This is a genomic window from Vreelandella sp. L-25, assembly GCF_056857535.1.
In genome coordinates this window covers 114,979-155,607 of record NZ_JBSXNH010000058.1, presented here as the reverse complement: position 1 = coordinate 155,607, position 40,629 = coordinate 114,979, and the positions used below count along the sequence as shown (strand labels likewise).

The 40,629-nt window shown below is 56.3% G+C and carries 56 protein-coding genes and 1 riboswitch (1 of these 57 only partly in view); of the genes, 14 read left to right on the top strand and 42 right to left on the bottom strand.

Translation table 11 applies throughout. The features are described 5' to 3' along the window. Nucleotides 1–289: 289 nt before the first annotated feature. Genes cas6f through csy1 form a run of 4 tightly spaced genes read right to left on the bottom strand, consistent with a single transcriptional unit; the run spans nucleotide 290 to nucleotide 4,238 of the window. Nucleotides 290–859, bottom strand: coding sequence for a type I-F CRISPR-associated endoribonuclease Cas6/Csy4 (cas6f, locus tag AC13CN_RS07405; protein WP_172515228.1), 570 nt, complete (start codon nucleotides 857–859; stop codon nucleotides 290–292). Between the two features lie 3 nt (nucleotides 860–862). Next, complete coding sequence (csy3, locus tag AC13CN_RS07400; protein ID WP_062361883.1) at nucleotides 863–1,888, bottom strand: type I-F CRISPR-associated protein Csy3; 1,026 nt, start codon at nucleotides 1,886–1,888, stop codon at nucleotides 863–865. A 15-nt stretch (nucleotides 1,889–1,903) separates the two neighbouring features. Then, a complete protein-coding gene (gene csy2 / locus AC13CN_RS07395) occupies nucleotides 1,904–2,872 on the bottom strand; it encodes a type I-F CRISPR-associated protein Csy2 (protein WP_253556832.1) in 969 nt (322 codons plus the stop codon). Then, nucleotides 2,865–4,238: a type I-F CRISPR-associated protein Csy1 gene (gene csy1, locus AC13CN_RS07390; RefSeq protein WP_062373693.1), complete on the bottom strand. Its 1,374-nt coding sequence runs from the start codon at nucleotides 4,236–4,238 to the stop codon at nucleotides 2,865–2,867. Before csy1 ends, csy2 begins: the two co-directional genes overlap by 8 nt. Nucleotides 4,239–4,486: 248 nt before the next feature. On the opposite strand from csy1, the gene AC13CN_RS07385 reads away from it, so the two are divergent. Beyond that, nucleotides 4,487–4,738: a toxin HicA gene (locus AC13CN_RS07385; protein WP_054640917.1), complete on the top strand. Its 252-nt coding sequence runs from the start codon at nucleotides 4,487–4,489 to the stop codon at nucleotides 4,736–4,738. A 16-nt stretch (nucleotides 4,739–4,754) separates the two neighbouring features. Next, complete coding sequence (locus tag AC13CN_RS07380; protein ID WP_054640916.1) at nucleotides 4,755–5,084, top strand: type II toxin-antitoxin system HicB family antitoxin; 330 nt, start codon at nucleotides 4,755–4,757, stop codon at nucleotides 5,082–5,084. Here the strand turns inward: AC13CN_RS07380 and cas3f are convergent, their stop codons facing one another. Genes cas3f through cas1f form a run of 3 tightly spaced genes read right to left on the bottom strand, consistent with a single transcriptional unit; the run spans nucleotide 5,085 to nucleotide 9,393 of the window. Further along, the gene (gene cas3f / locus AC13CN_RS07375) at nucleotides 5,085–7,790 is read right to left on the bottom strand and encodes a type I-F CRISPR-associated helicase Cas3f (protein WP_253556833.1); all 2,706 of its coding nucleotides are present in this window, start codon (nucleotides 7,788–7,790) and stop codon (nucleotides 5,085–5,087) included. Next, nucleotides 7,763–8,422, bottom strand: coding sequence for a hypothetical protein (locus AC13CN_RS07370; RefSeq protein ID WP_253556834.1), 660 nt, complete (start codon nucleotides 8,420–8,422; stop codon nucleotides 7,763–7,765). The genes cas3f and AC13CN_RS07370 overlap by 28 nt, the downstream gene beginning before the upstream one ends. After that, nucleotides 8,419–9,393: a type I-F CRISPR-associated endonuclease Cas1f gene (cas1f, locus tag AC13CN_RS07365; RefSeq protein WP_054644984.1), complete on the bottom strand. Its 975-nt coding sequence runs from the start codon at nucleotides 9,391–9,393 to the stop codon at nucleotides 8,419–8,421. The genes AC13CN_RS07370 and cas1f overlap by 4 nt, the downstream gene beginning before the upstream one ends. Before the next feature lie 204 nt (nucleotides 9,394–9,597). On the opposite strand from cas1f, the gene AC13CN_RS07360 reads away from it, so the two are divergent. The 5 genes from AC13CN_RS07360 to AC13CN_RS07340 all read left to right on the top strand — a co-directional run bounded on the left by AC13CN_RS07360 (nucleotide 9,598) and on the right by AC13CN_RS07340 (nucleotide 13,277). Further along, nucleotides 9,598–10,215 (top strand): hypothetical protein, encoded by a 618-nt coding sequence (locus AC13CN_RS07360; protein ID WP_253556835.1) that lies wholly within the window; start codon nucleotides 9,598–9,600, stop codon nucleotides 10,213–10,215. Between the two features lie 201 nt (nucleotides 10,216–10,416). Next, a complete protein-coding gene (locus AC13CN_RS07355) occupies nucleotides 10,417–10,566 on the top strand; it encodes a hypothetical protein (protein ID WP_162835825.1) in 150 nt (49 codons plus the stop codon). Next, nucleotides 10,563–11,297, top strand: coding sequence for a metal ABC transporter ATP-binding protein (locus AC13CN_RS07350; protein WP_054640913.1), 735 nt, complete (start codon nucleotides 10,563–10,565; stop codon nucleotides 11,295–11,297). The genes AC13CN_RS07355 and AC13CN_RS07350 overlap by 4 nt, the downstream gene beginning before the upstream one ends. After that, nucleotides 11,281–12,171: a metal ABC transporter permease gene (locus AC13CN_RS07345; protein ID WP_062361902.1), complete on the top strand. Its 891-nt coding sequence runs from the start codon at nucleotides 11,281–11,283 to the stop codon at nucleotides 12,169–12,171. The genes AC13CN_RS07350 and AC13CN_RS07345 overlap by 17 nt, the downstream gene beginning before the upstream one ends. 44 nt (nucleotides 12,172–12,215) lie before the next feature. Further along, entirely contained in the window at nucleotides 12,216–13,277 is a 1,062-nt protein-coding gene (locus AC13CN_RS07340) for a metal ABC transporter solute-binding protein, Zn/Mn family (RefSeq protein ID WP_074211181.1), read from the top strand. 23 nt (nucleotides 13,278–13,300) lie between these two features. On the opposite strand, the gene AC13CN_RS07335 is transcribed toward AC13CN_RS07340, so the two are convergent. After that, a complete protein-coding gene (locus AC13CN_RS07335) occupies nucleotides 13,301–14,188 on the bottom strand; it encodes a LysR family transcriptional regulator (RefSeq protein WP_269474892.1) in 888 nt (295 codons plus the stop codon). A gap of 149 nt (nucleotides 14,189–14,337) precedes the next feature. Between AC13CN_RS07335 and ampC the strand changes: the two genes are divergently transcribed. Together ampC and AC13CN_RS07325 are read left to right on the top strand one after the other, a co-directional pair. Next, nucleotides 14,338–15,522: a class C beta-lactamase gene (gene ampC, locus AC13CN_RS07330; protein ID WP_062361911.1), complete on the top strand. Its 1,185-nt coding sequence runs from the start codon at nucleotides 14,338–14,340 to the stop codon at nucleotides 15,520–15,522. 138 nt (nucleotides 15,523–15,660) lie between these two features. Further along, a complete protein-coding gene (locus AC13CN_RS07325) occupies nucleotides 15,661–16,350 on the top strand; it encodes a cupin domain-containing protein (RefSeq protein ID WP_062361915.1) in 690 nt (229 codons plus the stop codon). On the opposite strand, the gene AC13CN_RS07320 is transcribed toward AC13CN_RS07325, so the two are convergent. Both AC13CN_RS07320 and gloA read right to left on the bottom strand, forming a co-directional pair. Next, nucleotides 16,347–16,712, bottom strand: coding sequence for a DUF6164 family protein (locus tag AC13CN_RS07320; protein ID WP_062361918.1), 366 nt, complete (start codon nucleotides 16,710–16,712; stop codon nucleotides 16,347–16,349). The genes AC13CN_RS07325 and AC13CN_RS07320 overlap by 4 nt on opposite strands. A gap of 1 nt (nucleotide 16,713) precedes the next feature. Beyond that, entirely contained in the window at nucleotides 16,714–17,247 is a 534-nt protein-coding gene (gene gloA, locus AC13CN_RS07315) for a lactoylglutathione lyase (protein WP_044628811.1), read from the bottom strand. Between the two features lie 329 nt (nucleotides 17,248–17,576). After that, a riboswitch (TPP riboswitch) is annotated at nucleotides 17,577–17,668 on the top strand. Between the two features lie 24 nt (nucleotides 17,669–17,692). Between gloA and thiM the strand changes: the two genes are divergently transcribed. The 5 genes from thiM (at nucleotide 17,693) to AC13CN_RS07290 (ending at nucleotide 21,318) form a co-directional block, all read left to right on the top strand. Beyond that, on the top strand, nucleotides 17,693–18,502 hold the full coding sequence (thiM, locus tag AC13CN_RS07310) for a hydroxyethylthiazole kinase (protein WP_062361921.1): 810 nt from the start codon (nucleotides 17,693–17,695) through the stop codon (nucleotides 18,500–18,502). Further along, the gene (gene thiE / locus AC13CN_RS07305) at nucleotides 18,492–19,106 is read left to right on the top strand and encodes a thiamine phosphate synthase (protein ID WP_062361925.1); all 615 of its coding nucleotides are present in this window, start codon (nucleotides 18,492–18,494) and stop codon (nucleotides 19,104–19,106) included. The genes thiM and thiE overlap by 11 nt, the downstream gene beginning before the upstream one ends. Beyond that, nucleotides 19,103–20,023, top strand: a complete 921-nt coding sequence (locus AC13CN_RS07300) for a LysR family transcriptional regulator (protein ID WP_054640911.1) — start codon at nucleotides 19,103–19,105, stop codon at nucleotides 20,021–20,023. The genes thiE and AC13CN_RS07300 overlap by 4 nt, the downstream gene beginning before the upstream one ends. A gap of 90 nt (nucleotides 20,024–20,113) precedes the next feature. Beyond that, a complete protein-coding gene (locus AC13CN_RS07295) occupies nucleotides 20,114–20,521 on the top strand; it encodes a DoxX family protein (protein WP_044628815.1) in 408 nt (135 codons plus the stop codon). A 56-nt stretch (nucleotides 20,522–20,577) separates the two neighbouring features. Continuing rightward, on the top strand, nucleotides 20,578–21,318 hold the full coding sequence (locus tag AC13CN_RS07290; protein WP_054640910.1) for a dioxygenase family protein: 741 nt from the start codon (nucleotides 20,578–20,580) through the stop codon (nucleotides 21,316–21,318). A 5-nt stretch (nucleotides 21,319–21,323) separates the two neighbouring features. Here AC13CN_RS07290 and AC13CN_RS07285 read toward each other — a convergent pair whose 3' ends face one another. From AC13CN_RS07285 to fusA, 32 genes are all read right to left on the bottom strand, one after another. Further along, complete coding sequence (locus AC13CN_RS07285) at nucleotides 21,324–22,199, bottom strand: DMT family transporter (protein WP_062363027.1); 876 nt, start codon at nucleotides 22,197–22,199, stop codon at nucleotides 21,324–21,326. A gap of 108 nt (nucleotides 22,200–22,307) precedes the next feature. Continuing rightward, complete coding sequence (locus AC13CN_RS07280; protein ID WP_084354723.1) at nucleotides 22,308–23,630, bottom strand: D-alanyl-D-alanine carboxypeptidase; 1,323 nt, start codon at nucleotides 23,628–23,630, stop codon at nucleotides 22,308–22,310. Nucleotides 23,631–23,884: 254 nt separating this feature from the next. Next, a complete protein-coding gene (gene rplQ / locus AC13CN_RS07275) occupies nucleotides 23,885–24,271 on the bottom strand; it encodes a 50S ribosomal protein L17 (protein WP_062363025.1) in 387 nt (128 codons plus the stop codon). A gap of 39 nt (nucleotides 24,272–24,310) precedes the next feature. Beyond that, nucleotides 24,311–25,306 carry a DNA-directed RNA polymerase subunit alpha gene (locus tag AC13CN_RS07270; RefSeq protein ID WP_016915790.1) on the bottom strand — a complete coding sequence of 332 codons (996 nt, stop codon included), beginning with the start codon at nucleotides 25,304–25,306 and terminating at the stop codon, nucleotides 24,311–24,313. A gap of 125 nt (nucleotides 25,307–25,431) precedes the next feature. Beyond that, nucleotides 25,432–26,052, bottom strand: coding sequence for a 30S ribosomal protein S4 (gene rpsD / locus AC13CN_RS07265; RefSeq protein WP_058579838.1), 621 nt, complete (start codon nucleotides 26,050–26,052; stop codon nucleotides 25,432–25,434). A gap of 12 nt (nucleotides 26,053–26,064) precedes the next feature. After that, nucleotides 26,065–26,451: a 30S ribosomal protein S11 gene (gene rpsK / locus AC13CN_RS07260; RefSeq protein ID WP_009099028.1), complete on the bottom strand. Its 387-nt coding sequence runs from the start codon at nucleotides 26,449–26,451 to the stop codon at nucleotides 26,065–26,067. Nucleotides 26,452–26,503: 52 nt separating this feature from the next. Continuing rightward, nucleotides 26,504–26,860 carry a 30S ribosomal protein S13 gene (gene rpsM / locus AC13CN_RS07255; RefSeq protein WP_062363022.1) on the bottom strand — a complete coding sequence of 119 codons (357 nt, stop codon included), beginning with the start codon at nucleotides 26,858–26,860 and terminating at the stop codon, nucleotides 26,504–26,506. 121 nt (nucleotides 26,861–26,981) lie between these two features. Then, nucleotides 26,982–27,095, bottom strand: coding sequence for a 50S ribosomal protein L36 (gene rpmJ / locus AC13CN_RS07250; RefSeq protein ID WP_009099023.1), 114 nt, complete (start codon nucleotides 27,093–27,095; stop codon nucleotides 26,982–26,984). 28 nt (nucleotides 27,096–27,123) lie between these two features. After that, nucleotides 27,124–28,455 (bottom strand): preprotein translocase subunit SecY, encoded by a 1,332-nt coding sequence (gene secY / locus AC13CN_RS07245; RefSeq protein WP_054640906.1) that lies wholly within the window; start codon nucleotides 28,453–28,455, stop codon nucleotides 27,124–27,126. After that, a complete protein-coding gene (gene rplO / locus AC13CN_RS07240; protein ID WP_044628823.1) occupies nucleotides 28,456–28,890 on the bottom strand; it encodes a 50S ribosomal protein L15 in 435 nt (144 codons plus the stop codon). 3 nt (nucleotides 28,891–28,893) lie between these two features. Next, entirely contained in the window at nucleotides 28,894–29,076 is a 183-nt protein-coding gene (rpmD, locus tag AC13CN_RS07235; RefSeq protein ID WP_009723888.1) for a 50S ribosomal protein L30, read from the bottom strand. Between the two features lie 6 nt (nucleotides 29,077–29,082). After that, entirely contained in the window at nucleotides 29,083–29,583 is a 501-nt protein-coding gene (gene rpsE / locus AC13CN_RS07230) for a 30S ribosomal protein S5 (RefSeq protein WP_007111990.1), read from the bottom strand. An 11-nt stretch (nucleotides 29,584–29,594) separates the two neighbouring features. After that, complete coding sequence (gene rplR, locus AC13CN_RS07225) at nucleotides 29,595–29,945, bottom strand: 50S ribosomal protein L18 (protein WP_044628825.1); 351 nt, start codon at nucleotides 29,943–29,945, stop codon at nucleotides 29,595–29,597. 9 nt (nucleotides 29,946–29,954) lie between these two features. After that, entirely contained in the window at nucleotides 29,955–30,485 is a 531-nt protein-coding gene (gene rplF / locus AC13CN_RS07220) for a 50S ribosomal protein L6 (protein ID WP_058579839.1), read from the bottom strand. Between the two features lie 9 nt (nucleotides 30,486–30,494). Continuing rightward, complete coding sequence (gene rpsH, locus AC13CN_RS07215) at nucleotides 30,495–30,887, bottom strand: 30S ribosomal protein S8 (protein WP_009723892.1); 393 nt, start codon at nucleotides 30,885–30,887, stop codon at nucleotides 30,495–30,497. A gap of 32 nt (nucleotides 30,888–30,919) precedes the next feature. Continuing rightward, nucleotides 30,920–31,225 carry a 30S ribosomal protein S14 gene (rpsN, locus tag AC13CN_RS07210; RefSeq protein WP_044628827.1) on the bottom strand — a complete coding sequence of 102 codons (306 nt, stop codon included), beginning with the start codon at nucleotides 31,223–31,225 and terminating at the stop codon, nucleotides 30,920–30,922. Between the two features lie 10 nt (nucleotides 31,226–31,235). Further along, nucleotides 31,236–31,775, bottom strand: coding sequence for a 50S ribosomal protein L5 (rplE, locus tag AC13CN_RS07205; RefSeq protein ID WP_054640904.1), 540 nt, complete (start codon nucleotides 31,773–31,775; stop codon nucleotides 31,236–31,238). An 18-nt stretch (nucleotides 31,776–31,793) separates the two neighbouring features. After that, nucleotides 31,794–32,108 (bottom strand): 50S ribosomal protein L24, encoded by a 315-nt coding sequence (gene rplX, locus AC13CN_RS07200; RefSeq protein WP_054640903.1) that lies wholly within the window; start codon nucleotides 32,106–32,108, stop codon nucleotides 31,794–31,796. 14 nt (nucleotides 32,109–32,122) lie between these two features. Then, entirely contained in the window at nucleotides 32,123–32,494 is a 372-nt protein-coding gene (gene rplN / locus AC13CN_RS07195) for a 50S ribosomal protein L14 (protein WP_009723896.1), read from the bottom strand. Nucleotides 32,495–32,544: 50 nt separating this feature from the next. Continuing rightward, nucleotides 32,545–32,805: a 30S ribosomal protein S17 gene (gene rpsQ / locus AC13CN_RS07190; RefSeq protein ID WP_009723897.1), complete on the bottom strand. Its 261-nt coding sequence runs from the start codon at nucleotides 32,803–32,805 to the stop codon at nucleotides 32,545–32,547. Between the two features lies 1 nt (nucleotide 32,806). Continuing rightward, on the bottom strand, nucleotides 32,807–32,998 hold the full coding sequence (gene rpmC / locus AC13CN_RS07185; RefSeq protein ID WP_027337514.1) for a 50S ribosomal protein L29: 192 nt from the start codon (nucleotides 32,996–32,998) through the stop codon (nucleotides 32,807–32,809). After that, nucleotides 32,998–33,411: a 50S ribosomal protein L16 gene (gene rplP, locus AC13CN_RS07180; RefSeq protein ID WP_007112000.1), complete on the bottom strand. Its 414-nt coding sequence runs from the start codon at nucleotides 33,409–33,411 to the stop codon at nucleotides 32,998–33,000. The genes rpmC and rplP overlap by 1 nt, the downstream gene beginning before the upstream one ends. A 15-nt stretch (nucleotides 33,412–33,426) precedes the next feature. Continuing rightward, nucleotides 33,427–34,131, bottom strand: coding sequence for a 30S ribosomal protein S3 (gene rpsC, locus AC13CN_RS07175; RefSeq protein ID WP_018917731.1), 705 nt, complete (start codon nucleotides 34,129–34,131; stop codon nucleotides 33,427–33,429). A gap of 11 nt (nucleotides 34,132–34,142) precedes the next feature. Next, entirely contained in the window at nucleotides 34,143–34,475 is a 333-nt protein-coding gene (gene rplV, locus AC13CN_RS07170) for a 50S ribosomal protein L22 (protein WP_044628831.1), read from the bottom strand. Nucleotides 34,476–34,493: 18 nt separating this feature from the next. Then, a complete protein-coding gene (gene rpsS, locus AC13CN_RS07165; RefSeq protein WP_009098993.1) occupies nucleotides 34,494–34,769 on the bottom strand; it encodes a 30S ribosomal protein S19 in 276 nt (91 codons plus the stop codon). 33 nt (nucleotides 34,770–34,802) lie between these two features. Beyond that, the gene (gene rplB, locus AC13CN_RS07160; protein WP_044628832.1) at nucleotides 34,803–35,633 is read right to left on the bottom strand and encodes a 50S ribosomal protein L2; all 831 of its coding nucleotides are present in this window, start codon (nucleotides 35,631–35,633) and stop codon (nucleotides 34,803–34,805) included. A 17-nt stretch (nucleotides 35,634–35,650) separates the two neighbouring features. Then, entirely contained in the window at nucleotides 35,651–35,947 is a 297-nt protein-coding gene (rplW, locus tag AC13CN_RS07155; RefSeq protein WP_009723902.1) for a 50S ribosomal protein L23, read from the bottom strand. Next, nucleotides 35,944–36,549, bottom strand: a complete 606-nt coding sequence (gene rplD, locus AC13CN_RS07150) for a 50S ribosomal protein L4 (RefSeq protein ID WP_062363019.1) — start codon at nucleotides 36,547–36,549, stop codon at nucleotides 35,944–35,946. Before rplD ends, rplW begins: the two co-directional genes overlap by 4 nt. 15 nt (nucleotides 36,550–36,564) lie before the next feature. Further along, nucleotides 36,565–37,203: a 50S ribosomal protein L3 gene (gene rplC / locus AC13CN_RS07145; RefSeq protein WP_044628835.1), complete on the bottom strand. Its 639-nt coding sequence runs from the start codon at nucleotides 37,201–37,203 to the stop codon at nucleotides 36,565–36,567. Between the two features lie 150 nt (nucleotides 37,204–37,353). After that, complete coding sequence (rpsJ, locus tag AC13CN_RS07140; protein ID WP_009098983.1) at nucleotides 37,354–37,665, bottom strand: 30S ribosomal protein S10; 312 nt, start codon at nucleotides 37,663–37,665, stop codon at nucleotides 37,354–37,356. 160 nt (nucleotides 37,666–37,825) lie between these two features. Continuing rightward, nucleotides 37,826–39,019: an elongation factor Tu gene (tuf, locus tag AC13CN_RS07135; RefSeq protein WP_044628837.1), complete on the bottom strand. Its 1,194-nt coding sequence runs from the start codon at nucleotides 39,017–39,019 to the stop codon at nucleotides 37,826–37,828. Nucleotides 39,020–39,048: 29 nt separating this feature from the next. Further along, nucleotides 39,049–40,629: the 3' portion of an elongation factor G gene (gene fusA, locus AC13CN_RS07130; RefSeq protein ID WP_062362755.1), read on the bottom strand. 543 nt of this gene lie beyond the right edge of the window; the window shows 1,581 of its 2,124 coding nt (coding positions 544–2,124); its start codon lies beyond the right edge, outside the window; it ends in the stop codon at nucleotides 39,049–39,051.

Here is a 40,629-nt window from a genome sequence, read left to right as displayed (position 1 = left end):
TGTCTGGCTGCGTCACGGCTTGGAGAGTAGAATTGCTCATGGCGTATCCGTCCTATGTTGGTTGTGATCTGGCGAGATCAATCAACAGGATACGCCACCCTCTCTACTGCCCTCCATACACAAGAACTGAGCTTAACTCGCTGCCTGGGCGGCAGCTAACTAGAGCATATCAAATATAGCGTGCTGATTGTTAAAGAGCTTTAGGTGAAAAAAACGGCACCACCCTTTTCAAAGTGATACCGCTAAGTGATTGATTATTCGTTGCCAATTACTTCAATAAAAAAAAGGGTCAAAACCACGGCACCGTCGCTTGGGGGCTTAACCCATAATGGTTGAATGTTCCTCCAACCTCGCTATCTGCAGGCTTGCTGTGCTCAATAAACAAGCTGAAGCGCTGCTGAGTAGAGCGGCTATTGATCGTCACAAAGGGCAGCTCAATGCGTTTGTCTGCCACTTTGGCGTATAGCTGTTTGGCTTCCGCTTCCGTGATGTTGTGACGCTTGGCATAGCGTTTGGCACGGCTGGGGCTGCCCGTATTAAACTGCCGCCTCGACACGTTAATTTGCTTAGCATGGTCGGGTGCCGCCAGCACTTCGCTTACGCTAACGTGGTCTCGCATCCCCGTTAGCCATGCGTCACTCATTAGCTGTTTTAGACGCGCTTGAGTGCCGTGCAATCGCAATTGATCGCCCAAGCTGCACGCGCGAACGCCGTGTTTATGCAGGGGAAAACTTACGCCGATATCGTCGCTTTCCAGGTCAAACAGCGCCCGGTGCAGTTTGTTATACAGCGCGCCCATTAGCATCGCTGGAGCAAAGTCAGGATCAGGTCGCAGCCGAATATCAATATAGTGATCCATGGCTTACCCCGCTTCGCCGAACACGCCACCACGGATGAGTGTTGCCATCACAAAGTGCTGGTTTTCCTTGGAAGGCACTTGATCTTTGATCATCCAGTTATCCAGCAGTGAGTAAAAGTCGGCCTTCTGCTTGGGCTGGCGGTACGCTTTGCCTTGAGTGGTCACTGAACCATAAGGCTCGACAGCAATAGGCCCAAGATCTTCATCGTTTTCATTGGGGTACCAGGTGTCGATGGTACGGATGGCGTTACCCAGTTTTTGCGAGTGAATACCGGCAATATCGCTGACGTGGTAAAGCGTTTTGCTTTTGTCGCCTCGGCCTCGATCAAGAATCAGCTCTTGAGAAGGGAACACCTCTTGACCACTGCCCATGCGGACATAGGCCACCACCTCCAGCAGCAAGTGCTGCTCGCCCGCCAACGCAGCGGCGATGACACCCGCCAGCTCTTTAAGCTCGGCAGTATCCTCGAAAGCACGCAACGAAAGTGACAGTGCATCAAACGTCCACTCTTTGGTGGCTTTGCCTTGAGCCAACTGGCGAATACTCACTTCTACTTGCTCTGCGCCCATGCGGTTGCGCCACAAAAAACGACCATTGGCGAGGTTATTGGCATAACGATGCGCCAGCTCGCCGAAGCCTTGTGCTTGTTTATATTCGGCAACGGCCTGTTCTAGCTTGGCTTGGTACTCAGCGTTATTACAGGCTGACGGTGTTCCCGCACCAGCCAGCACGCGCAAGGTGAAACGGGCGACCATGGTATCTGCATCATGGGGCAGTGTGGCTACATCGACGGTTTGTAGATTGGGGTTTTCAATCTGCGCATCTAGTTTTGCGGGGTCTTGGTCTTTGGCTTTCAAGCGGTTGGAAATGGTGCCGCGCACCGATTTTTCGCGCACCTCAACCGGCTGCCACTGCTGTTCATCTTGCCGCTTATCCCAGTTGCTGGCGTATAGCAGTGCATCGGAAGGGTCGAGCTTGCGCTCAAACGCGAGGACGGAAGCGGTTTTGAGGGTATCGTTTTTAGCCATGATAAAGCTCCTTGTTTACTGTGCTGAGGCGCGAAGGTGATAGTCGTTATTGAGACGGTAGAGGCCCGCTTCTTCGTCGTTATCAACGTACCAAAGCAGGTCTTCAGGTTGCTTCATGCGGTGCGGGCTAACCCATTCACCCATGGAATAGAGGCTTTCGACAAAGCGGAACGGGGTCTTGGTATCGCGGGCGTTGGCGACTTCACCTGGTTGGAAAAGATCTGAAATAGCGCCATAACCCACTGGAATGGGCACCAGCCAGCCACGATAGGGCCGCTGCGCCTGCCAAACGGGCTTCTCGTTGGGTTCGCCTTCATTTTCTAACGTGCACACATGGTTAAGACGAGAGAGGTCTAACCATGCATCCAGTAAACTGGCGTCTGGATGTTGCTGTTGCAGTGTTTGAAGGCGCTCGGTGAGGTAATCATCCCGCAGTGTGAGGGCAAAGCCCGGCAGCCAGCGCCGCTTTAAGCGCGCGAACTGCGTTTGACGCCGCTCTTCATCGTCATCAAGCATGACCCATTGCGGGCGTTGTTTGTGGCTTGGTACCGCACGGTTAGGGATGACACTGCCTCCGGCAATGCGCATGCCCGATACAATCTCACTGATTTGATGGGCGATAACCTCATGCTCGCTTTCTGCAGCGCCGGTATCAATCGAGAAAATCAGCGTGATATCCAGATGGATACGCCCTTCTTCTACAATCGCTGCCGTACCGCCTGTCTTATCCACCGGATTACGCGTCAGGTGAAAGCCACGGATGTAACCACCCTCAGTGGCCTGGGCTTCAAAGTCATGGCAAATAACCCCAACGCGGCCTAACGAAACAGGAAGACTCGCCTCTGCTAACTTCCGCTCTAGAGCATGCATCAAACCTACAAATGCACTCATGGCAGGAAAGCCCCAAGTCATTGGGCTGGAAATCGCGTTGGCGTTTTGTACCCGTAGGCGTGGCAGAACTAGGAGGTTTTTTACTTCACTCATCGTCATCACCTCCTGGCAGGTTGGTTAAGTCTTCCGTTAGGCTTTCCATCCAGCGGCGATCACGATCCTGCAGGCGTTGAGGGGTCGCATCTTTTGCGAGCGCTTTCTTCCAGTGCCGGAACTCCACATCCCCCAAAGGCAGCTTTCCGCCTAACGCGGTATTGAGCCAGCTAGCAAAGCGGTGGCGAATATCGTCGGCCCACTCCACGCTGTTTCGCGCTTCACGAAAAGCGATATCCTCTTCGGCGCGACCAGGGTCTAGCCAATACATTTCTTCTACTGATAATTCGCACTTTTCATCGTCGCTCCAGCCCGCAGGCAGGCTATGCATCTGCATGGCAAACAGCGCCAACTCATCCATCAACATGGCGGTGTAGTCATCGCGCAGGTCGCGGGTGTGCATGTCTGACGTAGGGTTGGTTTCAAGAAACTGTTTGAGGTCTTTAACCAGCGAACGTACGTCTGAACGACTGCCAAAGACGCCAGGATGAGAGAAAACCGATGCGACTTTCAGCGGTGGGCGAATATCGCGCACATTCCAACTGGGTGGCATGGAAGCTAACAAATAGTTATTGCCGCCCCGCTCGCTATTCAGCTGCGAGATGTTTTGTGGCTTGGTGCCACCCATTTTCTGTGCAGCCAAGTTGGGATAACTGCGCACCGAGTGCTCAGCGTATTTGCCTTCCCGCTTGGCTTTACGTGCCTCTTTGGCCTCTTCGCTAAAACGGTCATAGTTAATGGTTTGAAAGACACGGTGCGCCAGAGAAGTGGCGTAGAGCGGTGCTATCAGATGGAAGTTCTCAGCGTCATTTTCTACGTCTGCGGCATCATCTCCCACCAGCCAGTAGAGCTGTTTGCCTCGGGTATGCGAGGCATGCTCACCGCGCGGTTCGGTAATCGCTGCAAAGGCGCTGATCCACGCCTGAGCTTGCTCAGGATTATCGCTTAACGCTTTTGCCAGCTCAGTGTCATTTTCCAGCGCCCGCTCAAGCAGCGACTTTCCCTCAAATTGCAGCTTCAAGAACTTATAGACATCCAAGGCGGCAGCGTTCCCTACGACATCGCCCGCAAAATCAGCGGGCAGCGTGTGGCTGCCGACAAGAGAGTGGTTATTTAGCGACTCAGGTGGGGCGTAAAGATTGGAGCCTTTGGCATCGGGATGAATAGGCTTGAGGGAGTGGGTGACGACTTGTAGTTGGCCAACGCGTCTTGCTGCATCGTTGACCCAGGTATCGAATTGAAATTGCTCCACTAGCGCCTGGTATTTGGGATCGTCGGGCTGCAGCTTTTCCGCCTTGGTATCGAAGCGCTCTTTTAAAAATTGCTCAATCGCACTTCGAACACCCTTCTGCTGACTATTTTCCATAGATCATCCTTAAGGGACTCACTTAATTAAAATGAAGTTGCATTCACACTAAGCCAACCCTCATATTTTTGCAAACCAATTATTGCGCAGCATGCAGCATATAGCTCCCTGTGCTATTATTTTATCTCTGTTGGACATACAGCTCAGTAAAATTAATGCGCTGCAATTTTTAGCTGCCGCACAGGCAGTCCCAGCGTGACATCCTTTTAATTCAGTACTACTATTAGTACTACTATTTGAGAGCGCTTATGGCAAAGCTTGATAAGCTTTTGGATAAAGCACGTCGGCAGCCTAAAAGCATGGGCTTCGACGAGTTAGCGTATCTTTGCGATCACTACTTTGGCCCTCCTCGCCAGCAAAAAACCAGCCACAGGGTGTATAAAACACCTTGGCCCGGCGACCCTCGCGTTAATATCCAGCGGGGCAAAAATGGCGAAGCCAAGGCTTATCAGGTACGCCAAGCGCTCGCTGCCATTGATAAATTGTCGTCATCAGCATGACGATTGGAGTTGCACCATGGTGAACCATACCCATTACACCTACCGCATTCGCTGGTCTGAAGAAGACGACCAATTCGTTGGTTTATGCACCGAGTTGCCCAGCCTCTCTTGGCTTGCCGATACTCACCAAGAAGCGCTGGAAGGTATTCTTTCCCTCGTTGCCGATGTAGTGGTCGATATGGAAGCCGAAGGCGAAACACCCCCCACTCCACTTTCTGAACGCCACTACTCTGGTCGTTTTAATGTGCGCATTCCCCCGGAAAAACACCGTGAGCTTGCGATTAAAGCTGCAGAGGAAAATATCAGCCTCAACCGCTTAGTCAGTGACCGGCTCGCGAACGCTTAGCTAGCGGCTGCGCCAAAACCCCAACACCGGGTGATACCCCCACCGCTGGTTTCTAGCCGAGGCAGTGACCGTGCCGAAGGTACGGGCGGCGCGATCCAGGGAGATAGCCAAGTCTTCCGCTAAGTCAGCCAGCGCCGTTAAGTAGTCGCTTGCGCCCCATGGTTGTATCCGCTCGCCCTGTTCTTCTGATAGATCTATCCGCAACAGCAGGCTTTCTTCCACCGGTACGTAGAGCTTTTCGCCTCGCTTTGCGCCATCGTCTACGCGGTGTAGCGTCCAGGTTTCACCGCCCTCATCAGGCAACAACGCTAGCGTTATTTCAGGTTCGAGCTGCTGGCGAAATGGATCACGCTGAATCAATACACCGGTTAAATGTAGCTGCGGCATCACATGCCAACTGTAGGCTCCTAAGGGCGGAGGCTTGGGCGTTTTGCCAATTCGTAGCTCTTTTTTGGTTAACGGCTCGGCAGGCTGCTCGATCATCAGTTGGTGCAGCCGCTCATGTTCCAAATCGACAAGGCTATCTTTGGCGTGCAGTGTTTCCCGCGCCAGCACACGGGGGCGGGCGTCAATCACCTTGTACTCATCTTCCGTTAACAGCTCACTAAGCGAGTGGCTACTTAGCCGCCATTGAAGATCTGTTTCAAAACCAGGTTTGTGAAAAGCAGGCTTTCCAGGCTGCTCCCAATGCTTGAGATTGGTATCGAGCAGCAAAATATTGGGCGACTCACACACCTGCTCGCGATGTCGGCGTACGCGGCCCGCCAACTGAATAATCGAGCGCATGGACGATGGCTCTACAATGGCCCAATCATAGTCGTGGTCGCGGCCCACCTCCGTTACCGGCGAGCCAAGCACGATAAACAAGTGGTCGCTCTCTTCACTGCTATCCAATAGGCGGCGGATATCCGGCTGCTGAAAAACGCGATCAGGCTCCGCCCGTTGCAGTGTTCGATCTAACTGGCGCTCAATGCCAGAGCGCATCACCAACGGGTGGCGGGAGTGGTAAACGCAGAGGTGGATGCGCACACCTTCCGGCGCGCCCTGCTGAAACAGCACCCTGGCGACATCCACTAAGGGATCAATATTAGCCATGCGAACCAAACCAAAGCTGACCCGCTTGCCCGAATGTGGATCAACGGAATGATGCTGCTGGTGAAGCGCTAGCGCATTCTCACGCAGCAGGGTTGCGGTGGCGGGTCTTATCTCTTCAGGGCGTTTGCCCAACGGCGGCAACGCTAATATATCCGCGCGGCGGCGTACCGGGCTTTTGGCGAGGCGTTCTAACCGACGTTTGGCAAAGTCTTGATGCGCGGCCTTGAAGGTCTCGCTACTGGCACAGCTTTCATGCTGGCGGTCGTGCTCGTCGAACCAGGCGCAGCAAATGTCCACCGCCAAGCCCGGTTCGCCCCGGTGGCGCTGAAAGGCTTCACGCCCACTGCGATAGGCTTCATACAAACCCTCCACCAGCGCAGGCGGCAAGGTGGCAGATGACAGCAGCACCCTTGAACCTAGTAGCCCCGCCCAATTGACTAATCGAGTAAGCGCAGGCAGGTCGTTGATATCGAAATCGTCGATTTCATCGAGCACTAAATCGCTGCTCATCAGGCGCAGCATGGGCACGATCTGACGCCCGCCGCGCGTGCTCTCCGTGGCGGGCATTAGATGATCAACGGTACATACCAAAATGGGAGCGGCAATCAGCGCGCGAGTGCCCGGCTCATCGCTTAAACGGCGCAGTACCGGGTGACTATCAAAATTGCCGTCAAACACCACGTGAGCATCTTCTTCAATCAGCACCTGTTTGGAGGCTGAACCACTGGCTTCGGCTTCTTGCTCGTAGTGCTCAAACAGGGCTTTATTAGCGCTGCCACCCACGCGCACGGCGAGCTCGTCTTCACCTAAATGCAAACGATCACGTAAAGCTTGGCCGGTTTGAAGGGTTAGGGTGCGCAGCCCTAGCGCAATGCTAAAACGCGCGCCCTGCTGAGGGTTGGCCAGAGCGTACATAATGCGCCCATTGGCGAGGGTTTTACCGCAACCGGTAGACGCCATGTTAATGCCAAAAAAGCCTTGGCGCTGACTGCGCTCCCTAAGCGATTGGGCCAGGTCGAAAGCTTTATCCTGCCAGCGAAACCGTGGGTGGCTACTGCGCTTACGAAAGCCTTTATGGCGGGCTAAACGGGGTAAGTGGCTATCTACGCTGGGTAGCGCACGGGCGACCGCAGCGGCGTGTTTCTCAACTCCTAAAATATGTTCGTCTAACGGCTGATTAGGCTTGCCGGTTTTGCGCACGGTATTGGCAATTAATGGGTAGTTGGGTTCGCCGCGTACACGGTGCAGAGGGTCTTCAAGGCTTGAGTAGTGGTGGTCGGCCAGCATGAGGCTAAGCCGCGCTAAATGCATGACGTAGTGGCTTTCCAGCCAGTGGCCATCCTGTTGCAGCCGCGCCTGTAACCGCGTGGCAAGCTTCGTTGCGCGCTCACGCCAGCGTTGCGTGCTAACGGGTAATCCGCCCTTGAATTGCCAGTAGGGCGCGATGCGCGCTGGGTCTTGCGTCTCGGGAATCTCATTCCACTCAGCACTGATGGACTCAAACAACTGGGGCAGCTGTTCAGCTTGCAGGTTGGTCTTTCCACCCCAGCGCTGGGGCGTATCAGCATCCGTTGGCGGCGGCTTCAGCGGCAGGCGGTGGTGACTAAGCACCAACCAAGAGCGGCAGCCAGCGGTGGCAAACGACTAAACACCGCTGAAGTAGCGCCGTCTAGCCCATCACGCTCTAACCCCACCAGCCAGTCCTGCTCTTGATAGTCACCTTCGGCCAGGCGCGCCAGCCAGGTGGCGTCATCGTCACTCCCCACAAAGGCTTGAAACAGACGCAGCGATATCCACTCATGACGGTATAAGTTGCGCCCATCTACTTTGCCTTTGAGCCGCTGCTGAAAAGCATCACAGGCTTTCCCAAGATCGTGCAGTAACGCGGCCAAGGCAGTGAGCAAGAGAATATCTTCACCGCTGTGCCAGTCATTTTCATCGCGGCGGCGCAGGATATCTCGGGCGGTGGTATTGGTCGGTACGGCTCCATTGAGATTGAACTGGGCAGCATCCCCCACTACCCACATCAGCTCGCTGTGGTCGTGGCCACGAATCCAGTGGCAGGCAACGGCGGTATTCTTACGGGCGGTTTTACGCAACAGCTTACGCAGCGTATCCAGCCCGGCTTGGGTAATCGGTGTTTGCCACGCGCGGTCGCCCCGGCGTTCGGCAAACTGGTCGAGGATGCGGCGCGTTTCTTTTAGGGCATTTTTATTGCACTGGGAAATCAGCAGCACGTTCATGAATCAGTGCTCCCAAGCGCTTGGGCGACGTCCTTGAGCGTATCAATCATGAAGTCGAGGGATTCGGTACGGGTTAAGCGCTCAATACACGCTTGGCGGAACTCTTGCTCTTCATCGCCGCGCATGGCGGAAATAAACGCCTGGGGCAGGATGACGGCGTCTTTTACCAAGTCCGCCACATCAAAAACCAAGCCGCCCCGGCGGGTTTTACCGTGCAGTACTGCCAATCCATGAGGAATCCCCAGTACCCAAGTGGCGGTCGCCGCCAACCCGTAAGCGAGATAGTTGCCGTGATCGAGAAAGCGATTGGCGGGATCGGTGCCTGTGCCACGCTTGGCGCGGGTAAAGTCGCCGTAACCTACGGCAATAACGGCAAGCTTAAAGAGCGTCTTGGTCAGTCGCGCTTCTAAAGTGAGTAGGTCAATCGTGCTAGGTGCTTGGCTAATCGCTTCGCGGTGATGGGCAAGGGCACTGTGTAGGTGGTCGGTGGCAATGCTAAAGCCTGCCTCTTTCATCACACGGCTTGTCCACAGCGCTTCAATACGCGCAAGGCGCGCCTGCTGAAATGCGCGGGCGGCATCCAAGCGTTTGGCATCATCAAACCAAAAACGCACCCAATATTGCAGATACTCCGTGGGCCGGTACTCGCTTTGTGGCGTCAGCCAAGCGACATCCACATCCACTTCATTGGCAGCGAACAGCGGTGTGCCACCGCCTCCACAGAATCCGACTAACACACCCGCTTTGGCGAGTTCACGCATGGCGGCTTGGGTAATCGAGGTGCCCGTTCCCAGCAACAGGGAAGTGGTATTGGCAATGGGGATATTCCAGTAGCGGGATTTGCTGCCCTCATCGGTCACGTACTCCACTCGCCCACCATTCACCAATACTCGGCAGTGCTGGAGGTAATAAAGGTTTGCACGCTTGGAATGCAGGATGGTTTTAAGGTCAGAAGGCGAAAAGTCATCCATGGCAGCTCTCCCTATATTTTTTACCTATCTAATCATCCTTCGCTTTATAACGCCATTAATCTTCGCCATTCTTAGCCCGTCTGATTCACCCCGGCCCTGCGCTATCGTCGTGCTACGCTTAATGCTAATTCACGGCTTTTAGGTGTTCTGTTATGCGCTTACGTCAACTTTCACGGGGTACCTTGGCGGCGGGGGGCGGCGCTGTTGCTGTCGCTGCCTGTTCAGGCACAGACCAGTGCCGATTGGGCAGCTTACGATGAGGTGTTTGAGCGTGGGGCGCAGCACGCGCAGTGGTGGGATGCGGGTTGGACGGGCATCTATGCCGCCAGCCTTGCGTTTGATGCTTACCAATCCAGCGAAGCCAGCGACCCGGACGACCGTTTTGATGCCCGCGTAGGAGCCGTAAAATCCGCCTTAGCGCTGGGCGGTATGCTGACGGATCGCCAGCCGCATCAGGCGGCACTGGTAGAGTACGAGCGCCTTAAAGCGCAGGGTGAGTTAAGCGGCGTGCAGGCGTTGGGGCTTTCGCTTGCCCAGGCGGAGCGTGAACGCCGTGGGTTTGAGGCGCGGGTTAGCTCGCTGGTGGTGAACACTGTGGCGGGGGCGGTAATTGCCGCTGACGGTCGCGAGCGGGATGGTGCCATCAACTTCGCTACAGGCATGCTGATTAATGAGCTGCAAATTTGGACGCAGCCTAATCAGGCCTCCAGCGCGATTAACCGCTTTCAGCCTGCCCGCGTGTCTCTTGGCCCCATCACGTTAGAAGGCGAATACGCGCTGATGGTATCGCCCCAGCAGATTGGCGCTACCTGGCGCTATTAGGTCGTTACCTTCTCTCTACACTATTTATCTATGTTTAGTGCCTGAATTGCCATTGTCGCTTTGTTAGGCACTTTTGGAGTGGGCGGAAGATTAGCGCGCTTACCGTTGTCAGCGCGCCGTGAGCGCGTAAAATATCCGCCACTTTTTTGGTTTCACCAAATGTTATGTTATAACTTATTTATTCGATAGCGAGGACGCTCGATGAGTGAGCACATGCATCGCCATAACAAGGAAGGCCCTTGTCATTTTTCGCTGATGTCGTTGTCTGCCACTAAGCGGTTGGGCTTTGTCGCGCTCCCGTTGCTGGCGCTTTGGGGGCTGGTGGTGTGGGCAGGCGGGTGGCCGTTATGAGTGAACGTTCCTCTTCGCGTTTGCAGCTGCACGACCTGCACTTGGCCCAGGGCCGTCGCACGGTGTTAGAACATGTGGATGGCGATATTAAGCCCGGCGCGATTACCGCATTAATCGGCGCGAACGGTGCCGGTAAAAGCACGCTGATTCAGGCCATTATGGGTGAGCTTCGGCCGATTAGCGGCAAGGTGGTATGCACGGTGGATAAAGCGCGCCGTGCCTGGCTGCCCCAGCAGCTGGCGTTAGACCTCACCTTCCCCATGAGTGTGGAAGAGCTGGTGATGACCGGCAGTTGGCCCAGCCACGGGGCGATGAAAGGTTACTGTGCGGCCCACTATCGCAAAGGCCGCGAGATTATGGCGCGCCTGGGTATTTCTCACTTGGCTCACCGCCCGCTGGGCGAGCTTTCCGGCGGCCAGCGCCAGCGGGCGCTGATTGGCCGCACGCTAATGCAGGAAGCGGAGCTGCTGCTGCTAGACGAGCCGTTTGCCAACGTAGATAGCGACACGGTCGATATTTTGATTCGCATCTTGCGCCAGATGGCCGATGAGGGTGTCACGATCATTATTGTGCTGCACGATATGGACCACCTGCGCCGCTTGGCGGATGAGGTGTTGATGCTGAATGGCGGCCATGGCCGTTGGGTCGCTCCCAGCGCGCTCAACCACCAGCATGCCCCGGCCCAAGTGGTGCCGTTTACCTTAGGAGGCCGTCATGCTGGCACTGCTTGATGCATGGTTCATTGCACCGTTTGATTACGGCTTTATGCGCCGTGCCGTGGTCGGCGGGCTTGCCCTTTCATTGGCCGCGCCGCCGCTGGGGGTGTTTTTGGTGCTGCGCGGCATGAGCCTGATTGGCGATGCCATGGCCCACGCGATTCTGCCCGGCGTGGCGCTGGGCTTTTTGCTGGCAGGCTTTTCGCTGCCGGTAATGAGCGTGGGCGGCGTGCTGTTTGGGGTGATGGTGGCGCTGCTAGCAGGGGCGGTGTCGAAAATGGGCGGCCAGCGGGAAGATGCCGCTATGGCGAGCTTTTTTATTATTTCGTTAGCCGCTGGGGTCATGCTGATTTCCATGGGAGGCAGCAGCGTGGATTTAACCCACGTGCTGTTCGGCTCCATTTTGGCGATTAACTCCACGGCGCTGCTGCTAATCGCCTCGATCAGTACGCTGATTGTGATCACTCTGGCGATTATCTTCCGCGCCCTGGTGGTGGAGTGTTTAGACCCGCTGTTTTTACGCGGCCAAAGTAGTCGTAGCGGTTGGGTACATAGCGTCTTTTTAGGGCTGCTGGTACTGAACTTAACGGCGGGCTTCCAAACCCTGGGCACGCTGATGGCCGTTGGCTTAATGATGCTGCCCGCTACGGCGGCACGGTTTTGGAGCAAGCGGTTAGAAGGCTTGATCGGGATTGCCGTGGTGTTAGCAATGCTGGCCAGCACTGGCGGGCTGCTGCTGTCGTTCCATTTAGACACGCCCTCAGGCCCGAGCATTATTTTGCTGGCAGGGGTGGCGTATTTACTCTCGGCGCTGTTTGGCCGTTACCACAGTTTGGCCGCTAAGTTGCGGCGCAAAACCACGCCCTTGGCGCTGGAGCAGTCGCACTAGCGGGTTGATGTTCATACGGTTATTTCTTAAATCAGGAGCATATTATGTCGCTTTTCTCTTCATCGCGTTGGCTGGTGGGCATTTCGGCCATGTTGGCACTGCCTGCCGCCATGGCCAACGAGCGGGTGCAGGTTGTCACCAGCTTTTCTATCTTGGCGGATATGGTGGAAAACGTCGGTGGAGAGCATGTGACGGTCAGCTCGCTGGTGGGCCCTGATGGCGATGCCCACGTTTTCTCCCCCAGCCCTGGCGATGCCCGTGCGCTAGCCGGGGCTGACTTAGTGGTCTTCAACGGCTTGCTGTTTGAGGGCTGGATGGAGCGCCTGATTGACTCAAGCGATTATAGCGGCCCGATGGTCACCGCCACCGACGGCCTTTCTCCGCGCGCTTTTGCAGCGCATAGCGATGATGAGCACAGTCACGATGCGCATGAGCATCATGACGAGCATGAGCATGAAGAGCACGGCCACGACGAGCATGCCGGAGACGACCATAGCGATCACGATCATGGCGATGACGACCCTCACGCTTGGCAGGACCTGCAGCAGGCCAAGGTTTACGTCACCAATATTCGTGATGGTTTGATCGAGGCGGATAGCGCCAATGCGCAGAGCTACCAAGCCAACGCCGAGCGCTACTTGGCTGAGTTAGATGCCACCGATGGGGAAATTCGCGAGCTGCTGAGTGAGATTCCCCCGTCTTCCAGTGTGATTACCGGGCACGACTCATTTGGCTACTTCTCTAGCGCCTATGGCGTTAATTTTCTCTCGCCGGTCGGGCTCTCTACCGAAGCCGACCCCAGCGGCGCCAGCATGGCGGCTTTGGTGGATGTGATTGAGCAGGAGAACGTGCAAGCGCTGTTTCACGAGAACATGACCAACCAAGCGATCATTACACAGCTGGCGGAAGAGACTGGCCTGCCTATTGCAGGCACCCTTTACGCGGATGCGCTGGCCAGTGAAGGCGATGCTAGTACGTACCTGGGCATGATGCGCCACAATGCGCAGGTGCTGCACGACGCTCTTGCAGAGCCGGGCCATGATGATCATGGTCATGACGACCACGACCACGACCACGACCACGACGATCATGGTCATAGCCACTAGGCCATTAACGTCAACAGTGCTGCTCAGCTATTTGCTTCTCGAAGATTGATTGCCGTGAGCAGCCACTGCCTAAAACACGCCATAGCGTGGGTTTCTGCCCGTGTTTGCAGGCGTGTTAGCCAGTAACCTCCCAAACTAACAGTGGTGTCGAAAGGCTGTACTAACGCACCACTGTTGAGTTGCCGAGAGAACATCAAGGGTGGCGCTAGCGCCACGCCTGCCCCTTGAAGAGCGGCTTCGACCATCGCGATGGAAGAGTCAAACACGATGCTTTTGGTCATCGGAAAGCTACGGGGCAGCCCTGCTGCTAACAACCACTCTGTCCACTCATCAGCGCGATAAGAGCGCAGCCAGGTCTCGCCTAATACATCGGCTGGTGTGTTTAACCGCGCGGCAATATCAGGAATACACAATACCGACAGTGATGCGGGCAGCAGCGGTTGCGCCGCAGTGCCATGCCAAGCCCCAGTGCCAAAGCGAATCGCAAAGTCGAGCCCTTCAGCGGCGAGATCTGCTCGGTTGTTATGAGTCGACAGCCGCAAATCCACAAACGGATAGGCGTTATGAAAGTCGGCTAGCCGTGGCAATAGCCAGCCAACGGCAAAGGTCCCCACGACACCGACGTTCAATACTTCCCGGTAGCTGCGCTCGCCTAACCGGTCTAGCGTATGCGACATCTGATCGAAGGAGCTCGTCAGTACGGGCAGCAGCAGTTCGCCCTCTTGGGTGAGCATCAATCCCCTAGGCAAGCGCTTAAATAGCGGCACCTTCAACAGGCCCTCAAGCAGCTTCACCTGATGGCTAACGGCTGCCTGAGTCACGTGCAGCTCTTCAGCTGCGCGAGTAAAACTCAAATGTCTCGCCGATGCCTCAAAGGCGCGCAGGGCCTTTAACGGCAAGTAGGAACGCACCACGCAGCCCCCAATTTTTCTAATAGCTCATGCAAAATATTGCCGTTTGTGGATACCGGCAGCGCCTCGTATTTTAGTCTTCTACCACAGGTTTAGCGACGAACGTCGCTCCCCCCACCTGACTTTACTCATAGCAACAGGGCTCTGGTATGCATCAGCGGTCAGCAGCACAAACTCGTTTTATTATAGCTACTTCACTACTGTTTAGCGGCCCAGCATGGGCGCTTAATGAGCCCCCTAGCGCCGATATTGAAGCGCTACTCAACGATACCATTGCCCCATTGATGGAACAGCATCGTATTCCAGGGATGGCCGTCGCCCTGAGTATTCATGGCCAGCAACATTACTTTAATTATGGTCTAGCCCATCAAGAAACAGCGACCCCGGTGACCGATGAGACGCTGTTTGAGTTAGGCTCCATTAGTAAAATCTTCACGGCGGCGCTGGCGGGCTATGCGCAGGCTAGCGGGAGCCTGTCGCTTTATGATGCTGCCAGCCACGATTTTCCAGCTCTTGAAGGGAGTGTGTTTGATGAGGTTACGCTGTTAGAACTGGGGACCTATACCGCTGGCGAGCTTCCGCTGCAGTTCCCTGAATCGGTACAAAGCGAAGCGCAGATGATCGATTACTATCGCCAATGGCAGCCTGACTCTACACCGGGCAGCCACCGGCTTTACTCTAATCCCAGCATCGGCTTAATGGGCTACTTGACCGCGCAACGCCTTGGCCAACCGTTTGAGGCGCTGATGGAGGAAGCACTGTTTACACCGCTTGGGCTTGAACACAGCTTTTTTCAGGTGCCAGACGCGCAGCAAGCGCACTACGCCTACGGTTACTCTAAAGAAGATGAGCCAATTAGGGTCAATCCTGGCGTGCTGGATGCCCAAGCTTACGGGCTGAAATCCAGTGCTGCGGACGTGCTGGCCTTTGTAGAAGCGAATATGAGTGGCGCTGGGCTTCAGGCAGGCGTTGATGATGCGCTCAGCCAAGCCCTAGCGGCCACACGCACAGGGTATTTTGAGGTTGGTGAGATGACCCAGGGCCTGGGCTGGGAAAGTTACGCCTATCCGGTGGCGATTGAAACGCTGCTAGCAGGTAACTCGCTTGAGATGATATTGGAGCCTAACCCCGCTAACCGCTTAACCCCGCCGCTTGCCCCAAGGCAGGCGGCGTACTACAACAAGACCGGCTCCACCAACGGTTTTGGCGGCTATGTAGCGTTTGTGCCCAGCGAGCAAATCGGGATCGTGCTGCTGGCCAACCGCAACTATCCCAATCAGGCGCGCATCGAAGCTGCCCACCACATCCTCACCGCGCTGACCAAAACGCCTTAAGCAAACGCGCCGCCCGAGGGCGGCGCGTTTACGCCTGCCAGCCTTGCGTGAAAAGCATGAAGATTGCATTTTTTCCCGTCGAAAAGGAGACTAGCTCATCTCCCCCGCTCACCCCTCTCACTGCAAAGAGCCAATACCATGCGCCTAAACGCCGACTTTAGCCACTTTGCCTGTGTCACGCCGGAGCAGTACCGCTGGGTTGCCTCGCCTAGCGCGGGCGTAGAACGAATGATGCTGGACCGCATCGGCGATGAGGTGGCTCGCGCCACAAGCCTGGTGCGCTACGCGCCTAATAGCCAGTTCAACCGCCACACCCACGACGGCGGAGAAGAAATTCTCGTGCTAGAGGGCGTGTTTGCGGATGAACATGGCCGCTACCCGGCGGGCAGCTACCTGCGCAACCCCATCGGTACCGGCCATACGCCGCAGATTGGCGAAGAGGGCGCGTTGATTCTGGTAAAACTCCACCAATTCGATGAAAACGATCTGCTTCAGCTCGCCATTCCTGCGCATCGCCTGCCTTGGCAGCCCGACCGCAGGCCCGGCATTACGTATAAAATGCTGCATACCTACCAAAATGAGCGGATCAGCCTGGAGCGCTGGGAAAGCGATATCGCCATTGACTGCCCTGCGCTAACGGGTGGATTAGAACTACTAGTGTTGGAAGGTTCGCTATGCGATGCGGGCAGCGAGTATCCGAAAGGTAGCTGGTGCCGCTACCCTCCGGGGGCTGCTCCTGAGCTTCGCGCGGGCTCGCAGGGGGTCATGATGTACGTAAAGCGCGGGCATCTTTCCGAGGCCCTCTCTTACGCTAACGCGCCAAGCTAGCGCACCAAACTCAAAAACGGCAGCAAGGTCAGCAGCGCAATCAACACCACCGCTACCATGACGAGCGTAACCTGAAACGGATGCGCTAATAAGCGCCGCCATAGCGTGGGCGCTTCATTGCGGGCCAGCGCCTCTTTATGGGCTTGGCGTGCGTTAGCTTGGCGTTCGGCCTGATACTCGGCCAATGCGGCCTCTGCGTCATCACGCTGGACAGGGTTGCGCAGCCAAATGGCATCGACCCCCAGGCGGAAAAAGCCCGCCTGGGTTTCGTACACATCAAAGCCATGCTCATCCAGCAGTTGGCGGACTTCCATGGCTTCTTCATCGGTTACATGGCGCAACCGAAACAGCAAATGGGCCATCTTAGTCGCCCATGGCTGCCATGCGGTCGGCTTGAATCACTTCAATCCAGTAGCCATCCGGATCTTTCACGAAGATAACGTCTTTCATCTTGCCCTGGTCGGCACGCTTCACGAAGGTTACGTCGTGCTCATCAAACCACGCCTGGGCGGCTTCTAAATCCGGCACGTTGAAACAGATATGGCCAAAGCCCTGGGGCTCAGCGTTGCCATCGTGGTAGGCAAAATCCTGCTGGGTTTCGGTGCCCCAGTTGTGGGTCAGTTCTAACAGGCCTTTCTGGCTAAAGGTCCAGGCGGTGCGGGCTTGGGTATCTTCCGGCACGCTGTCGCTGGCTTCCACGTTGGCGAGGAAGTAGAGCGAAAACTGCATCTCTTCAAAGTCCAGCCGACGCAGAACCTGCATACCAAACACTTTGGAGTAGAACGCCAGGGCGCGTTCCGGGTCTTTGACCCGCAGCATGGTGTGGTTTAAGCGAAAACCCTGAGTTTGTGGGGCAACGGGGGCAACGCCTGGGTGCTGTTCACCTTGAAACGACATACAACTCTCCTATTGCGGGTTGGGGCATTATGAAAAGTATGCTGATATAACGCAAATTCTTTGACGAACATATTACCTTGTACAAGGCTTAGGCTGCTAACAGCGTCAAGCTGTCTACCGCTATTTGCGTATTGATCATTTTGCTTACTTCCCCCTGCTATGAGGGCGCAGGTTGTATATTTCCAGCCCTCACCCAAGGACCCTTTATGTTCCGCGATCGAAACGTACTAGGTGAGCCGTTAACACCCTGCCGCCACTCTCTTAATCGTTGCTGAAAAGTAGCGGCTGCACTGGGGCTTTACAGCCTCGCCCAAGGCTAGGATAGTACCCACCAACGACAGGGGCGCCGCTTGGCGGCTGAGAAGCACCCTTTGAACCTGAACCGGATAACGCCGGCGTAGGGAGTCGTGGTGCTTTTCACCACCTCCTCCGCCGGGAGGATGCTATGACCCACCCCCCACTTGGCGACATGCTCGCCACTCTACGCGAGTCTACGCCGCTTGTTCACTGCATGACTAACTATGTTGCGATGAACAGCACGGCTAACCTACTGCTGGCTACGGGTGCCTCGCCTGCCATGCTGCATGCCCCTGAAGAGGTGGCTGAATTCACCGCAATAGCGGGCGCACTCTCCATTAACATTGGCACGCTCTCTACCCCTTGGGCAGAGTCGATGCAGCTTGCCGCTCGCACGGCTAAAGAAACAGGCACCCCATGGGTGTTAGACCCAGTAGCGGTCGGGGCCACCGCCTTTCGTCAGCAGGTCTGCACCGCGCTGCTTGCCCATCGGCCTAACGTCATTCGCGCCAACGCATCGGAAGTCATGGCGCTCACTGGCTTAGCCAGCCAAGGTCGCGGCGTCGATGCCACCACCACAACGGAGGATGCCGCCCAAGCGGCGATCAAGCTGGCACAGCAGCAGTGCTGCATTGTTGCCATGACCGGCGAAACCGATTTGATTACCAATGGCACCCACCACTACCGTTTAACGGGCGGCCACGCGCTAATGCCGCGCGTAACCACCCTGGGCTGCGGGTTAAGCGCTTTGGTAGCGGGTTTTTTGGCCGCCAACCAGGCCCATCCACTTTCGGCAACGCTGGCTGCGCTGGCGTGCTTCAGCATTGCCGGAAGCCGTGCGGGGCAGCAGGCCAGTGGGCCGGGCAGTTTTCAGGTCGCGCTACTGGATGCGCTGTATGCCCTTACCCCTGACGATCTCTCTTCTCTTAGCCAGCTGGAGACGCTCCATGCCGTTTGATCTTTCGCTCTATTTAGTCACCGATGCTGCGTTATGCGCCGAAACGGGGCTTGAAGCGACCGTGGAAGCCGCCGTGAAGGGGGGCGTGACCATGGTGCAGCTGCGCGATAAGCATGCCAGCGATGAGGCCATGATTGCCCAGGCAACACGGCTGAAAGCACTGCTGGAAGGTAGCGGTGTGCCCTTGATTATTAATGACCGGCTAAGTGTGGCCATCGCCAGCGGTGCCGACGGCCTGCACGTGGGTCAAAGCGATACCGCGGTTCAAGAGGCGCGGGCGGCGCTGGGGCCGCAGGCCATTCTAGGACTGTCGATCAACACCCTCGCGCAGCTTCGTGACGCGCCCATCGCGCAGTTGGACTACGTCGGGTTAGGCCCCATTTTCGCCACTGCCAGCAAGCAGGATCATGCTCGCCCCATCGGCTTCGAGGGCCTAGCGGAGCTGGTGCGCGCCTGCCCGTTGCCTAGCGTGGCGATTGGCGGCTTAAAGGCGCAGCACGCCGCCCAAGTGAGTGCCGCCGGTGCCCAAGGGATGGCGGTGATTTCTGCGATCTGCGGCCAGCCCGACCCTTACCGGGCGGCGCTGGCGTTTCGCGCCTCATGAGTCGGCTCGACCAACTGACCGCCTTCGTGAAAGTGGCGGAGCTTGGCAGCTATACCCGCGCTGCCGAGGCATTGGATCTTTCACGTACGCGGGTGTCGCGGCAGGTCATGGCGCTAGAGGAGACGCTAGGCGCTCGCTTGATTCAGCGCACGACGCGGCGGCTGCATCTTACCGATGCGGGAGAGCGCTATTTAACCCATGCCCAGGCCATTTTGCTGGCGCTGGAGGAGGCCGCTGCCGATGTCGGCAGTGGCACTCACACTGTGAGTGGGCGGCTGCGCATCAATGGTCCCATGAGTTTCGGCACGCGCTATCTCGCGCCTCAGGTAGCGCAGTTCATGCAGGCACACCCCGCACTCGACGTACGCCTCGATCTCAACGACCGCCGCGTAGACTTGTTGGAGGAGGGCTATGATGTCGCCATCCGCATCGGTAGCCTGCCCGACTCCAGCCTGATCGCCAGACGGCTAGCCCGCTGCCAGCTCGTGCTGTGCGCGTCACCCGGCTATTTAGCGCAGCACGGCACGCCTTTGCGCATCGAAGACCTTACCCAGCACCACTGCCTACGCTATCGCAGCGGGCAGAACAGCGGCGACTGGCGCTTCGGCCAGCAGTACGTTAGCGTCACAGGGCCGCTGGAGAGCAATAATGGGGATATGTTGACCCATGCCGCAGAAGCGGGATTAGGCATCGCCCAGCAACCCAGTTTTCTGATTCATGAGAGCATCCATCGGGGGCACTTGGTGCCGCTTCTATTAGACCTACCGCCGACCTACCTAGACATACACGCCCTCTACCCCGCACGGCGTTTTCTACCCGCCAAGGTAGCGCACTTCATCGATCAATTGGCCGATGCCTGGGGCGACCCACCCATATGGGAACAGGGGCTTGGATTATCGCGCATATCGCAACAGTAAAGTGCTCATCGGTTAGATTATCTTCTCCTTTCGCTGGTCTACAGTAGCATCATCGCATCCATGGTGATGCTCACGACGCGAGAGAGTGCTATGACGACGTTAACTACCCCGACGACAATCCTTCATGCGACCGCCCTACTGCGCGTTAGCCTAGGTGTGATGGCCCTAGCTCACGGCCTGATGAAAGTGTTCGTGTTTACGCTTCCTGGCACGGTGGGCTACTTCGAATCGCTTGGCCTGCCCGGTTTCATGGCTTACTTGACCATTGCCGCCGAAGTCGGCGGAGGCTTGGCCCTGGTGCTGGGCCTATACACCCGCTGGGTGAGTCTGGCGCTAGTACCGGTGCTGCTCGGCGCCGCCTGGGTACACCTCGGTAACGGCTGGGTCTTCTCCAATCCCGGCGGCGGCTGGGAGTTCCCAGTGTTCTGGGCCGTGGCCCTCCTGGTGCAAGCCGGCCTGGGCAGCGGTAGCTTCGTCATCAGCCGCCGACTGGCATAATCCAATGGCCTACCGAGAATCACACGTTGGTAGGCCCACTGACTGGAGTGTATCCTATGTTACCGAGTCTCTTCATTTCCCATGGCTCTCCCATGCTGGCGCTCACCCCCACCCCCGCCCATCACTTTTTACGGGAGTTGGGCCAAACCCTACGCCCTAAGGCCGTGGTGGTCGTTTCCGCGCACTGGGAGACCCCACACTTGCAGGTCAGCAGCAGCGTAAAGCCTATCACCATCCACGACTTTGGCGGCTTTCCTGATGCGCTATTTGCGGTTCAGTACCCTGCCCCTGGTAACCCTGAGCTGGCCCAACGGCTGACCAAGCAGCTCGGCGCCACGCCCGTGGAGCGCGGGCTGGACCACGGTGCCTGGGTGCCACTCTCACTGATGTACCCTGACGCTGACGTGCCGGTAGTGTCGCTTTCGCTTCCCAGCCGTTGGAGTAATACCGAGTTGATAGCCCTGGGCGAGCAGCTGGCAATGCTGCGCCAGGAGGATATTTTAGTGGTTGGCTCGGGGAGCTTGACCCATAACCTCTATGAGCTTCAGCCACAGGGTAGCCAGATACCGGCCTGGGTAGGCAGCTTTGCCGAGTGGGTTAATGCACGGCTGCGCGAGGGCGATCGTGACGCGCTGGCCAACTGGCAAACCGCCCCAGACGCCAAGCGCAATCATCCCACGCCAGAGCACTTCCAGCCGCTGCTGGTGGCTATGGGAGCAGGCGGCAGCGCCGCCACCCAGCTACACCACAGTGTTGAGCACGGCGTGCTGGCAATGGATGTCTATCAGTTTGCCTAGCGCGCTTACGCTGTGGGGCGACGTTTCAGGGTGGTGCGACGGTCGTGATAGGCAATGGCCAGACCGCTGCACATGATCAGCGCGCTGCCTACCCAGACCCAGACGTCCGGCAGTTCTCCCCAGAACCACCACCCCAGCAGCACGGCCCACAGCATGGCGGTGTAATCGAAGGGCGCAGCAATGGCGGCGGGCGCATGGCGAAAGGCCAGGGTGATGAACGCCGTGGCCCCCACCCCCAGCACCCCGGAGGCGGCAAAGCCCAGCCAGTGCCAGGGATGGGGCGTTTGCCATACCCAGGGCAGGCTGAGGCCCGTCAGTACCAGCGGTACGGCCGTCATGTAGAACACCATGGCCCACAGGTGCTCGTTGGCGCCATAGCGCCGCGCCGTGACCATCATCAGGGCATAAAATACCGCTGCGGCCAGCAAAATCATGGCGCCTAGTTGAAACGCATCTCCGCCCGGGCGAACTACAATCAGCACGCCCACAAAGCCTACCAGTGATGCTACAAGCACTGGCGGATCAATACGCTCACCTAAAAGCGGCACGGATAGCAGCGTGACAAATAGCGGTGCGACAAACGCAATGGCGGTGGCTTCTGCCAGCGGTAACAGGGTTAGCCCCCACACAAAGCACACCATGGTGGCGGTGTAGATCAACCCACGCAGCAGGTGAACGCCTGGCCGCTTGGTGCGCAGCTTACGTAGCCCGCCGCCAAAATAAGCCAACAGAGCAATGAGCGGTAACGATACCAGCGTGCGGAAAAAAATAATTTGTATCGGGGAGTGCACCGCCCCTAACCACTTTGATACTGCATCCCCTAGTGCTAAAAACAGCACGCCTAAGCACATGCAAAGTATGCCTTTTAAGGATGGCGTCATAAACATGCTCCTTGTGTTGCTATTGTTATGGTCCTACTCGGATATCACCGACATACAATAAAAAGCCCCGCCAACGTACATTAGCGGGGCGGTGAACCACTGCGGTGGTTAAAGGCTTGCGTTGACCACCATACAATCCATGCCCTGCGCCTGAAGCGTTTGGCAAGCTTGCCGCGCCTGGGATTCGTTCAGTGAGACGACACGGGCGCGAAATACTGTCGTGGGCCCCTGAAGCGGATCGATGGCAACGCGGCCTCCCACGCTCGTTGGCAGCCGCTGCGCGGCTTGGCGAGCCAATTGCTCAGCTTGGGCCGCCTGGCTAAAGGCACCTACTTGAATGCCCCAGCCAGCAGAGGCCATTTGCGCAGTGGGAGGTGCCGTCGCCAGCACGCGCTCCCGCTCAATAAAGGCTTGCAGTGGATCTTGCGAGGCAGCTTCTGGTGCCTCCTTACGTGCGGCCTCCGCTTGGAGAAGCTGGGCCTCAACGGTTTGTGCCGGCGTACTGTTAGACATGGGCCGTGTGGGTGATAGCGACGTGGCGGAGATATTAGCCATCATCGGTTGTGAGCGAGGCTGAGTAAGCGGTTGGGCTGGTCCCGCAAACCCCATAAACTCACTTGAGAAACTGGTATCAGCAAGCCATGAGCGTTGATCTCTTAGCGACGCACGCATAAAGCTGCGGTCTAGCAGATCTGCCATATGGGTATCACGGGAAGAGGAACTGAATCCACCCATCACTACGGCTACCATACGGCGGCCATCATGGACAGCAGTGGTGGCCACGTTAAAGCCTGAGGCGCGAATGAAACCAGTTTTTAAGCCATCGGCCCCTGGGTAGTCACGCACCAATCGGTTGTGGCTGGTATGGCGAGTACCGCGGTAGGTGAACTCCTGCAAACCGAAATAGTGGTAATACTGGGGAAAGTCCTGCATCACCCGCACCGAGAGCGTCAACATATCTCGCGCGGTGGTGATTTGCAGATCATCCGGTAAGCCCGAAGCATTGCGGAAGGTAGTGGCATTCATGCCCAACTCACGCGCCTTCGCCGTCATCAGGTTCGCAAAGCGTTGCTCGCTGCCTCCTAGTGCCTCTGCCACCACGACCGCCACATCGTTGGCAGAACGCACTGCCAAGGCGCGAATGGCCGTATCCACAGGAATGGAGCTACCGGCCGACAGCCATAGTTTGGTCGCCGGCATGGCAGCCGCCTGAGCAGAAACGGGCAACGGCTGATCGAGGCTTAGCCTTCCCTCCTCCAGCGCTTCGAATGTTAGGTAGAGCGTCATCATTTTCGTGAGCGACGCAGGATAGCGTGGCTCGTCAGCATTTTCAGCGTATAGCACTTCGCCGTTTTCGAGATCCACAACGATGCCTGCATAACGAGGATTCGCCTGGGCGTTGGCGCTACCCATCAGCGTCATCATCAGCATGACCAGTAGCCAGTGCGCCGCCCAAACCGTTGTGCTCACTCCCCGTGTTGTTGCCATACCAACCTCTTACTGATTGATCACACTGCCCGACACTTGGCCATTCATACGGCTGCTGCATTAGCCTAGCATGCCTTATCGTTAAATTGATCTTCCCATAGAGCATTCATCTCGATAAAGCAGCGGAAAAAGCGCAGATATAAAAAAACCGACCCCAAAGGGTCGGTTTTCATTGTGCCTACCAGAAGGAGCAGCGCTTATTCAGCGACGGCTTCTTCTTCAGCCACCGGGCGGTCTACGAGCTCAACGTACGCCATGGGCGCGTTGTCGCCAGTGCGGAAACCGCACTTGAGAATACGGATGTAACCACCCGGACGCTCGGCGTAACGCGGACCCAGCTCGTTGAACAGTTTGCCGACGGCTTCTTTGGAGCGCGTACGAGCAAAGGCCAAACGGCGGTTTGCAACGCTATCCTGCTTTGCCAGGGTGATCAGCGGCTCGATAACGCGACGCAGTTCCTTGGCCTTGGGCAGGGTTGTCTTGATGACTTCATGTTCGACCAGCGAGACAGACATGTTTTTAAACATGGCCTGACGGTGCGAGCTGGTACGATTCAGATGACGACCACTCTTACGATGACGCATGGTTGTGATTCCTTACCAAACTGGGACTCAAGTCGACACTCACGCGGAGGCCTTGTCGTCCTTCAGGCTAGCGGGTGGCCAATTTTCCAGCCGCATACCGAGGGACAAGCCACGCGCCGCCAATACATCTTTGATTTCATTCAAAGACTTTTTACCGAGGTTCGGGGTCTTCAACAGCTCCACTTCTGTGCGCTGAATCAGATCACCGATGTAGTAAATATTCTCGGCTTTGAGGCAGTTAGCGCTGCGTACGGTCAACTCAAGATCGTCTACGGGGCGCAATAGGATAGGATCAACGTGATCCTCTTCCTCTTCGACTTCCTGCTCTTTGTCAGCTTCCAGGTCGACGAAGGCGGCCAGCTGCTCTTGCAGAATGGTCGCACTGCGACGGATAGCCTCTTCCGGATCCAGGGTACCGTCAGTTTCCAGGTCGATAATCAGCTTATCGAGGTCGGTACGCTGCTCAACACGAGCGGCTTCGACCGAGTAGGAAACGCGACGAACAGGGCTGAAGGTGGCATCCAGCTGCAGGCGGCCAATAGCACGGGTCTCTTCATCAGAGCCACGAGCGTCAGCCGGTTCGTAACCACGACCCAGCGCGACCTTAAGCTGAATTTTCAGCTCGGCACCTTCATTGACGTGTGCAATGACGTGGTCCGGGTTGACGATTTCGACGCTATGATCAAGCGCAATGTCGCCAGCGGTGACGACGGCTGGGCCCTGCTTGTTCAGCGAGAGCACCGCCTCATCGCGGCTGTGCATCTTGATCGCAACATCTTTCAAGTTCAGGAGGATTTCGATGACATCTTCCTGCACCCCTTCGAGCGCACTGTATTCGTGCTCTACACCGGCAATCTCAGCCTCTACCACGGCAGCGCCGGGCATGGATGAAAGCAGAATGCGACGAAGTGCATTCCCCAGGGTGTGACCAAAGCCGCGCTCGAACGGTTCGAGAACGATTTTGGCATGATGTGCGCTGATTTCTTCGACCTTGATGTCGCGAGGACGAAGAAACTCTGTCACTGAACGCTGCATATGAACACCTTTCAGGCTGCCAAACGGATACTGAGTACTCTAAAGCACAATACTCAAGAGCATCTGGGCGGTTAGCTTTGCTATCCCGCCCAGGCCTCAAGAAGCAGAAACGTACATCAAACTGCTTACTTGGAGTACAGCTCGACGATCAGGTTTTCGTTGATGTCGGCAGTCAGGTCACCGCGTTCAGGCAGAGCCTTGAAAGTGCCTTCCATCTTCTTGGCGTCGATTTCGATCCAAGCGATGTCGCCACGGTTGGCCGCAATGGTCAACGCGTTTTGAATACGGGCTTGGTTCTTCGCCTTTTCACGGATAGCAACAACGTCACCGGGCTTCACTTGGTAGGAAGCAACGTTAACGGTGCGGCCATTCACGGAAATCGCCTTGTGGCTGACCAGCTGACGCGCTTCAGAGCGAGTCGAGCCGAAGCCCATGCGGTAGACGACGTTGTCCAGTCGGGATTCAAGCAGTTGCAGCAATACTTCACCGGTCGCACCTTTCAGGCGAGCGGCTTCTTTGTAGTAGTTGCGGAACTGCTTTTCGAGTACGCCATACATACGGCGTACTTTCTGCTTCTCACGAAGCTGCAAGCCGTAGTCGGAAAGACGCTGACGACGCTGGCCGTGTACACCCGGGATTTGCTCGGATTTACACTTTTTCTCGAAGGGAGTCACGCCACTCTTCAGGAAGAGGTCGGTGCCTTCACGACGAGACAATTTGCACTTAGGTCCAATATAACGAGCCATGAATCTGTCTCCTTAAACGCGGCGTTTCTTAGGCGGACGGCAGCCATTATGGGGAATGGGCGTCGCGTCTACGATGCTTTGCACGCGGAAGCCGGCGGCATTCAGTGCGCGCACGGCGGATTCACGGCCGGGACCGGGGCCTTTGACCAGCACGTCTACGTTTTTCACACCATACTCGGCTGCAGCAGTCGCTGCACGCTCACTTGCTACTTGAGCAGCGAACGGGGTGCTCTTGCGAGAACCACGAAAACCCGAACCACCGGCAGTTGCCCAAGAGAGAGCATTGCCCTGGCGGTCTGTGATCGTCACGATCGTGTTGTTAAAAGAGGCATGGATGTGCGCTACGGCGTCCACTACCTGCTTTTTAACCTTTTTACGGTTACTACGCGGGTTAGCCATGTTGATGTCTATTCCTGTCTATACGCTGGCTCTCTATTAAAGAGCCTGCGTGTTATTTGCGGATCGGCTTACGCGGGCCCTTACGGGTACGCGCGTTAGTCTTGGTCCGCTGACCACGCAGCGGAAGACTACGACGATGACGCAGACCACGGTAGCAGCCTAAGTCCATGAGACGCTTGATGTTAAGCGTGACATCACGACGAAGGTCGCCTTCTACGGTGAACTTACCAACTTCAGAACGCAGGGTATCCAGCTCATCGCTGGACAGGTCTACGATCTTGGCAGTCGGCGCGATACCGGCAGCAGCACAAATGTGCTTAGCGCGAGTACGGCCAATCCCGAAGATATAGGTCAGCGAGATCGCCGCATGCTTGTTGTCCGGGATATTGACGCCTGCAATACGGGCCATCAGCTTACTCCGAAATTTGAGCGGCTTGCTCGTTTAATCATCTACAAAAGGCGCAACAGCATACCCCTTTAAGAGCCCTAAGGCAAGGGGTATGCCGGCACCGGCTTAATACAGCCCAGGTTTAGCCCTGACGCTGTTTGTGCCGCGGTTCGATGCAAATGACGCGAACAGCGCCATTGCGACGAATAATCTTGCAGTTACGGCACATCTTCTTTACGGAAGCTCGAACTTTCATCGTTCTCTCCAATTCGCAACGGCGCGCCTCAGCGCATGATGCCGCCGCTACCGTAGCCTTTCAGGTTGGACTTCTTCATCACTGAGTCATATTGATGCGACATGAGATGCGACTGCACCTGGGCCATGAAGTCCATGATGACCACTACCACGATCAGAAGCGACGTGCCACCGAAGAAGAACGGTACGTTCCACGCTACGATCAGGAACTGGGGCATCAAGGAAACCGCAGTGATATACAAGGCACCGAACAGAGTGAGACGTGTCATCACTTTGTCGATATAGCGAGCGGTCTGCTCGCCGGGGCGAATGCCCGGCAGGAAGGCGCCTGACTTTTTCAAATTGTCAGCCACATCCTTGGGGTTGAAGACCAGCGCTGTGTAAAAGAAGCAGAAGAATACCACTGCCGCCGCGAAAAGCAAGATGTAAAGCGGTTGGCCGGGGCCTAACGCTTGTGATGCACGCTGCAACCACTCCATTCCTTCGCCAGCCCCCACCCACTGACCAATAGAGGCCGGGAAGAGAAGAATACTGGAAGCAAAGATGGCTGGAATAACACCGGCCATGTTCACTTTCAAAGGCAAGTAGCTGCTTTGGCCTGCATACATCTTATTGCCGACCTGGCGTCGTGGGTAGTTCACTTTGAGGCGGCGTTGGCCACGCTCAATGAATACCACAAACGCAACGGTGGCAATACCTAGCACTGACAGCGCTAACAGCGGAAGAACATTCCAGGCCCCTTCGTTGCGAGCAAGCTCAAACGCTTGCCCCACGGCACTGGGCAGCCCAGCGACGATCCCCGCGAAGATCAGCAGCGAAATACCGTTGCCGATACCCTTCTCGGTGATCTGCTCACCTAGCCACATCATAAACACTGCGCCCGACACAAACGTGATGATCGCAGTGAAATAGAAGCTGAAGTCAGCGCTGTAAGCGATGCCTTGGCTAGCCAGACCCACGGACATGCCGGTAGCCTGGACAAGTGCCAGTATCACCGTGCCGTAGCGGGTGTACTGGCTGATCTTGCGGCGGCCAGCCTCGCCCTCTTTCTTGAGTTGCTCAAGATGAGGGGAGACCGCAGTCATAAGCTGCATGATAATCGACGCCGATATATAAGGCATAATGCCCAAGGCGAGGACGCTCATGCGCTCCAGGGCGCCACCCGAGAACATGTTGAACATGCCTAGGATGGTGCCCTGTTGCTCCCTAAACAAGGCAGCAAGCTGGTCAGGATTGATACCGGGAACGGGAATGTGGGCACCAATACGGTACACCACGATGGCGAGGAGCACGAAGCGCAAACGCGCCCACAGTTCACTCAGACCGCTGCCCATCGCCGGCATATTTCCTGACTTGGCCATTTAGTCCTCTACCTTGCCGCCAGCGGCTACGATCGCTTCACGGGCACCTTTGGTGACCTTGATACCACGAACGGTAACCGCCTTATTCAGTTCGCCAGAAAGGATGATCTTCGCGTGTTGCGTAGCATCCTTCAGCACGTTGGCTTGCTTCAGGGTTTCCATGGTGACTTCGTCACCGGCAACCTTGGCAAGCTCGGCCAGGCGTACTTCTTCAGACACCAGCGACTTAGCAGACGTGAAGCCGAATTTCGGCAGACGACGCTGCAGCGGCATCTGACCGCCTTCGAAACCAGGCTTGACGCTGCCGCCACTGCGTGATTTCTGACCTTTGTGGCCACGGCCGCCGGTCTTACCAAGACCGGAACCGATACCACGACCAACGCGCTTTTCAGCGTGTTTGGAGCCCGGTGCCGGGCTCAGGGTATTGAGTTTCATGGATTACTCTCCCTCAACGCGCACAAGGTAGTTAACCTTGTGGATCATGCCGCGTACGGCAGGGGTGTCTTCCAGCTCAACCGTATGACCGATGCGACGCAAACCCAGGCCTTTCATAGTAGCCTTGTGCTTGGGCAAAACGCCGATGGTGCTGCGGATCTGGGTAACCTTGATCGTTGCTGCCATGGTGCCTTACCCCGTGATCGCTTCGACAGACAGACCGCGCTTAGCGGCCACGTCTTCCGGTGCTTGCATGGAGGAGAGACCTTTGACAGTCGCCCGTACCACGTTAACCGGGTTGGTGGAACCGTAGCACTTGGCCAGTACATCGTGAACGCCGGCCAGCTCTAATACAGAGCGCATGGCGCCACCAGCGATGATACCGGTACCTTCAGAGGCCGGCTGCATGTACACCTTGGAAGCACCGTGACGGGCTTTTACCGGGTACTGCAGTGTGTGGCCTGCAAGGTTAACCTTGACCATGTTGCGACGAGCTTGGTCCATCGCTTTCTGGATTGCGACCGGCACTTCACGCGCCTTGCCACGACCGAAACCGACACGACCTTTACCATCACCAACGACGGTCAGTGCGGTGAAGCCGAAAATACGACCACCTTTGACCACCTTGGCGACGCGGTTGACCTGCACTAACTTCTCTTGCAGATCGCCGCTTTGCTGTTCGTTCTTCGCCATCGTAAAACCCTTTAGAATTCCAGGCCGCCTTCACGAGCGGCGTCGGCCAGAGCCTTGACGCGACCGTGATACTTAAAGCCAGCACGGTCGAAGGCCACCTGGGTGATGCCTGCTTCTTTAGCGCGCTCAGCAATCAGAGCACCGACCTTAGAGGCCGCGTCTGTGTTGCCGGTCGCACCCTCGCGCAGTGCTTTGTCCAGCGTAGAAGCACTGGCTAGCACTTTGCCACCATCCGGCGAGATAATCTGCGCATAGATGTGACGCGGGGTACGGTTGACGCACAGGCGATACACGCCCAGCTCGCGGATCTTGGCGCGAGCGCGGCGGGCACGACGGAGACGAGATTCTTTCTTCGCGTTCATAACCCTGCCTTACTTCTTCTTGGCTTCTTTGCGACGCACCTGCTCGTCGGCGTACCGTACACCTTTGCCTTTATACGGCTCTGGCGGACGGAAGGCGCGGATTTCCGCGGCGCACTGACCGAGCATCTGCTTGTCCGCGCTTTTCAGCACGATCACGGTGTTTTTCGGCGTTTCCGCTGTAACACCCTTAGGCAGTTCGTAGTCGACCGGGTGCGAGAAGCCCAGTGAAAGATTGAGCGTCTGGCCCTTAGCTTGGGCACGATAACCGACGCCAACAATTTCGAGAGTTTTTGTGAAACCCTCGGATACGCCCGTTACCAGGTTCTGAACCAAGGCGCGGGTAGTACCGGCCATTGCCCAGCTCTTGGCAGACTCACTCGGGGCGAAGGTCAGCTGACCATCTTCTTGAGCGATCACCACGTCTTGGTGAACGGTCATAGATAGTGTGCCCTGGCCGCCTTTGGCGGTCAGCTGGTCGGCATTGATTTTAATCTCAACGCCGGCAGGCACTTTAACCGGATATTTCGCTATGCGGGACATTCCAGCCTCCTAGAATACGGTGCAGATGACTTCGCCACCGACGCCTGCTTGGCGCGCGGCACGATCGGTCATGACACCATTAGAGGTGGTGACAATCGCGATACCCAGACCATCGGCGACCTTAGGCAGGTTGTCCTTGCCTTTGTACTGGCGCAGAGACGGCTTGGAAACCCGCTGAATGTGCTCAATAACCGGCTTGCCCTCAAAGTACTTGAGAGTCACGGTGAGCTCGGGTTTAACGCCTTCAGCCACCGTAAAGTCAGTAATGTAGCCTTCTTCCTTTAGCACTCGGGCCACTTCAACTTTCAGCTTGGAGGACGGCATGGTAGCCGTCTCCTTGGTGGCCATCTGCGCATTGCGGATACGGGTAAACATATCCGCCAGAGTGTCTTGCATGCTCATTTAATGTGCGCTCCTGATGATTCTACGTAGCGTTACCAGCTGGACTTTTTCAGACCAGGGACGTCGCCACGCATGGCGGCTTCACGCAGCTTGTTACGGCCGAGACCGAACTTGTTGTAAAAACCGTGCGGACGGCCAGTCACGCGGCAGCGGTTACGCTGACGCACCGGGCTTGAGTCGCGCGGCAGTTGCTGCAGCTTCAGCGTCGCCTCGAAACGATCTTCTTCAGAAGCGTTCACGTCCGAGATGATTTTCTTGAGCTCTGCGCGCTTAGCCGCATACTTCTCGACTAGCTGAGTACGCTTGAGCTCACGCTCTACCATACTTTTCTTAGCCATGATCCAACCCTTATTTCTTGAACGGGAAGTTCAGTGCTGCAAGCAGCGCACGACCTTCCTCGTCGGTGTTGGCGGTAGTAGTGATAGTGACGTCCAGCCCCCGTACGCGATCGATTTTATCATACTCGATCTCTGGGAAGATGATCTGCTCACGCACACCCATAGAGTAATTGCCGCGACCGTCAAAAGACTTCGGATTGAGACCACGGAAGTCACGCACGCGAGGAATCGCAATGTTCACCAGACGGTCCAGGAAGTCCCACATACGCGCGGAGCGCAGTGTTACTTTAATACCGATCGGCCAACCTTCGCGCACCTTGAAGCCCGCGATGGACTTACGTGCTTTAGTTACTAGCGGCTTTTGACCAGAGAGCTTCTCCAGATCGCCGATAGCGTTGTCGATCAGTTTTTTATCACTGACCGCTTCGCCGATACCCATGTTCAGAGTCACTTTCGTGATCCGGGGTACCTGCATTACGTTGGCGTAGCTGAACTGCTCTTTGAGTTGAGCCACCACCTCGTTTTGATAACGTTCTTTCAAGTTCGCCATTTTGCTACCCGACTCGCGTTAGGCGTCGATCTGCGTCTGCGTCGACTTGTAGATACGTACCTTGGTACCGTCTTCCTTAACTTGGAAGCCGACGCGATCCGCCTTACCGGTCTCCGAATTGAAGATGGCTACGTTGGACGCGTGAATCGGAGCCTCACGCTCGACGATACCGCCCTGATTTCCCGCCATGGGATTGGGCTTGGTGTGACGTTTAATCATGTTCACACCGGACACCACGAAGCGGTTGTCTAACACCCGCTTAACGGTGCCGCGCTTGCCCTTATCCTTCCCGGCGATGACGATGACTTCATCGTCACGTTTGATCTTTTGCATATCCGCCTCGCTCCTTACAGCACTTCAGGCGCTAGGGAAATGATCTTCATGAACTTCTCATTACGAAGCTCACGAGTTACCGGCCCGAAGATACGCGTGCCGATCGGCTGTTCGTTGGTGTTGTTCAACAAAACTGCCGCATTTCCATCGAAACGGATCAGCGAACCGTCACTACGACGGACGCCACTACGGGTACGAACGACTACCGCTTTCAGCACTTGGCCTTTTTTGACCTTACCGCGCGGAATCGCTTCTTTCACCGTTACTTTAATGACGTCACCAACGCGGGCGTAACGACGGTGTGAACCGCCTAGCACCTTGATGCATTGCACCCGGCGCGCTCCGCTGTTGTCGGCGACATCCAGCATTGTCTGAGTCTGAATCATCGGTTTTCTCCAAACCTAATCTGACTGCACTGGTTGGACAGACGCAGGGGTTAACCTTTGGCCTGCTCGACCACCTCGACCAGCGTCCAGGCTTTCTTCTTGGAAAGCGGACGGCACTCCTGAATGGAAACCGTATCGCCTGCCTTTGCCTGGTTCGCCTCATCATGGGCGTGCAGCTTGGTGGAGCGCTTAACGTATTTTCCGTAGATCGGGTGACGCTCACGACGCTCGATCATAACGACGATGGACTTATCCATCTTGTCGCTGACCACCTTGCCGGTCAGCGTACGTGTTTTCTTCTCTTCGGCCATCTCAATCACCTGCCTTCTCGTTGAGCACAGTCTTAACGCGGGCGATATCCCGACGGACCTGCTTGAGCAGATGAGTCTGGCTCAGTTGGCCAGTGGCCTTCTGCATGCGCAGGTTAAACTGCTCGCGGAGGAGCTCGAGGAGCTGCTCTTTGAGCTCTCCTGCGGACTTTTCACGAATTTCCTGGGCTTTCATCACATCACCGTCCGTTTCGCAAAGGTGGTGGACAGGGGCATCTTCTGGGCGGCCAGTTCAAATGCTTCACGGGCCAGCTCTTCGGATACACCTTCAATTTCGTACAGGACCCGACCCGGCTGGATCTGGGCTACCCAGTACTCAACTGAACCTTTACCCTTACCCATACGAACTTCGAGCGGCTTCTTGGAGATCGGCTTGTCAGGGAATACGCGGATCCAAATCTTACCGCCACGTTTGACGTGACGTGTGATCGCACGACGGCCGGCTTCGATCTGACGCGCAGTGATGCGGCCACGACCGGTTGCTTTGAGACCGTACTCCCCGAAGCTGATCTTGCTTCCGCGATGCGCTAGGCCACGGTTGCGGCCTTTCATCATCTTGCGGAATTTCATACGCTTGGGCTGTAACATCGACTCGCTCTCCCCTTACCTGGAACCTTTCTTCTTGGGCGCGTTGCCGGCAGGCTGCTGTTGCTTAGCCTTGGCACGTACTTCCTCGATACCGCCGAGGATTTCGCCCTTGAAGATCCACACTTTGACGCCGATGACGCCGTAGGTGGTGTGAGCTTCGTAAGTGGCGTAGTCAATGTCCGCACGCAGAGTGTGCAGCGGAACGCGACCTTCGCGGTACCATTCGGTACGTGCGATTTCGGCACCACCCAGACGACCTGACAGCTGAATCTTGATGCCGCCAGCGCCAAGACGCATTGCGTTCTGTACCGCGCGCTTCATGGCACGACGGAACATCACGCGACGCTCAAGCTGACCGGCTACGTTAGCAGCGACCAGCTTGGCATCCAGCTCCGGCTTGCGAACTTCTTCGATGTTCACATGAACCGGTACGCCCATCATCTCGGTCAGATCACGACGCAGACGGTCGACATCTTCACCTTTTTTACCAATCACGATACCCGGACGGGCAGTGTGGATGGTGATGCGGGCATTGTTCGCCGGACGCTCGATGTGGATGCGGCTTACGGAAGCGTTTTTAAGACGCTCTTCCAGGAAGCTGCGCACTTCGAGATCGTTGTTGAGCTTATCGGCATAGGCGCCGCGCTCGGCATACCAGACAGAAGCATGGTCTTTGACGATGCCCAGTCGAATGCCTGTTGGATTGACTTTCTGACCCATCTGGTCGACTCCTACTTCTCGGCTACCTTGACGGTGATGTGGCAGGTGCGCTTCAAGATACGATCCGCACGGCCTTTGGCGCGCGGCTTGATACGCTTGAGCGTCATGCCCTCATCGACGCAGATGGTCGAGACACGCAGCTCGTCGATGTCCATGCCGTTGTTTTCTTCCGCATTCGCGATGGCGGACTGAAGCACTTTCTTGACCAGTTTGGCAGCCTTCTTCGGGGAGAAGGTCAGCAGGTCAAGAGCTTCGGCGACCGGTTTACCGCGCACCTGGTCAGCCACCAAACGGGCCTTCTGTGCGGATAAAGCAGCGCCACTCAGCTTAGCTGTGACTTCCATCTCTTAATCCTCTCTGGCTTACCGTTTGGCTTTCTTGTCCGCCGCATGCCCGCGATAAGTGCGAGTAGCAGCGAATTCGCCCAGCTTGTGACCAACCATTTCCTCGGAAACATGCACCGGGACGTGTTGGCGACCGTTATGGACAGCGATTGTGAGGCCTACCATGTTTGGCAGGATCATCGAACGACGCGACCAAGTCTTGATCGGTTTACGGTCGTTCTTCTCCACTGCAGCCTCTACCTTCTTCAAAAGATGAAGGTCAATGAAGGGACCTTTCTTTAGTGAACGTGGCACAGCCGTTACCTCTTAATGTCTTGGCAATTTAGATCAACGTGTCTTATTACGACGACGAACGATCAGCTTGTCGGTGCGCTTGTTCTTACGCGTCTTGTGACCCTTAGTCGGCACGCCCCATGGGGATACCGGGTGACGACCACCACTGGTGCGGCCTTCACCACCACCGTGCGGGTGATCCACCGGGTTCATCGCGACACCGCGAACAGTCGGACGCACACCTCTCCAGCGCTTCGCACCGGCCTTGCCAAGTTGACGCAGGCTGTGCTCGGAGTTGCTCACTTCACCCAAGGTTGCGCGGCATTCAGCCAAAACCTTGCGCATTTCGCCAGAGCGAAGACGCAGGGTGGCGTAATTACCTTCACGAGCAACCAGCTGAGCGCTAGTACCGGCACTGCGAGCAATCTGCGCGCCTTTACCCGGCTTCAGTTCGATACCGTGAACGGTAGAACCCAGCGGGATGTTACGCAGAGGCAAGGCATTGCCTTTCTTGATGGGCGCGTTAACACCAGATTCCAGCACGTCACCCGCGCTGACACCTTTCGGTGCAATGATGTAACGACGCTCGCCATCGGCATACTTCAGCAGCGCAATGTGCGCACTGCGGTTCGGGTCGTGCTCCAGACGCTCAACAGTGGCAGGAATGCCATCTTTGGTGCGTTTGAAGTCGATCAACCGATAGTGATGACGGTGACCACCGCCCACGTGGCGGGTGGTGATGCGACCGTAGTTGTTACGGCCACCGGACTTGGACTGTTTTTCCAAAAGCGGTGCATAAGCACGGCCCTTGTACAGCTCCTCACCAACGATCTTGACGACGTGGCGACGACCGGCGGATGTGGGTTTGGTCTTGACGATTGCCATTATCCGTACTCCTGCCCTTATTCGGCGCCAGAGAAGTCTTCGAGCGTTTCACCCGCAGCCAGGGTCACATACGCTTTGCGGTAACCCTTTCGCAGGCCAACGCCGTGAGCAGTACGCTTTGTTTTACCCTTAACGTTCAGCACCTGAACGCTGCCGACCTTCTTGCCGAACAGTGCTTCAACGGCTTTCTTGATCTCGGGCTTGGTAGCATCGCTTGCCACCTTGAAAACGTACTGGTTGCGCTCGGCTGCCATCGCGGCCTTTTCGGTCACGTGCGGTCCAAGCAGAACCTTGAATACGCGTTCCTGGTTCATGCCAGCTTCTCCTCGAATTTACGCAGGGCGGAGACGGTGACCAGGACCTTATCAAAGGCAACCAGGCTCACCGGATCAGCTGCAGCGACATCCACCACATCGACGTGGGGAAGGTTGCGTGCGGCCAGATAGAGCGTTTCGTCAACCTCTTCAGTGACGATCAACACTTTCTCAAGGTTGAGCTCTTTCAGCTTGGCAGCTACCTGCTTGGTCTTCGGCGCTTCTACGCTGAACTCTTCAATAGCGACTAAACGCTCTTGACGTACCAGCTCAGACAGGATGGAACGCATCGCCGCGCGGTACATTTTGCGGTTAACTTTCTGGCTGAAGTCCTGAGGACGCGCCGCGAAAGTAACCCCGCCACTGCGCCACAGCGGAGAGCGAATAGTACCGGCACGTGCACGACCGGTACCCTTCTGACGCCACGGCTTCTTACCACCACCACGTACGTCGGAACGGTTCTTTTGAGCGCGTGTACCCTGACGGCCACCAGCCAAGTAGGCGGTAACGACCTGGTGCACCAGCGCTTCGTTGAATTCTTTGCCAAAAGTGGCGTCGGCTACTTCAACGGTACCCGTGCCTGCAGCAAGATTCAGATTCATTGGTAATTATCCCCTTCAGCCAGCTTTCACGGCGCTGCGAACGATAACGTCGCTACCGGTAGCACCCGGTACTGCGCCTTTGATCAGCAGCAGGTTACGCTCGGCGTCGACACGGACGATCTCAAGGCTCTGCACGGTGCAACGGGTGTTACCCATTTGACCGGCCATTTTCTTGCCTTTGAATACGCGACCAGGTGTCTGACACATGCCGATAGAACCCGGCGCGCGATGCGACAGGGAGTTACCATGGCTGTTGTCTTGGGTACGGAAGTTCCAGCGCTTAACAGCACCCTGGAAGCCTTTACCCTTAGAGGTGCCGGTCACGTCGATCATTTGACCAGCTTCGAAGAGGGATACGGTGAGTTCGCCACCCACTTCAGGAGCTTCTTCGCCTTCTGCAAGACGGAATTCCATCAGTGAACGACCAGCCTCAACACCCGCCTTGGCAAACTGTCCAGCTTGCGCTTTGGTGAGGTGCTTGGCTTTACGAGAACCTGTAGTCACCTGAACCGCTGCGTAGCCGTCAGACTCAATGGTCTTAACGCGCGTTACACGGTTAGGATCAACTTCAATAACGGTCACGGGCACGGATGCGCCATCTTCGGTAAAGACACGGGTCATCCCGGCCTTTTTACCGACTAAACCGATAGTCATACTCAGTCTCCTATAGTGTACGGGGCTATCACCCGCTATGGCTGCCCTTTCCAGAGCATTCCACTAGCACATTGTGTGGCGCCTCACGGCGCGGCGGCTGCTGCTCACATATTAAAACGGTGAGCGCTGGGCCGCGAAGTGTCTAGTGTATTAGTCGAGCTTGATTTGCACGTCTACGCCAGCGGCGAGATCGAGCTTCATCAGCGCATCAACAGTTTTCTCGGTCGGCTCAACGATGTCGAGCACACGCTTATGAGTACGAATCTCATACTGATCACGCGCATCTTTGTTGACGTGCGGTGAAATCAGAATGGTATAGCGCTCGCGGTTGGTCGGCAGCGGAATCGGCCCACGAACCTGAGCACCAGTACGCTTAGCGGTTTCAACGATCTCCGCTGTGGACTGATCAATCAGGCGATGGTCGAACGCTTTCAACCGAATGCGAATCTTTTGGTTCTGCATTTGCCCTAAACTCCAATGGATGTCGACGGCGCGAGCCGTCTACCCACGCATTCAAAGGATGCGCATTATAGGCACGCCAAAAGCCCATGTCAAACATTTGCTATTGGTGCGCAGAAAAAGGGGCTCGCAAGAGCCCCTCTTGATCAATCATCAAGCAAGCTTACTTGACGATTTTTGCAACAACGCCAGCACCAACGGTACGACCACCTTCGCGGATTGCGAAGCGCAGACCTTCGTCCATAGCGATTGGAGCAATCAGGGTAACAACCATCTTAACGTTGTCGCCCGGCATTACCATTTCAACGCCTTCCGGCAGTTCACAAGTACCTGTTACGTCAGTGGTACGGAAGTAGAACTGGGGACGGTAGCCTTTGAAGAAAGGCGTGTGACGACCACCTTCTTCTTTGGACAGTACGTAGACTTCGGCTTCGAAGACAGTGTGCGGGTTGATGGTGCCCGGCTTCGCCAGTACCTGACCACGCTCAACGTCATCACGCTTAGTACCACGCAGCAGCGCACCAACGTTCTCACCTGCACGACCTTCGTCGAGCAGCTTACGGAACATTTCTACGCCAGTAACGGTGGTTTTGGTGGTGTCGCGGATACCCACGATTTCCACTTCTTCACCAGCTTTAACGATACCGCGCTCTACACGACCGGTAACAACGGTACCACGGCCAGAGATAGAGAATACGTCTTCGATCGGCATCAGGAACGGCTGGTCGATCGCACGCTCCGGCTCAGGGATGTAGTCATCCAGAGCTTTGATTAGGTTAGCTACCGCAGTAGTACCCATGCCGTTCTCGTCTTCACCGTTCAGCGCCATCAGCGCAGAACCAGTGATGATCGGCGTGTCGTCACCCGGGAAGTCGTACTCGGACAGAAGTTCACGAACTTCCATTTCGACCAGCTCGAGCAGCTCTTCGTCATCGACCATGTCCGCTTTGTTCAGGAACACAACGATGTACGGAACGCCAACCTGACGAGACAGCAGGATGTGCTCACGCGTCTGCGGCATGGGGCCGTCAGCGGCAGAACATACCAGGATCGCGCCGTCCATCTGGGCAGCACCGGTGATCATGTTCTTGACGTAGTCAGCGTGTCCCGGGCAGTCAACGTGTGCGTAGTGACGCACTTCAGACTGGTATTCAACGTGAGATGTCGCGATGGTGATACCACGCTCACGCTCTTCCGGAGCGTTATCGATGGTATCGAATTCACGCCAGTCGCCGCCGAAAACCTCAGCAGACACGCGGGTCAGGGCCGCTGTCAGAGTCGTTTTACCGTGGTCGACGTGACCGATGGTGCCGACGTTGACGTGCGGTTTGGAACGTTCAAATTTTTCCTTAGCCACTGCTATAACCTCTTTACGTTAGCTAACGGTTAACCGTTTTGGTTGATGACGGCTTCAACGACGCTGGAGGGCGCCTCCTCGTACTTCGCGAACTCCATAGAGTAGCTCGCACGGCCCTGGGTCTGTGAGCGCAGATCGGTTGCATAACCGAACATCTCACCCAGTGGCACCGTTGCACGAATGACTTTACCAGAGGAAGAGTCATCCATGCCCTGCACCAGGCCGCGACGACGGTTCAGGTCGCCCATGACGTCACCCATAAACTCTTCGGGGGTCACGACTTCGACCTTCATCACCGGCTCCAGCAGCACGGCCTTGGCCTTCCTGGCACCTTCTTTCACTGCCATAGAAGAAGCAATCTTGAACGCAGTCTCGTTAGAGTCCACGTCATGGTAGGAACCATCAAACAGCGTGACTTTGACGTCGATCATCGGGTAACCCGCGATGACACCATTTTGCAGCTGCTCGAAAGCACCTTTCTCAACCGCAGGTACGTATTCCTTCGGAACCACACCACCTACGATCTCAGAGTTGAACTTGAAGAAGATCTCTTCTTCGCCTTCACCCTTCTCTTCTGCAGTCAGCGGCTCGATACGCAGCCACACGTGACCGTACTGACCACGACCACCGGACTGACGTACGAATTTACCTTCCTGCTCGACGCTGCCACGAATCGTTTCACGGTAAGCAACCTGCGGCTTGCCGATGTTCGCTTCTACCTTGAACTCGCGACGCATACGGTCAACGATGATATCCAGGTGCAGCTCGCCCATACCCGAGATGATGGTCTGGCCGGTCTCTTCGTCGGTCTTCACCTGGAAGGAAGGATCTTCCTGGGCCAATTTACCCAGCGCAACACCCATTTTTTCCTGGTCAGCTTTCGACTTAGGCTCTACGGCAACAGAGATAACCGGATCCGGGAACTCCATGCGCTCAAGCACGATCTTGTGATCGATATCACACAGGGTATCACCTGTAGTGACGTCCTTCAGACCGATACAAGCAGCGATGTCGCCTGCGAGTACTTCTTTGATCTCTTCGCGAGAGTTGGCGTGCATCTGAACGATACGACCAACACGCTCTTTCTTCTGCTTAACGGAGTTATAAACACCATCACCAGATTTCAGAACGCCTGAGTAGACGCGAATGAAGGTCAGCGTACCAACGAAGGGGTCGGTGGCGATCTTGAACGCTAGTGCAGCGAACGGAGCGCTATCGTCTGCTTCACGAGTCGCGATGGTGCCGTCTTTGTCGTCCAGCTCACCTTCGATTGCTTTAACTTCTGTCGGCGAGGGCAGATACTCAACAACCGCATCCAGGACTGCTTGAACACCCTTATTCTTAAAGGCAGAACCACAGGTCACTAGAACGATTTCGCTAGCCAGTGTGCGCGCACGAAGGCCTGCTTTGATTTCTTCAATGGTCAGCTCCTCACCTTCGAGGTACTTATCCATCAATTCATCAGAGCCTTCAGCTGCGGCTTCGACCATTTGCTCGCGATATTTTTCGGCAGTCTCTTGTAGCTCAGCAGGAATATCGACAAGCTCATACGAAGTACCTAAGTCTGCCTCATTCCAGAGGATAGCCTTCATCTCGATCAGGTCGATAAC

What these genes read in the sequence shown, in the direction of transcription:
- rpsD (WP_058579838.1), bottom strand. Translation starts at nt 26,052, where the DNA reads ATGGCTCGTTATATTGGACCTAAGTGCAAATTGTCTCGTCGTGAAGGC.
- cas6f (WP_172515228.1), bottom strand. Translation starts at nt 859, where the DNA reads ATGGATCACTATATTGATATTCGGCTGCGACCTGATCCTGACTTTGCT.
- AC13CN_RS07285 (WP_062363027.1), bottom strand. Translation starts at nt 22,199, where the DNA reads ATGACGCCATCCTTAAAAGGCATACTTTGCATGTGCTTAGGCGTGCTG.
- AC13CN_RS07370 (WP_253556834.1), bottom strand. Translation starts at nt 8,422, where the DNA reads ATGAACGTGCTGCTGATTTCCCAGTGCAATAAAAATGCCCTAAAAGAA.
- rplQ (WP_062363025.1), bottom strand. Translation starts at nt 24,271, where the DNA reads ATGCGTCATCGTAAGAGTGGTCGTCATCTGAATCGTACCAGCTCGCAC.
- rplC (WP_044628835.1), bottom strand. Translation starts at nt 37,203, where the DNA reads ATGACTATCGGTTTAGTCGGTAAAAAGGCCGGGATGACCCGTGTCTTT.
- rpsM (WP_062363022.1), bottom strand. Translation starts at nt 26,860, where the DNA reads ATGGCCCGTATTGCAGGCGTCAATATCCCGGACAACAAGCATGCGGCG.
- rpmD (WP_009723888.1), bottom strand. Translation starts at nt 29,076, where the DNA reads ATGGCAGCAACGATCAAGGTTACCCAGATCCGCAGCACCATCGGCGTT.
- rpsN (WP_044628827.1), bottom strand. Translation starts at nt 31,225, where the DNA reads ATGGCTAAGAAAAGTATGGTAGAGCGTGAGCTCAAGCGTACTCAGCTA.
- secY (WP_054640906.1), bottom strand. Translation starts at nt 28,455, where the DNA reads ATGGCCAAGTCAGGAAATATGCCGGCGATGGGCAGCGGTCTGAGTGAA.
- AC13CN_RS07345 (WP_062361902.1), top strand. Translation starts at nt 11,281, where the DNA reads ATGCTGGCACTGCTTGATGCATGGTTCATTGCACCGTTTGATTACGGC.
- rplR (WP_044628825.1), bottom strand. Translation starts at nt 29,945, where the DNA reads ATGAACGCGAAGAAAGAATCTCGTCTCCGTCGTGCCCGCCGCGCTCGC.
- rpmC (WP_027337514.1), bottom strand. Translation starts at nt 32,998, where the DNA reads ATGAAAGCCCAGGAAATTCGTGAAAAGTCCGCAGGAGAGCTCAAAGAG.
- rpmJ (WP_009099023.1), bottom strand. Translation starts at nt 27,095, where the DNA reads ATGAAAGTTCGAGCTTCCGTAAAGAAGATGTGCCGTAACTGCAAGATT.
- gloA (WP_044628811.1), bottom strand. Translation starts at nt 17,247, where the DNA reads ATGTCGTTTCAAGGTGAACAGCACCCAGGCGTTGCCCCCGTTGCCCCA.
- thiM (WP_062361921.1), top strand. Translation starts at nt 17,693, where the DNA reads ATGACCCACCCCCCACTTGGCGACATGCTCGCCACTCTACGCGAGTCT.
- AC13CN_RS07270 (WP_016915790.1), bottom strand. Translation starts at nt 25,306, where the DNA reads ATGCAGCGTTCAGTGACAGAGTTTCTTCGTCCTCGCGACATCAAGGTC.
- rpsH (WP_009723892.1), bottom strand. Translation starts at nt 30,887, where the DNA reads ATGAGCATGCAAGACACTCTGGCGGATATGTTTACCCGTATCCGCAAT.
- cas1f (WP_054644984.1), bottom strand. Translation starts at nt 9,393, where the DNA reads ATGGATGACTTTTCGCCTTCTGACCTTAAAACCATCCTGCATTCCAAG.
- AC13CN_RS07325 (WP_062361915.1), top strand. Translation starts at nt 15,661, where the DNA reads ATGCGCCTAAACGCCGACTTTAGCCACTTTGCCTGTGTCACGCCGGAG.
- AC13CN_RS07380 (WP_054640916.1), top strand. Translation starts at nt 4,755, where the DNA reads ATGGTGAACCATACCCATTACACCTACCGCATTCGCTGGTCTGAAGAA.
- rplX (WP_054640903.1), bottom strand. Translation starts at nt 32,108, where the DNA reads ATGCAAAAGATCAAACGTGACGATGAAGTCATCGTCATCGCCGGGAAG.
- rpsK (WP_009099028.1), bottom strand. Translation starts at nt 26,451, where the DNA reads ATGGCTAACCCGCGTAGTAACCGTAAAAAGGTTAAAAAGCAGGTAGTG.
- thiE (WP_062361925.1), top strand. Translation starts at nt 18,492, where the DNA reads ATGCCGTTTGATCTTTCGCTCTATTTAGTCACCGATGCTGCGTTATGC.
- AC13CN_RS07355 (WP_162835825.1), top strand. Translation starts at nt 10,417, where the DNA reads ATGAGTGAGCACATGCATCGCCATAACAAGGAAGGCCCTTGTCATTTT.
- rplV (WP_044628831.1), bottom strand. Translation starts at nt 34,475, where the DNA reads ATGGAAGTCACAGCTAAGCTGAGTGGCGCTGCTTTATCCGCACAGAAG.
- csy3 (WP_062361883.1), bottom strand. Translation starts at nt 1,888, where the DNA reads ATGGCTAAAAACGATACCCTCAAAACCGCTTCCGTCCTCGCGTTTGAG.
- AC13CN_RS07385 (WP_054640917.1), top strand. Translation starts at nt 4,487, where the DNA reads ATGGCAAAGCTTGATAAGCTTTTGGATAAAGCACGTCGGCAGCCTAAA.
- AC13CN_RS07280 (WP_084354723.1), bottom strand. Translation starts at nt 23,630, where the DNA reads ATGCTGATGATGACGCTGATGGGTAGCGCCAACGCCCAGGCGAATCCT.
- csy1 (WP_062373693.1), bottom strand. Translation starts at nt 4,238, where the DNA reads ATGGAAAATAGTCAGCAGAAGGGTGTTCGAAGTGCGATTGAGCAATTT.
- rplP (WP_007112000.1), bottom strand. Translation starts at nt 33,411, where the DNA reads ATGTTACAGCCCAAGCGTATGAAATTCCGCAAGATGATGAAAGGCCGC.
- rplN (WP_009723896.1), bottom strand. Translation starts at nt 32,494, where the DNA reads ATGATTCAGACTCAGACAATGCTGGATGTCGCCGACAACAGCGGAGCG.
- rplE (WP_054640904.1), bottom strand. Translation starts at nt 31,775, where the DNA reads ATGGCGAACTTGAAAGAACGTTATCAAAACGAGGTGGTGGCTCAACTC.
- AC13CN_RS07350 (WP_054640913.1), top strand. Translation starts at nt 10,563, where the DNA reads ATGAGTGAACGTTCCTCTTCGCGTTTGCAGCTGCACGACCTGCACTTG.
- rplB (WP_044628832.1), bottom strand. Translation starts at nt 35,633, where the DNA reads ATGGCAATCGTCAAGACCAAACCCACATCCGCCGGTCGTCGCCACGTC.
- AC13CN_RS07320 (WP_062361918.1), bottom strand. Translation starts at nt 16,712, where the DNA reads ATGGCCCATTTGCTGTTTCGGTTGCGCCATGTAACCGATGAAGAAGCC.
- rplD (WP_062363019.1), bottom strand. Translation starts at nt 36,549, where the DNA reads ATGAATCTGAATCTTGCTGCAGGCACGGGTACCGTTGAAGTAGCCGAC.
- rplF (WP_058579839.1), bottom strand. Translation starts at nt 30,485, where the DNA reads ATGTCCCGCATAGCGAAATATCCGGTTAAAGTGCCTGCCGGCGTTGAG.
- AC13CN_RS07295 (WP_044628815.1), top strand. Translation starts at nt 20,114, where the DNA reads ATGACGACGTTAACTACCCCGACGACAATCCTTCATGCGACCGCCCTA.
- rpsJ (WP_009098983.1), bottom strand. Translation starts at nt 37,665, where the DNA reads ATGCAGAACCAAAAGATTCGCATTCGGTTGAAAGCGTTCGACCATCGC.
- AC13CN_RS07300 (WP_054640911.1), top strand. Translation starts at nt 19,103, where the DNA reads ATGAGTCGGCTCGACCAACTGACCGCCTTCGTGAAAGTGGCGGAGCTT.
- rplO (WP_044628823.1), bottom strand. Translation starts at nt 28,890, where the DNA reads ATGAAACTCAATACCCTGAGCCCGGCACCGGGCTCCAAACACGCTGAA.
- rpsE (WP_007111990.1), bottom strand. Translation starts at nt 29,583, where the DNA reads ATGGCGAAGAACGAACAGCAAAGCGGCGATCTGCAAGAGAAGTTAGTG.
- ampC (WP_062361911.1), top strand. Translation starts at nt 14,338, where the DNA reads ATGCATCAGCGGTCAGCAGCACAAACTCGTTTTATTATAGCTACTTCA.
- rpsQ (WP_009723897.1), bottom strand. Translation starts at nt 32,805, where the DNA reads ATGGCCGAAGAGAAGAAAACACGTACGCTGACCGGCAAGGTGGTCAGC.
- AC13CN_RS07290 (WP_054640910.1), top strand. Translation starts at nt 20,578, where the DNA reads ATGTTACCGAGTCTCTTCATTTCCCATGGCTCTCCCATGCTGGCGCTC.
- csy2 (WP_253556832.1), bottom strand. Translation starts at nt 2,872, where the DNA reads ATGAGTGAAGTAAAAAACCTCCTAGTTCTGCCACGCCTACGGGTACAA.
- AC13CN_RS07340 (WP_074211181.1), top strand. Translation starts at nt 12,216, where the DNA reads ATGTCGCTTTTCTCTTCATCGCGTTGGCTGGTGGGCATTTCGGCCATG.
- rplW (WP_009723902.1), bottom strand. Translation starts at nt 35,947, where the DNA reads ATGAACCAGGAACGCGTATTCAAGGTTCTGCTTGGACCGCACGTGACC.
- rpsC (WP_018917731.1), bottom strand. Translation starts at nt 34,131, where the DNA reads ATGGGTCAGAAAGTCAATCCAACAGGCATTCGACTGGGCATCGTCAAA.